Here is a 48,431-nt window from a genome sequence, read left to right as displayed (position 1 = left end):
AAAGTTAGTTTGTCTAGCATCTAAAAATAAAAATTGACGTTTCACGTTGTTTGTTTCGTTCAGTTTTCAAAGAACTTATCTGCCGCTCAGAAGCGACTTTATTAATATAACATTTCGTTATATTTTCGTCAACAACTTTTTTCAATAAGTTGTTTTTCGTTTGTTTTGCTTGTTACCTTTCGTGGCAACGAATATAAATATACCAGTTTGATTATTAAAATGCAATAGTTTTTCTAATAAAATTTTTAACTTAGTAAAAAAGTATAAAAACAGCACATTTCTTCTATATAAATATAATTTCTCGCACCATCAAGAGCTACTATCCCTACGTAGCTCATACTCAAATAAAAAAAGCTTTGGAGAAATCTCCAAAGCTTAGTCTTGTTTATGACGCATAGCAGGGAATAATAATACATCACGAATAGATGGTGCATTCGTTAACAACATAACAAGACGATCAATACCAATTCCTAGACCACCTGTAGGAGGCATACCGTACTCAAGAGCTTCAATATAATCATCATCCATCATGTGAGCTTCATCATTACCTTGTTCGCGCTCTTTTAATTGCGCTTCAAAGCGTTCTTTTTGATCAATCGGATCATTTAGCTCCGTGAATGCATTTGCATGTTCGCGTGCAACGATAAATAATTCGAAACGATCTGTGAATCGTGGATCTTCGTCATTCTTTTTCGCAAGTGGCGAAATTTCTACCGGATGACCGTAAATAAATGTTGGTTGGATTAATTTATCTTCTACTTTTTGTTCGAAGAATTCGTTTATAATATGACCAACTTCCATCGTATCCTTAATACCTACATTATGTTCTTTTGCAAGTTCACGCGCTTCTTCTACACTCATTGGATTCCAGAAATCTGCTCCAGAATGTTCCTTGATTGCATCTACCATATGAAGACGTGTCCATTCTGGTTCTAGATTAATTTCATAATCACCATATTGGATTGTTGTTGTACCTAGTACTTGCTTCGCAATATGCGCAACCATATTTTCTGTTAGTTTCATAATATCTTTATAATCAGCATACGCTTCATATAATTCAATCATTGTAAACTCTGGATTATGACGAGTTGATACACCCTCATTACGGAATACACGACCGATTTCATAAACTTTTTCTAATCCACCCACAATAAGGCGTTTTAAATGAAGTTCAATTGCGATACGCATGTATAATTCCATATCTAACGCATTATGGTGCGTAATGAAAGGACGCGCAGAAGCTCCACCTGCAATTGCATGCATCATAGGTGTTTCCACTTCAAGATAACCATTGTCATCTAAGTATCTTCTCATTTCACGAATGATTTTACTGCGAGTAACGAATGTTTCACGGCTTTCCATACTTGTGATTAAGTCTAAGTAACGTTGACGGTAGCGTTGTTCAACATCTTTTAATCCATGATATTTATCCGGTAATGGACGAAGAGATTTCGTTAATAGTGTAAAGCCCGTTGCTTTCACCGAAAGTTCTCCAACGTTCGTTTTGAACACTTTACCTTCAATACCTACTAAATCACCTAAATCTGCTGTTTTAAACAATTCGTACTCTTCATCTCCAACAGCATCTTTACGAACATAAATTTGAACTTGTCCATGTAAATCTTGAATATGTGCAAATCCAGCTTTTCCTTTACCGCGTTTTGTCATAATACGACCAGCGATAGAAACAGAGATTTCTTTCTCTTCTAATTCTTCTTTAGAGAACTCTCCATATAAGCTTAATAAGTCATTTGTTGCATTTGTACGTTCAAATCGTTTACCAAACGGATCGATTCCTTGCTCACGTAAGTTATGTAACTTTTCACGACGAACAAGCAATTGGTCGTTTAATTCTTCGTGGTTCATGTTATCCATGGTATTGATATCACTCCAGCTCTATTAATTTTTACAATATATACAGTATAGCATTTTCTACTCAACTAGAAAAACTGCCAGCAACTAGCTGGCAGTTCTTCTTTCTTTCACGTAATTATAGGAAGTGTATAGAAGAATGTCAATCTTCCCTATCTATTATTAACCAACGTGAATTGTTTGTTGTTTCGCTTCTACTTCTTCTACAAATGCACCTAATACATTCGCAAGGTCCTCACGCGTATTACAAGCATTAATACCATTACGTACAGTTGCATTACCACGAACACCCTTTAAATACCAAGCTGCATGCTTTCTCATCTCTCTTACAGCGACATTTTCGTTCTTTAAATCGATAAGACGATCTAGATGCAACATACATACGTCAATTTTCTCACGCACTGTCGGTTCCGGCATTAATTCACCTGTTTCCAAATACTTTACCGTACGATAAATCATCCACGGGTCCCCAAGGGCAGCGCGACCAATCATAACACCGTCTACACCAATTTCATCAAGCATACGCTTTGCATCTTGTGGCGTTTCGACATCACCATTTCCGATAACCGGGATATTTACAGCTTGCTTTACTTGTTTAATAATATCCCAATCCGCTTTCCCTTCATACATTTGTACTCGTGTACGTCCATGAACTGCTACTGCTTGTCCGCCAGCACGCTCAACAGCTTTTGCATTCTCAATTGCAAAAATATGATCTGCATCCCAACCAATACGCATCTTAACTGTAACCGGCTTTTCAACAGCATCTACAACCGCCGCTACCATTTCATATATTTTATTTGGGTCTAAAAGCCACTTTGCTCCCGCGTCACACTTAATGATTTTCGGTACTGGGCAACCCATATTAATATCAATAATGTCTGCTGTCGTATATTTATCTACGTATTTCGCAGCATCTACAAGAGTTTCTTTCTCTCCACCAAAAATTTGTAAACTTAATGGCTTTTCTCTTTCATCAATATATAACATATCTAATGTTCTTTTGTTATTAAGTAATATCGCTTTATCACTTACCATTTCAGCACAAACTAAACCTGCACCAAATTCTTTTACTGTCAAACGGAATGCAGAGTTACACACTCCCGCCATCGGTGCTAATACAACCGGGTTTTTCATCTCAATATTTGCAATCTTTAACACTCGACTTACTCCTTCCTTCATAGTCACTTCGGCATTAATTCCTCCACTGAAACCTTTAATGCCTTAGCAACTTCCACTACAAAATCTTGGGAAGGCGATCGATTCCCTCTCTCAACTTCACCTAAAACAGATACAGATACCCCTAACTCTTTCGCAAAACCTTCTTGTGTATAACCTTTTAGCTTTCGAAAAGCACGAATGCGTCTTCCCCATTTTTCTGCTTCCATACCGTTACTCCCTCTCGCCTTTTCATTTCTTCTACTTGTGAACGTGAAATGTTTTGTTTTATATCTTGATTAATCTCTAACAACGGAACGATAACAAAAGCTCTTTCGAACATCCGCGGATGCGGAACAATAAGATTCTCTGCTTCAATATTTTCTTGATTATATAGTAAAATGTCAAGGTCGATGGTCCTCGGACCCCATCTAATTTCCCTTTTTCTTCCTAAATCATTCTCTACTCTTTGTGTAATTTTCAATAATTCTTGCGGTGATAAATTGGTAGAAATTTTTATAACTAAATTTAAAAAGCAACTTTGGTCAGTATAGCCAACTGGCTCTGTTTCATATACAGATGAAATATCGTTAACTTGGATATACGGGTTTTTGTTTAAAAACTGAATCGCTTCAGTTAAATACGTATAACGTTCTCCGATATTTGAACCTAATGCAATGTAAGCTATATTATTCATGGACGTTCTCTCGTAATTTCCACCGCTACAGCACGATAATGCCCAGGTATCGGCGGATCTGGTTTAATTACTTTAATTGTACAACGGAAAATGCTCTCATATTGTTTTAATATATCTGCAGCAATATTTTCAGCGATACTCTCTACAAGCTTATACGTTCTATCTTCAACAACTTTTCTACATAACTCGAAAAGCTCTCCATAATTGACAGAATGCTCTAAGTCATCACTTTCTCCTGCCTGTTTCAAATCCAACTCCACCGTTAAGTCCACTTTAAATCTCTGACCCAATTTATTTTCCTCTGGGAATACACCATGATAACCGTAAAACTCCATATCATGAACATAAATTTTATCCAATTACTTTACCCCCTTACCAATCATCGCATCCATCATCTTAGCCATACGTGCCATTTCCTTCACATCATGAACACGAACAAACTCACAACCCTTTTCAATGCCGAGACAAACGGTAGCTCCTGTTCCCTCAAGACGTTCCTCTACCGGTAAATCTAACACATGTCCAATAAAGGACTTTCTTGAAGTACCTAAGAGAACTGGATAACCCAGTACGTTTAACTGTTCTAAATTACGCATCGCTTCTAAATTTTGTTCAGGTGTTTTAGCAAAACCGATGCCTGGGTCTAAAATGATATTCTCATCTCTTACGCCAGCATCTTTAGCAATTTTGATGCTTTCATATAAATCAGCAATCATATCAGCCATTAAATTGCGGTAATTCATGTTATCGCGATTATGCATCAAGATAATAGGTACATCGTAATGAGCTGCAACTTCAGCGATTTTCGGTTCCGCCTTCGCTCCCCAAACGTCATTAATAATATGAGCGCCCGCTTCGATTGCTTGTTTTGCAACTTCAGCTTTATACGTGTCGATAGAAATAGGCAATTCCACTTCTTTTGCAACCGCCTGAATCATCGGAACAACTCGCTTTATTTCTTCTTCCACCGATACTTTAGCAAAACCCGGGCGAGTAGATTCACCGCCGATATCAATAATATGAGCACCTTCATCTCGCATTTCTTTCGCATGGCGCACCGCAGCCTCTAACTCGTTGTAACTCCCACCATCAGAAAACGAATCTGGTGTTACATTTAAAATCCCCATAATTAAAGTTTTTTCATTTAAGTTCAATGTATATTCGCCGCAGCGTAAATCATAATCCCACTTCAAACTACACATCTCCTCTTCTCAATTCATTTCTGCTCCACAATTTCTCTCTCTGCATTTCATAAAGACTCATAAACCTTTTTGTAACCATACCTACTTTACCCGGGAAATCTCGTCCCTCTATATGATAAAGCGGGACAATTTCTTGAATCGAGTTTGTTACAAAGACTTCATCAGCTGAAAGTAATTCATCTTTTGTAAAGAAACCTTCCTTTACTTCGATGCCCAGCTCTTCAGCAACCTTTATAATAAACGCACGAGTGATACCATTTAAAATCCCTGTTTTTAGCGAAGGTGTATACAAAATATCACCTTTCACGAAAAAGAGATTCGAAACAATACCCTCTGCAACATAACCTGTTTCAGTAAGGAAAATACCTTCCTTATTCACAACATTTCCAATTTCACGTTTTCCTAAAATGTTATTTAAATAATGATGAGACTTTAAGCGAGACGCACCCTCTGGTGTATTTCGCACTTGTTTTAAAACAACCCCTTCTTTTTCCACTACATCTTCAGGGGCTGCTAAAGGTTTTATAAAAACAATAACAGACGGCTCTTCATACATTTCCGTTTGCAATCCAATTTCATCTATACCCGCTGATACATTAAAACGTACATATGCATGCTCTAATTCATTCTTAACGAGTAAATTCTTCAAAATAAGCAGTACTTCATCTTTCGTCATTGTCCATTTAATTTGCAATGTATCCAGCGCATCTATTAAACGGTCATAATGATCATCCAATAAGAAAGGATGACCATTATAAATACGAAATGTCTCAAAAACTCCAAGACCATATAAATAACCATGATCATAAGGAGAAATTCTCGCTTCACTTGCTTCTACATACTCACCATTTACGTAAATTAACACGATGTCACACTTGGGCTGTATTTACGAATGAAATTCTGCAACAACTCTTTCCCGTGGGAAGTCATAATTGATTCTGGATGGAACTGTACACCTTCAATCGGTAATGTTGTATGACGGAGCGCCATAATTTCCCCTTCTTCTGTCCAAGATGTTATCTCTAAGCAATCAGGTAACGTCTCTTTCTTAACGATAAGGGAATGATAACGTGTCGCAGTAAACGGATTAGGGATATCCGAAAAAATCGTCTTTCCGTCATGATGCATAAGCGACGTTTTCCCATGCATTAAGCGCTCCGCACGTATAACCTCTCCGCCAAACACTTGTGCAATGGATTGATGTCCAAGACAAACCCCAAAAATCGGAATCTTTCCAGCAAAGTATTGAATAACCTCCATACTAACACCTGCTTCATTAGGACTACACGGACCTGGCGAAATCATTAAAAAGTCTGGTTTCATATTCTCAATATCTGAAATAGTCACTTCATCGTTACGTTTAACAACAAGCTCTTGTCCAAGTTCTCCAAGAAACTGCACTAAATTAAATGTAAAAGAATCATAATTATCAATCATTAATATCATTTCTCTCACCTAACCGTTTCTTCGCTACGTTCTTTTGCACGCCATAAAGCAATCGCCTTTTTTAACGACTCTTTATATTCATTTTCCGGATTCGAATCAATTACAATTCCCGCTCCTGCTTGTACATGTGCTTTTCCATCTTTAGCAAGCAGTGTTCTAATTACAATATTCAATTCTGTATCTCCAGAATAACCGATCCACCCGATTGAACCTGTATAAATCCCTCGGCGAACAGGTTCTAATTCTTCAATAATTTCCATCGTACGTATTTTCGGAGCACCAGTAATTGTTCCCCCAGGGAATACAGCCTTCACTAAATCAAAAGCATCTTTATCTTCTTCCACCTCACCACGCACATTAGAAACAATATGCATAACATGTGAGTATTTCTCAATTACCATAAATTCATCTACTTCTACAGTGCCATATTTACAAACACGCCCTAAATCATTTCGTTCTAAATCCACAAGCATGACGTGCTCTGCTCTTTCTTTTTCGTTCTCAATTAATTCTTTTGCTAATTCTTCATCCTCTTGCTCATTCGCCCCTCTAGATCTCGTTCCAGCAATCGGTCTTGTACTTACTTCGGTTCCCTCTTTCTTAATTAGCAACTCTGGCGATCCACTAACAATTTGAAAATCCCCGAGCTCCAAGTAACCCATATATGGAGATGGATTAATCTCACGAAGACTTGTATAGATTTCTAGTGGGTGTGTTTGTAACGTTCTTTCTTGCCTTGTCGACAAGTTTACTTGGAACACATCACCAGCCCCAATATATTCTTGAATACATTCAACCGCCTTCATAAAGCTTTCTTCTGTAAAAGCAACTGTTTCACTTTTCTCTTCAGGGCATGCAAAAGATATATTGACTTCTGGCGCTTCTGTCGCCCAAAGAATCTTCCATTCATTTAATCGCTCTTTTGCCTCTTCATGCTTATCTACATAATGTGTAATAATCCATAATACTTTTTCTTTTTGATCATAAACAAACACATCATCAAATAATAAAAAGAATATATCAGGTATATTAATGTCATCCTCCGCATGGGAAGGGAGTTTTTCAATATAACGGATGCAATCATAACTAAAGTAACCAATTGCACCACCTTGAAATGGAGGGTATTCCGGATTATAATCCGTTTTCCATCGCTCCATATATTCCTGCATTAAATCTAATGGGTTTCCTTGTTTTATTGTTTCCTTACCACTTTCGCTTATATGTAACGTTTCACCCTTCCCTCGGATTACCGCTACTGGGTTCAACCCCACAATGTTATAACGACCGCCACGTCCACTCTCTAACAAAATATGTTGCGGTTTATCCTTAGAAAGAAATTTATACTGCTTAAAGAAATCTAACTGATATGGAATAGAAAGCGCTACAGATTTTCTTCGTTGCATATCAACACCCCGTCTTCTTTTATCCCACCCTCTTAGATTAACCACCTCAAAATACATTCGTTATGTATATAAAGTGGTTATACTCGAAGGCTAGTGAAAATAAATTAATTATATTACCTCTTATTTTACATGAAGTTTTCTAGTCATTCACTCTTTTCCTATTTCCAATCCAAAAAGAAAAAGCATCCTTTTCAAGGATGCTTTTTCAATCACATATAATTAAGACTCAAATTGATAAAGCGGTGTACTTAAATAACGTTCACCGTTACTTGGGATAATAACAAGTACCTTTTTCCCTTTACCTAACTTTTTCGCAATTTCTGTTGCTGCATAAATAACTGCTCCAGAAGAGATACCCACTAAAATACCTTCCTCTTTAGCCACTCTTCTTGCATATTCAAATGCTTGCTCTGCTTTTACTTGAACAATTTCATCATATACCTCTACATCCAATGTCTCTGGGATGAATCCCGCCCCAATTCCTTGGATTTTATGTGGACCCGGTTTCCCACCAGATAGTACTGGTGAATCCGCAGGTTCTACTGCATAAATTTTAATATCTTTATACGCTTCTTTCAGCACTTCACCAGCACCAGTAATCGTTCCACCTGTACCAATACCTGCAATAAACGCATCTAATTGGTCACCCATTTGTTCAACAATTTCTGGCCCTGTTGTTAAACGATGAATTTCTGGATTCGATTGGTTTTTGAACTGTTGTGGTATAAAGTAGCCATGCTCTTTTGCTAATTCAGTCGCTTGACGAATTGCTCCACCCATTCCTTCAGGCCCTGGAGTCAATACTAATTCCGCACCGTAAGCACGTAATAAATTACGACGCTCAATACTCATTGTTTCTGGCATTACTAAAATTGCCTTATATCCTTTAGCGGCCGCTACCATCGCTAAACCAATTCCCGTGTTACCACTTGTTGGCTCAATGATTGTATCGCCTTCTTTTAATAATCCTTTTTTTTCAGCATCTTCAATCATAGCTAATGCAATACGATCTTTAACACTGCTCCCTGGATTCATAAATTCTAATTTTAAGTATATATCTGCGCTGTTTGATTCTACGATGCGGTTCAACTTAACGATCGGCGTTTTCCCGATTAATTCTGAAACTGATTGTGCCACTCGCATTCCTGTCACTCCTAACACCGAGTATTTTTATTGGTTTTATCTATATTTAGATTTTGTCAGAAAATTCCCTGTTTGTCAATCTATTTAGAGGATGGATTCCCTCACTTCCCTTATTACAAACTCTCAATTAAATTTGTAATATCTTCTTTAGAGAACTTGTATCGCTCATTACAGAAATGACAATGAACTTCTGTCTCTTCTTCTTCTTCGCGAATTTGCTCTAACTCTGTTTTACCTAAACTAATTAACACACTCTCAATACGTTCGCGTGAGCATGTGCAATTAAATTGAACATCCATCACTTCTAATACTTTTACTTTATCTTCTCCAAGAACTGCATACAGTAACTCTTCTGGAGAAAGCCCTTGTTCAATTAACGTTGATACAGGAGGAATCTTCTGCAAACGATCTTCAATGAATGAAATTGTTTCTTCCTGTGCACCTGGCATAATTTGAAGGATAAATCCACCTGCCGCTAATACGCTGTCATCTCCATTTACAAGAACGCCAACTCCTACAGAAGAAGGTGTTTGCTCAGAAACTGCAAAATAATACGTGAAGTCTTCCCCTAATTCTCCTGAAACAATTGGAGATTGACCAATAAACGGCTCACGCATACCAATATCTTTAATTACTGTTACAAATCCCTCAGTACCTACCGCTTGATATACACGTAATTTCCCTTGTTCCGTTCCTTCAAAATCAACATGTGGATTCGTTACATAACCACGTACATCCCCATTTGCATGAGCATCTACTAAGATAGGACCAATCGGACCATTACCTTCTACCTTAATCGTTAACTTTTGGTCACCTTTTAACATCGCGCCCATCATTGTACCTGCAGTTAAAGAACGACCAAGTGCCGCCGAAGCTGTTCTCCATGTATCATGACGTCTTTGCGCCTCACTTACTGTGTTTGTAGTACGTACACTATATGCACGCACTTCTCCATCAAATGCTAACGCTTTTACTAAATAATCTTTCATACTCATTTATTCACCTTTCTCATGCTGTAAATTTGCATTACGCTCGTATAACATATACAAACCTTTTAATGTTAAAAATGGATCTACAACATCAATTACATTCGATTCTTCTGAAATTAATTTCGCCAATCCACCTGTTGCAATAACTTTCGGTTCTTGTTTAGCTTCCTCTTTCATACGCTTAACAATACCTTCCACTTGTCCAACATAACCATAAAGAATACCAGATTGCATTGCACTTACCGTATTCTTTCCAACAACACTGCTTGGTTTTGTAATTTCAATACGAGGAAGTTTTGCCGCTCTACTATATAAAGCCTCTGCTGAAATCATAATTCCCGGCGTAATAACCCCACCCATATAATGCTTTTCTTCGTTAATATAACAATATGTAGTAGCCGTACCGAAATCGACAATAATAAGCGGACTTCCATACAAGTGGATTCCTGCTACCGCATTTACAATTCGGTCCGCGCCTACTTCACGTGGATTTTCATATTTAATATTTAGCCCCGTTTTTATTCCAGGACCTACTACAAGCGGTTTAATTTTAAAATACTTTTCACACATGCGCTCTAATGCAAACATAATTGGTGGTACGACTGAAGACACGATAATACCTTTCACATCTTCAAACGAAAGACCTTCATGCTCAAGCAACTGCTTTACAAGCATTCCATATTCATCTTCTGTCTTATGACGATCTGTTTCCATGCGCCAATGTTGACGAAGTTCCCCCTCTTCAAACACGCCTAGCACAGCATTTGTGTTCCCTACATCCAATACAAAAATCATATTCTCACCACTTATCTTATTTAATCTATATTTGTGCAGTATGTATAAAACTTATAAAAACATCATATCACACATACTTATATAATCAGCTTTTCTATCCTCATCATTTTACAAAAAGATTACGCTCTATTTCAATTTTTAATACCAGATTTACTTAAATTTTTTTCTACTTCATTTCGTTCCACAAATAAAAAAAGGAGTGACCATCGTCACTCCTTCACCTCTTACTTATCTTCTGATTCTTCATCGTCCTTCTTCATATTGATGTTTACTTTCACATCATCTGAAGATGTTGGACGCTCTGGCAATCTGCCGTAATCATATAAATGATTGATTTGCTCTGCATCTAACGTTTCTACTTCAAGTAACGTTTTCGCAATAATATCTAGCTTATCACGTTTTTCAGTAAGAATTTGTTTCGCGCGAGCATAACATTCTTTTATAATAGTTTGCATTTCCACATCGATTTCATGTGCAATTGCATCACTGTAGTTTTGTTCTGAATGGAAGTCTCTTCCTAAGAACACTTGACCACCTTGTGAGCTACCGAATTGCATCGGTCCAAGCTTATCACTCATACCGAATTCCGTAACCATACGTCTTGCAATACCAGTCGCACGTTGGAAGTCGTTGTGAGCACCTGTACTTGCTTCACCAAACACAATCTCTTCAGCTACTCGACCACCAAGTAAACCAGTGATTTTATCAAGTAACTCTGGTTTTGTCATGAAGTAACGATCTTCTTTCGGAAGCATTACTGCATATCCACCAGCTTGACCACGAGGGACAATTGTTACTTTATGAACGATATCTGCTTCATCAAGGACAACACCAATTACAGTATGGCCAGCTTCATGGAATGCAACGATATTACGTTCTTTTTCAGAGATAACACGACTTTTCTTAGCTGGACCTGCAATAACACGATCCGTTGCTTCATCAATGTCACTCATATCAATTTTCTTCTTATCTTGACGCGCAGCCACTAAAGCAGCTTCGTTTAATAAGTTTTCAAGATCCGCACCAGAGAACCCTGGTGTACGAGTTGCAATTGCTCTTAAGTTGATATGATCATCAAGCGGTTTATTACGAGCATGTACTTTCAGCACAGCTTCACGGCCATTTACATCTGGACGATCTACTGTAATTTGACGGTCAAAACGACCTGGACGTAATAACGCTGGATCAAGAATATCAGGACGGTTTGTTGCAGCGATGATAATAATACCTTCGTTTGCACCGAATCCATCCATTTCAACAAGTAATTGGTTCAACGTTTGCTCACGCTCATCATGGCCACCACCAAGACCTGCGCCACGTTGACGTCCTACTGCATCAATTTCATCAATGAAAATGATACAAGGAGCATTTTTCTTTGCATTTTCGAATAAATCACGTACACGTGATGCACCGACACCGACGAACATCTCTACGAAATCAGAACCACTGATAGAGAAGAATGGAACGCCTGCCTCACCTGCAACGGCACGTGCTAGTAAAGTTTTACCTGTACCTGGAGGTCCTACTAATAGAACACCCTTCGGAATACGGGCACCAACTTCAGCGAACTTACGAGGATCTTTCAAGAATTCAACTACCTCAACAAGCTCTTGTTTCTCTTCATCCGCTCCAGCAACATCTCTGAAACGAACTTTTTTCTTTTCGTCATTATATAACTTCGCCTTACTTTTCCCGAAGTTCATAACACGGCTACCGCCGCCCTGAGCCTGGTTTAATAAGAAGAAGAATAAAATGAAGATAATGACAAACGGAATGATTGAAGTAAAGAACGTTACCCAAGCACTTGTTTCTTCTGCTGGTTGATACTTAACTTCAGCACCTTGCGCTTTGTCATTAATTTTCTTTTGTAATTCCTCAGTATTTGGTGCATAAGTAACAAATTGTTCTCCTTGGCTAGAGTTGTTAAATTGTCCTTTTACCTCAAATACACCATTTTTCGGTTGAAGTTGCACATTACGCACTTCACCTTTTTCTAGTTTAGTAATGAATTTATCGTAGCTAACTGATGTCGTTTTTTGTGTCGAACCATTAAAATAGCTCACGATTCCAATTACTACTAGGAATATCAGTAAATAAAAGATGGTATTACGGAAGATACGATTCATTCCTAACCTCCTCTCACGGCATAAACACTATAGTAAATCGTAACATAGAAAAACTTTCCTATACAATTGTGACGCCTGTATTTAATTAATTTGAGTAAACACTTGGTTTTAATACTCCTACATAAGGAAGATTACGGTACTGCTCTTTATAATCTAATCCATACCCTACAACAAATTCATGTGGAACAGTAAACCCAACATAATCCGCTTTCAAATCTACCTTACGGCCTGTCGGCTTATCTAATAACGTAACAATTTTTACAGACTTCGCTTTACGATATTTGAATAGGTCTACTAAGTAACTTAGCGTAAGACCGCTATCAATAATATCTTCAACGATTAAAATATCGCGACCCTCTACAGAAGTATCAAGGTCTTTTAAAATTTTCACTTCGCCTGTTGAAACAGTAGAGTGACCGTAACTAGATACAGCCATAAAATCCATTTCAAGATATGTATCTGTTCTCTTTAATAAATCTGCCATGAATGGCATTGCGCCCTTTAATACACCAATCGCAAGAGGTATTGTGTTTTTATAATCCTCTGCAATAACCGCACCTAATTCGCGCACCTTTTCTTGTATTTGTTCTTCAGAAATTAATACTTTTTCGATATCTTGATTCATCATTTCATTATCCTCCCGGAAGACTCCTTGCTTTTGTAGTGAATAATCATATATTTATCCTTCTTTGCCGCCTCTTTCGAGATAGCAAATGCAGATCGCTTCAACAAGGGTACCCAAATAATATTCCCACTTGCATCACAAACGACCGGCCATTCTTCTCTTTTTTCTCTTGGTACTTTTGCTTCGATAAAAATAGTTTTTATCTTTTTTGTGCCATTCATACCTTGTATTGACATGCGATCTCCATTTTCTCTAGAACGAATACGAAGTGGATATGATATATCATTATACTTAGCAACAAATACTGTTTCATTCATGTTACTTGGTATGTCTTCGCTCACCTCTGTTACAAGCTTATCCCCGTTCGATAGCGTAATTGTCCCGGGCACTGATAAATCTTGTAAAAAAGGAGAAACAATTTCTTGTTTAAATCCAAAGCTGCACTCCTCGTATGCGCGAACAATTTTTAAATCACCTGGGAAATCAAGTGAACCCGAAGGTTGTGTCCGCTTAAAAAACTCGATCACTTTGTCAATATGTATAGAGGAAAGAGAAGATGGAATCTTATATTCATAAAGATAGTTTAATATTAGTTGAATCCCTCTTCTTTGTAAAGGCATAGACATGGATTCAAAGGCAGGAATTGATAAGCTAATTTGTTTATCACTTTTTTTTGTAATTACTTTATTCATTTTCTCAAAAGCTAATTCCTGCAAATACGCCTCATCCTCTTGCATCTGCATGCTAAATTTTTGGAATTTCTCATGCACTTGTGAATTTTCTTCTTTCAAATGAGGAAGAACATATTTGCGTAATCGATTCCTTGTATATACTTCCTTTTTATTACTTGGATCTATACGGGGAATTATTTTTAGCTTATTACAGTAATCAACAATCTCTTCCTTCGTTACTCCAAGTAACGGCCTAATTAAATATCCATTATGAAAAGGACGCTTCACTGCAATTCCTGCATATCCTTTCGGAGTACTCCCTCGTACAAGGCGCATTAAAATCGTCTCTACTTGATCATCACCATGATGTCCAAGAGCTACATATCTCGCATCATATTTCTTCATTATTCTTTCCAAAAATGCATATCTGCATTCTCTAGCAGCAACCTGTGCATTCATTCCGTGTTGCTGTTGATATTGCGACACATTAATCCTTATCGCTTCGCAAATAACTCCCAGCCCTTTACAAAGGTCCTGCACAAACTGTAGGTCCTCATGAGATTCATCACCTCTAAACATATGGTCCACATGTGCCACTACAATTTCGAACTGTTTTGCTGCTCTTTTTTCTAACAAATAATATAGAAGAGCCAAAGAGTCAGGACCACCAGAAACCCCTACAACAATTGTTGAACGTTCCTTTAATACATCATGCTGCTTTACAAAGTCATCTACCTTTTCAACAAATGTATCTTTCAACTTCGTAATCACCTTTCATTAAACAAGAACAGCAACGTTAGTTACCTTGTTTATAATGGTACAACTTTTACAAACATTGTGCAAAAAAAAGATATACAAAAATTACATTTTTATCTTACATCATCCGTACATATTCACAAAAGTAATAACATTATCTTTTAAAGTAAAAAAACCTAGGCATCCACCTAGGTTTTTAGAAAGAAACAGTGATAAAGAAACATCACACTTAAAATTTATTGTGCCTGCATTCCTACAATTGGAATCGTAGCCCACTTCGGCATATTTTTCTTCACTTTCGCCACAACGATAGTCATATCATCATTTATATAACCATCACAAGAGCGAATCACCTCTTCCATAATGATATCAGCAATTTCTTGCGGATCTTCGGTTTGTAATTCTTTAATTTTTCGTTTCATCCATAGTTCATGATTTTCTACATGTTGCGCTCCCTCGAAAATCCCATCGCTCATCATAATAAGGATATCGCCCGTTTTTAATTGTTCACCTACTACATCAACTTCAACATCCTCAATAATGCCCATCGGCAAATTACTTGCCTCAATTTTCAAAATATTATTCGCGCGTTTAACAAAACTCGGCGTCGATCCAATCTTTAAAAATTTCGCACTCGCATCCCGCAAATCCACCATAGCTAAATCTAACGTCGTAAACATCTCTTCTGTTGTTCTTAAAGAAAGAATAGAATTGATAGATTTAATCGCTATTTCCTCATCAATGCCTGATTGAAGTATTTTTTGTAATAATTTTACCGTTTCTTTACTCTCCATATGAGCTCTTTGCCCATTTCCCATACCATCACTAATTGCAAGCGCATATTTACCAACACTTAAATCCATCATCGCATAAGAGTCACCAGAAACAAACCCACCGCCTTTTGCAGCTGTGGCCAACCCAGTATCAAGAGAATACGTTTTTGCCGAACCAAATGATATTAAGCTGTGGCCGTTCGGATAAGAAGATTTTTCTTCATGTTTAACAACAATATTTTCCTTTAGAATGTCAGAAAGCATCGGCGCAACTAACTTTTCACATTCTCCATGTTCATTAGATGCAACTGGAATCAACATTTCAATATCAATACTTCCTCTATCTAAACAATATATATCAACATGCTCTACTTCTACGCCAAAATCACGAAACGCTTGCATAATCTGTTCTTCCTGCACTTGATGATTTTCTCGTTCTCTTTGGATCTCCTTAGCAAAATCCTCCATAACTTTTGATACACCTAATAGTTGCTCCGCTACTATTCTACGGTTTTCTTTCATTTGTTTTCGTAATTTTTGTCCTTCATAGAAGTGATCTAATTCACCCGCTACTAAATCCGTCACTTTCTTCCCTCTCACACAATGCTTGTCCCATTCACGAACTAACTTCCGATTATGCTGCAACGTCCCCTCTTCCGTTTCACTCATTATTTGTTTCATATAATCGTACGTTTTGTCGAAATTAACTACCCAGCATTGGTCCTTTTTAAAGCATGTTTGACATGTTTTTGCAGTAATTGTACTTAAGAACAAATCCGCTTCTGTCTCTTTATCTTCCTCCTCCACATATCCATATACAGAAAAGCTATTAGATAAAGCAGCAAATACATTGGCAAATTGATTAATTTTATTCGCTGTAACATCACGCATCCTTCTTAAATACTGTTGTTGATCTTGCGAATGTTCCTGTGTGCCTGGCATGAATTTAGCAATACGATCCATAACAAGTTTCGGTGTTAATAAGAAGAACATAATCGCCACACCAGATTCAATTAAAGTTGTCACAATGTTTGTTTGCTTGTCTACATATAGCGTAATCAAGCTCGTCCCAATTAATAAACCTAAACTAACACCTAAACGCTTCCCTTCTTTTAACAAACCACCAAGCAACCCAGAAAAAGCAAGTAGACTAAGTTGAGACAAACTGGAGACATTGGCTAAACTTAATATTAATCCAGTGACGACCCCCACTGTAGATCCTGTAGCAGCCCCCGCAATAAATGCAAACACGAGCACTAAATACCTAGTAAAAATATGTTGAATAGAAGCGTCATATACAAACCAATCTGTTGTCCCTGTTAAAACAGATGCTAGTAATATAATTAAACAAACAATTTCTTCTGTCTCTAGCGCTTGTTGTTTACCTTTTCGTTCTACTAAAAGCGGAACACTTTGTAAAAATATCATAGTTAATACGAAGCTAAGCCCTGCCTCAATCGTACTAACGAGTAAATCGTACATGGTGACAGTTTGTTGCGCGAAATATACGACAACTAAATGTGCGGTTAATGCGGAGATAAATACTTGGAATGGAACAAGTCCAACAGTTTTACGTGTAAACCGACTAAAGAAGATATTATAAATGAAGAAAGTAAAAATAGATGCAAAGGTAAAGAATAAATTATCTATCGAAACTGAAAGTGCGCCCCCCATAAGAGCCAAGAACGCGAGCGGCATTTTATCCCGCTTCATAACATAAACAGCGGCAAAAAACGGCAGTGCAAACGGTAAAATGTTTGTTAATATATATGCTCGTCCCAAAAGAAAACCAATAACAACAATAATAAATCCCCATCTAAAGAAAACCTGTTCAAACTTCATTCGCAACTTACTCGTCCACTTTACTGCTCCAAGCTGACTCTCATTCATTGCCAATGCACTTGTATTCATAGTATTCCTTCCTGCTTTAGGCATATTTTTAACACCACCTGCATAGTTTAATTACTGTCATTATAAAAGATGATTATTGGGATTTTTGTCAAAACAACAGTTTTCACTTTTATAATCGTTCGACTTTTTATTCGAAATAACTCTACATATATACACGGTATGTAATTTATTCTCACTATTTTAATTGAACATTCAGAAAATATAGGGTGATTTTGTAGAAGTGTTGTATGTCTTAATTTATTTAACAAAAAAAGATCATGCAAATTTGCATGATCTTTTTAGGATGACCCGTACGGGATTCGAACCCGTGTTACCGCCGTGAAAGGGCGGTGTCTTAACCACTTGACCAACGGGCCGTTAAATTAAATATAGCGGCGGAGGGGATCGAACCCCCGACCTCACGGGTATGAACCGTACGCTCTAGCCAGCTGAGCTACACCGCCATGTCGTCTTATTTAACGGACAATTAGTATCTTACCTCAGATATATTTTAAAGTCAACACATATTGAAAACTTTTTTAAAAATATATTTTCACATATAAAAAAGCACCCCGAGCAATCGCCCTGGGTACCTCTCTATATGCTAAGAATTAAACGTTCTTATTATCCGCGACGTGCGCCACGGCCACCACGTTTAGATTCTGTGTTACGCTTTAAAGAAGTTAAACGATCTTCACTGTCCTTTAAGAAGCGTGCCATCTTTTGCTCGAATGTTTCTTTTGGAGCTCGTTCGTTACCGCCGCCACGGTTATCTCTGTTGAAAGAACGATTACGTTGTGGACGTCCAGAACGTTGTTGATCGCCACCGCCACCGCGTTGGTATTCACCACGTGGACGATCTCCTTCTGTTTTTTCACGCTCTTTCGCTTTTTTAATAGATAGACCGATCTTACCATCTTTTTCAACGTTAATAACTTTTACTTCTACTTGGTCGCCCACTTTTAAGTGATCGTTAATATCTTTCACATAATTATCAGCAACTTCACTAATATGAACAAGACCCGTTAAGCCTTCTGGCAGCTCCACAAAAGCCCCAAAATTTGTAATACCTGTTACTTTACCCTGTAACTTGCTGCCTACCTCGATTGACATAAAAAAAATGCTCCTCCTTAGTGGTTAAAAAGTCAAATTTTACTTTATTATATATAATCCTAAAATATAGTGTCAATAAGACATACTCTACTTAGAAACAGGAAAAATTATCTCCCCTTTTCCAGAGAAGAAATAATCCCTTCTAGCAATCTTTAATACGTACTCTTCATCATTCAACTTTTGAACTTCGTCTTTTAGACTCTTTTCTTTATTCGTTAATGAATCCAGTTCTTTTTTCATGTCCTTAACTTTTGCTTCTTTTGCTCTAATGGAACTGTTTTGTTGATAAAACGTTACACTAATACTCGCAATAATTGTAAAAGCAAAGACAAGAAAAACCGCTAAACGGCGATAAAGTCGCTTCCTGTTCTCATCCGTTTGTATTATATGCTCTTTAACAGGATTTGGACTCTGTTTTTCGATTGTTCTTTGTCTCAGTTCCCTCATTTCCGAGGTCCCCCTAACTTCTTTTTTATACGCCCCCATAATTGGAAGATGTGTCCCTTCAATTTTGCTATATATTGCAGGAACCCTACATGTTTCATTATAAAAAGTTTAACACGATTAGGGAGAAGTTTCCATATGAGCGAAGCAATAAATCGAACAGGCCAGAAAAAAACTTTCCATATGAAAAGTAATATCCAAATCACCATTTTCCATAACACATGTCCAATTGAAAGCAGTATACGAAATAAGAATAATATAAATGCAATAAATAGCTGCGCTATAATAATAACAGGTTTTATCATGAGTAGCTTTATAATTTGAACAAAAAAGTGTGTTGTTTGCATAAAAATATAGATGAGAAAATTTAACAGTCTCATGTATATTGCTTTCAATAAGCTTTGATATGCCGCAAAACCACATAATAATGCCAAAAATACATATATACGTAGTTCAGCTTCATTTACAAGAAGCAGTACATAAAAAACGAATAATGCTTGGACAATCCAAAATAGTATATCATGTATAAATACAAGCCAACGTTTACGTTCTTGCCGCTTTAAAAATCGTTGGTATGTATCTAAAGACGCTCCAATCCAAGCACCCATTCCGATCATTGAGAGCATCGTATACAACTGAATTGTTAGGCTCATTTAAACAACTTACTAAAGAATCCTTTAGTTTTCTCCCCTTGATTCTCATCAATATACAGCATCTCATGAACTTTCCCTTTAATCGATACAACACCTTTTTCTACATCTAAATTTTTCATTTGCAAATTTTGACCACGAATTGTTAAAAAACCCATTACGGTCTCAAGTAAAAACTCCTCGCTATCAAAACTCTCTACCTGCTTTACACCGGTAATATCAATTACACGCCTGCCACGCATAATAATATCATGCTCTACCGAAACATTTTGTTGATTAGAAGACATAGGTGAGTAACCATTATCCACGTAAATCCCCCCATAGATTTATACTAGCTAATAGTAATGTATGAAGGGATAATTGATTTTAGAACAAGCCTTCTTCAGCCTTTACTTTTTCTTCGCGAACTAAACTATACATATTTGCTGCATCTTCTTTTTTAGTCGTTTCTTTCAATTCGTTTATTTTTACAGTTACTATTTTTTGACCAAAACGAATTGTTAATTCATCAGCTACTTTTACATCTGAACTCGCTTTTGCCACTTGACCATTAATTGATATTCTTCCTTGATCAGCTACTTCTTTCGCTAATGTTCTTCTTTTAATTAAACGTGATACTTTCAAAAACTTATCTAGACGCATATCAAATCCCCCTATTAACGCTCTGTTTGTTTTGCCTCTTCCCATAAAACGTCTAACTGCTCTAATGATAAATCTTGCATCTCTTTATTCATTTCAGCTACCTTTGCTTCCATGTATAAGAAACGACCGACGAATTTCTCATTCGTTGAACGTAACGCCTCTTCGGGATCTATTTTATAATGACGAGCTATATTCACAAACGCAAATAGTAAATCGCCAAATTCACCTAACATTTTCGCCTCATCCATATTTGTAACTTCTTGTTGGAACTCTTGCCATTCTTCTAAGGCTTTCTCTATCATCGGTTGTACATCAACCCAATCGAAACCAACTTTGCCAGCTTTTTTCTGGATTTCATAGGCGCGTAGTAACTGTGGCAAACTTTTTGGAACCCCATTTAAAACAGATTCTTTCACGAATCCTTTTTCTTGTTTTTTAATTTCTTCCCAATTGGCAATTACTTCATCGGCATTATTTACATCCGTATTCCCAAATACATGCGGGTGGCGGCGAACCATTTTCTCAGATAAAGTTCGAATAATATCATCTATAGAGAACCAACCTTCATCCTCCCCGATTTGAGCATGCAACATAACTTGTAATAATATATCACCCAGTTCTTCTACTAAGTGATCATCATCCTCTTCATCAATTGCTTCCAACACTTCATAAGCTTCCTCAATTAAATACTTCTTTAAAGATTGATGTGTTTGCTTTTTATCCCACGGACAACCATTCGGTCCACGAAGGTCTGCAATAATTTCTCTAAGCACATCAAACTGTTGATACAAGGACGCGCGTTCTTTAACTGGTGGTACATATACACTCGTTAAATTATTCAACTCTGTTTCATGATCTAACATGTACAACGGCACCTTTTTAAGTTGTTCAAATGAAGTCCCTGCAGCTGTTACGATATACACTTCATAATCATCTGATAGCATCTCCATTAATGTTAATTTCACATCAGATGCAACGAATGCGTCATATACTTGGCAAAAGATTAAATGTTGACGTAATTCTAATTGTCCTCTTTCAAATGATGTGGCGTCAATTAATTGGAATCCTTCAATCGGATCAATCTTTAGACTCGCAAACATGGGATCAAGGAAACTTTGTCCACCTTCAATGCGCACTTCAACATTCGCTACTTCACCTTTTTCCAACAGTAGCTGAACCGTTCTTTCCGCTACAAGCGGATGCCCTGGCACGGCATAGATGATTTCTGTGCCTTCAGCTTGTTCTAACAATGTATTCGCGATTGTTTCATATACAATTTCAAATGTATCATGCGCTTCATATACACTGTCAAAGGCTGTATATTGTATACCTTCTTTCTCCAACTCTTCTATAACGGGATGTTCCTTCGTTCTAACAAACATGTGATCTGCTTCTTTTATTTTTCGATATACACCCATCGTTAACTGATCTAACTCACCAGCACCTAATCCTAAAATAGTAATGATTCCACTCACAACCTGCCACCTCTATCCACTCTTCTTCAATGAACCTTCTTTTTTCTCTTTTTTCATAACGGTTCCTATTTCCGCTTTTGTAAATACACGTAATTTTAAAATTAAAAACACATATGTTAATCCACCGATAGCTACACCTAACAATGCCTCAAGTGTTGCAATTCCTCTATGCCTTGTATCAATTACTAATCCAGACATTTGCATCAAACGTATAAATATTATTAATACAAACCCCATACCGATACCACTAATAACTACACCTAACATATTACGCTTATCGATAAGCGATTCGGATACAGCTTGCATAAGTAATGCACTATTTAGCACAGAAATTACAATTAACGCAACTAGTGTTGCAATTGCAGCTCCCTTCACACCAAAATACGGCATTAATGTATAATTTAAAACTAACTTTAAACAACCCCCAAATATAACGAATATTGCTGGTTTTAATGTTTGTCCTAACCCTTGCAAAATAGAAGCAGTTGTAATCGACAATGAACTAAATAAAATAGATAAAGATAAAATGGATAAAACATCTGACCCATCACTATTTTCAAACAACATAATATTCGTAGGCTGAATAATACAAGTTAATCCAATGGCAGCTGCAAATCCAATAACAAATGTTATTTTCATTGCTAACTTTACCTTTTCTCGAATAAAGGAAAGATCTCCTCTTTCCTTCGCCGCTGTAATAATTGGAATAAGTGACAATGAGAAAGAAGTTGTCACGACAGTACCTAATTGCATAAGCGGGATACTTCTGTCGTAAACACCTTTTAATACCTTTGCACTTTCAGCTTGCTCTCCTGCCCCAATAAGTAAGGAATAGAAGGAAATGGAATCAGCCATTTGTATAAAAATAAGTACTAAGTTACTAACACAAATCGCCAATCCCTGCCAAAACAGAATTTTAATGATCCTCTTTTTTCCCTTAATTCTCTTTACACTCTTGAAAAATATAGAACGAAAGTCATGACGCATATAAAGTACAAGTACGATAATCCCAATTAGTCCGCCTGCGATTGAACCTAACATAGCACCTGCACCGACTGTATATAAATCAAATCCGCGAGCAATTAGGAATAGAGATAAAAATACAATAATAGAAACACGTATTGTTTGTTCTATCACTTGCGAAACAGCTGTTGGCATCATATTATTGAACCCCTGAAAATATCCTCTTGCTACAGATAAAAACGGCATCAATATGAATGAAAATGAAATAACACGTAATAACTTATCTAAGTGTATATCACCCATGGCTGCTGCAATTGTTTCGGCACCAAAAAACAATGTAAAAAAGCCTACGAAACCAATTCCTAATAAAAACCAAAAAGATACACAGATAATTTCTTCTGCTTCTTGTTGTTTCCCTCGCTCTAATCGTTCCGCAACCATTTTTGAAATTATAATGGGGAACCCATAAGTAGCTAAAATTAAACAAAATCCATAAAACGGATAAATTTGTTGGTAAATATAAAAACCAATATCACCCGCTATATTTTGATATGGAATACGGTAAAAAGCGCTTAATACCTTTGTAACAAAACTTGCGATTGTTAATATAATAGCCCCACGCCAAAAGGCTTGATACTTCTTCGATTCCATACAAGAAAACTCCTTTTTCTATTCTCACCCCTCGTATTATATCATAAAGAAAAGAACAAGCTTCCTTGCCTACACGAGTAATAATACGTTCGTGCAACGCTAGAAATGTTCAACGAAAAAAGGTAGCAAAGCGCTACCTTCATTCAATATACATATATCTCCAAATATTTGATTTCTCAAGAAGAAATATCATAATTAGGAAAGATTGCTACTTCTAAAATTCGATATAGCCTTACTGCTCCATTTGTTTCGCTAAAAAGCTTGCAGCTGTATTTACTGACTTATGCTCTACTTCACTTATAATATCCTCTTTAGAGAAGATAACAACAGCTCCAATTGGATCCCCATTCGCAACAATCGGGCCAATTGTATAGGAACTCACTTTTTCTGTTACTCCATCAATAATTGAAATTTCGCTTTCATCTGTCATAATTACAGACTTACGCTCTTCCATTGTCTTCTCAATTAAATCGCCAACACTTTTATTTAAGTATTCTTTTTTAGATACGCCTGCTACTGCGATAATAGAATCACGATCGCATACAAGCACATTATGTCCTAAGCTATCGTATAAAGCTTCCGTATATTCCTTTGCAAAATTACCTAGTTCACTAATTGGAGAATATTTTTTCAAAATCACTTCTCCATCGCGATCAACAAATATTTCTAGTGGGTCTCCTTCTCGAATACGTAAAGTTCTACGAATTTCCTTCGGGATTACTACCCTACCTAAATCATCAATTCGACGTACGATTCCAGTTGCTTTCATTCTAATGCTGCCTCACTTTCTACTGATGATCAAAGTGGTGAATTTACCTGTTCATGTAAAAATCACCAACTGTTAGACATAGTATTTTACACATTAGTTCTTCTATGCACGCCGAATTGTATTTTTTTATCTTATATTAGGCATTTATGACTTCTTTTTTTACATCTGGTAGGCCTTTTAATAAATTTTCAGCAATTGTTAACCACTTCGATGTCTCTAAACCATTTGTTTTCATAACGATTTTCAATTGCGATCCTTCCATTCCTAGACCAATCATACGTCCAAAACTATTTCCGAGCATGAATAATTTTCCGCCATCAATATTTTGACTTGCTTGTTCTGAGAACAGAATTGTCACTTCAAATTTATTTTGCTTAATTAACTCAATTTGTTCTTTCATTGCCAATACTTTAATATTTGCAATTTGCAATAAGTAACCAACTTCTTGCGGGTAATCACCAAATCTATCTATCATCTCTTCCTGCAACTCTTCAATATCCTCAATTGCAGAAACACCTCTAAACTGTTTATACATCATAATCTTTTGTTTACTATCTGAAATATAAGCATCTGGTAAATATGCATCTACTTCTAAATCAATTTCAACATTAACTGTATTTTCAACCCCATCTGTTCCTCTACGCTGTTCAATTGCATCTTTTAACATTTGAGAATATAGATCAAATCCGACAGAATCAATAAATCCATGCTGTTCGGCTCCTAACAAGTTACCTGCACCACGAATGGATAAGTCTCTCATCGCAATTTTGAAACCTGATCCAAGCTCTGTGAACTCTTTAATGGCTTGCAGACGCCTCTCTGCAACTTCTGATAACACTTTATCTCGTTTGTATGCAAAGTATGCATATGCAACACGATTAGAACGTCCAACACGACCACGAAGCTGATACAGCTGCGATAGTCCCATACGATCTGCATCAAATACAATTAACGTATTTACATTCGGAATATCTACACCCGTCTCAATAATTGTTGTACTTACAAGAACATCATACTGCCCTTCTAAAAACGATAGCATAACAGACTCTAATTCACCTTCGTTCATTTTCCCATGCGCATAAGTTACACGCGCGTCTGGAACTAACATCGAAATTTCATCTGCTTTTCTTTCGATATCCTCCACACGATTATATAGGAAGTAAATTTGCCCACCTCTTGCAAGCTCTCGTTCTATCGCTTCTCGCATTAACGCTGGATTATACTCTACTACATACGTTTGGACTGGGAAACGATTTTCTGGTGGTGTCTCAATAACAGATAAGTCACGCACACCAAGCATAGACATATGGAGTGTACGCGGAATCGGAGTTGCCGTTAATGTTAACACGTCAACATTTGCTTTTAATTGCTTAATTTTTTCTTTATGCGTTACACCAAACCTTTGTTCTTCATCAATAATAAGAAGACCTAAATCTTTATAAGTAACATCTTTAGATAAAATACGATGCGTTCCGATTACGATATCTACCGTACCATCTTTTAAGCCTTTAATTGTTTCATTTTGCTGTTTTCTCGTACGGAATCTACTTAATAATCCTATATTGATTGGATAATCTTGAAAACGCTCTCGAATTGTTTCATAGTGTTGTTGTGCAAGGATCGTTGTCGGCACTAAAATTGCAACTTGTTTTTCATCCATAATTGCCTTAAACGCCGCACGGATAGCTACTTCCGTCTTTCCATATCCTACATCACCACAGAGAAGCCTATCCATCGGACGTCCACGTTCCATATCTTTCTTAATCTCTTCAATAGAACGTAATTGATCCTCTGTCTCTTGATATGGGAAAGAAGATTCAAATTCTTGTTGTTCTGCCGTATCTGGTGTATATGCATAACCCTTTGAAGCTTCGCGCTCAGCATATAGTTTAATTAGGTCATCCGCAATGTCTTGTACAGATTTTTCAACTTTCGTTTTGACCTTTTTCCAATCATTTCCGCCCAATTTATAAACTTTTGGATCCTTACCTTCAGATCCTACATATTTCTGCACTTGGTCAATCTGTTCAATTGGAACGTATAACTTATCATTACCTTGATATTTAATATTCAAGTAATCTTTATGAACACCATTAATCTCTAGTGTCTCGATACCTAAGAATTTACCTATACCATGATTTACATGAACTACATAATCTCCAACTTTTAATTCCGAATAACTTTTAATACGTTCAGCATTAGATAACTTCTGCTTACGTTGTGATTTTTTAACTTTCTTATGAAAAAGCTCTTTTTCAGTAATAACAACAAGCTTTTGCATCGGCATTTCAAATCCTGCATGTAAATCACCTACAGCAATTTGTAACCTTCCAGGCAATAATATATCTGTGCCCTCTACGATATCTGCCTCAATATCATAATCACTTAAAATATGTTGTAGTTTTTTTACACGTTCATCATCTGTGCCAAGCACAACAGTCGTAAAATGCCCTTCGTTCCATCTATCAATTTCAGTTTTCAACAACTGCATCTGCCCATGGAAATCTTGCATTGTTTTACATGTCACATTCACAATGTTTTGCGGATGTGTATGTGCTATATGACGTAAGAATAACGTTAAATATACAAAACTTCTTTTTTTATGATGAAGAAATTCCTCAAACGAGTGTGAGAAAGATAAATCTTGAATAATTATTCCCTCACCAAGAAGTGATATATACCATTCCGCCTCTTCTGTTTCAAGATGTGATGCTGTTTCTTGAATACGGGAAATCTCATCTAAAACCACAATACCATCTTCTGGTAAATAATCTATCAGACTAGCAGGTTCTTTATAGAAAATAGATAAATATTTAAACATCTGTTCTATACTTTGCCCGTTTTTTAACATCTCAATTTCATGACTTACCGTTTCAAGCACTGTAGTCTTCAATTTATCATCGGAAAGTTTTTGCATCGTCTTAGTCAAGCCTTCCTCAAGATGCTCAATTCCCGACTTCAATTCTTCCTGTGAAAATAAAAACTCTGTTGCTGGACCAAATCTAACACTTTCTTTTTTATCTTGAGAGCGCTGTTCATCCACATCAAATAATCGAATAGAATCAACTTCTGTATCGAAAAATTCAATACGAAATGGTAACTCTTCAGTTAATGGGTAAATATCTAATATTCCCCCGCGCAAACTGAATTCCCCAGGAGCTTCTACCATCGACTTACGCTCATAACCAATATGATGTAAAGTATGCAAGAATGTATCTAAATCAATCTCTTGCCCTAGATTGATTTCGATTTGCCTTTGCTTCCACAACTCTTTCATTGGTAAAAATCTGCGTAGTCCTGCAACTGGCGCTACAATAATCCCGTTCTCTCCTGCCGCTAAACGATTCAATACTTCAATACGTTGCGCCTTCAATTCTGGACTTGCAACACCAATTTCTGATGCTATCAATTCATTTACTGGGTATAACCACACATCTTTTTCACCAAGTAACGCCACTAAATCTTCATGCACTTTTTGTGCTTGATATAAATTATGCGTCACAATAAGTTGTGATTTTTTTGTTTTTTTATATAAGGCCGCCATTAATAACGAACGAGAAGAGGTTGCCATACCTGATACAAGTTGTTCTTTTAAACCATCTTCTAGTCCATTAATAACCGATTGGATCTCTTCATTTTTATAAAATTGCTCTAATAAACCTATCATTTTCAAAACCCCTCTCAACATAAAGAGCAAGCCACTATATTTTATGCAAATATTTTGGAAAAAGAAAACAGAAAAATGCTTTGGACATGCCAAAGCGACAACATTTTATTGCAGAAATTTTTCATATTCATAATACTCAGGATAAGATGCGAGCGTTTCTTGACACGATTCACAAATCGTTTTTATATATATATTTCCATTCTCATGAAAATGAATCATCTCTACTACTTCTTGCTCTGTTAGTTGAAATAAAACGTCGCTATACACTTTTTCTGCGGTAACGGAGCCTACATTACTCCCGCAATGTCTGCAATAATAATACCCTTCCATACTAGCCTCCTAAAAATCCAATTACTACTAGTATGGGTAAAAGCAAGACAAAATATTCCCAATCATACCCTTAACTATTGAAGGTATTCATGATTTGAAGAAAAGGTTTATTTAACCATTCTTCACATGCATCCGCTGCTTTTTCAATAGAATGACTCACATCAGGAATTTCTTCCGATGTAAAACGTCCTAATACGTAATCTACTACCTTCATGCCATTTTTCGGACGATCAATTCCCATACGGATACGTTGAAACTCTTGTGTTCCTAAATGTGAAATTGTTGATTTCACACCATTATGTCCACCAGCACTACCTTTCATACGAAGGCGTAATTTACCTACAGGGATGTCTAAATCATCGTACAGAACAACGAAGTCCTCAACATCAATTTTATAGTAATCCATGAGTGGTCGAATACTTTCCCCAGATAAATTCATATATGTAAGTGGCTTTAATAAGATTACTTTTTCTCCATTAACAAATCCTGCACCAAATATTCCTTTAAATTTTTGTTCATTCAAAGAAATATTCCAACGCTTCGCAAGTTCATCAATCGCCATAAATCCAATATTATGCCTTGTTAATTCATATTCTCTACCCGGGTTCCCAAGTCCTACTATCAATTTCATTCTTGTACCACTACTTTCTTTTTTCGATACGAAAAGACGTAACCAATCTTGGTTACGTCTCATTCTATCCAATTAATTGAATAATACACTTACAGATTCTTCTTCGTATACACGAATGATTGCTTCTCCGATTAGTGGAGCAACTGAAAGTTCATGTACTTTGTCGATTTTCTTCTCTTCTGGTAATACGATAGAGTTCGTTACAACTAACTCTTTAATATTTGAGTTTTGGATACGCTCAATTGCTGGACCAGATAATACTGGGTGTGTACAGCAAGCATATACTTCAGAAGCACCGTTCTCAACAAGAGCGTTTGCTGCTAATGTAATTGTACCAGCTGTATCAATGATGTCATCAATTAAAATTGCTGTTTTACCTTCAATATTACCGATAATGTTCATTACCTCTGATACGTTCGGACGAGGGCGACGCTTATCAATAATAGCGATTGGTGCTTTTAGACGATCTGCCATTTTTCTAGCACGAGTTACCCCACCGTGGTCAGGTGACACAATTACGATATCTTTAAGACCTTTTGTTTCAAAGTAATCTGAAAGAATCGGTACACCCATTAGGTGGTCGATTGGGATATCAAAGAACCCTTGAATTTGTGGAGCATGTAAATCTAGAGTGATTACACGAGTTGCACCTGCCGTTTCAAGCAAGTTTGCTACAAGTTTCGATGTAATTGGTTCACGAGAACGCGCTTTACGGTCTTGACGCGCATAACCATAGTAAGGAATAACAATATTAATTGTTTTTGCAGATGCACGCTTTAATGCATCGATCATAATAAGTAATTCCATGATATGTTCGTTTACTGGGAAGCTTGTAGATTGAATAATGAATACATCGCAACCACGGATACTTTCTTCAATGTTAATTTGAACTTCTCCATCACTAAAACGATCAACAGAACATTTTCCTAGTCCTACTCCAATGTGCTTTGCAATTTGCTCAGCAAGTTCCTTATTAGAGTTTAAAGAGAATACTTTCAAATTAGAATTTAGATATTGAGTCGACATCTAGATTAACCCTCCACATTATGATTTTTTCTTATTCAGCAATTGATCAACATAGTCTTCTTTGTTAACTTGACGTGCACGTGCTACAGATAATGCTTTTGATGGAACATTCTCTGTAATTGTAGAGCCTGCTGCCACATAAGCACCATCTTCAACTGTTACAGGAGCAACAAGGTTTGAATTACATCCAATAAATACCCCGTTACCAATCACAGTTTTGAATTTATTCTTACCGTCATAGTTCACCGTAATTGAACCACAACCAAGATTCACGTCTTCTCCAACTTGTGCATCCCCGATATAACTTAAGTGTGAAGCTTTACTTCTATTACCAAAAACAGTTTTTTTGATTTCCACGAAGTTTCCAACGCGTACTTCATCTCCAATAACTGAATCTGGGCGAATATGTGCAAATGGACCAACCGATACTTCTGTACCAAGTTTACTATCATGTACAGTAGATTGTCGAATTGTCGTACGATCTCCAATTTCACTATCGCGAATTACTGTGTGCGGTCCAATTTCACAATCAGAACCAATTACAGTATTCCCCTCAATAATTGTTCCTGGATGAAGAACTGTATCACTACCGATAATTGCATCAGCAGAAATATACGTGTTACTTGGATCAATAATTGTAACACCATTTACCATGTTTTTACGGTTGATACGGTTTTTCATAATAATTTCCGCTTGCGATAGAGCGACTCTGTCGTTAACACCTAACGTTTCATCGAAGTGCTCTGTTTGATAAGCCGATACGATATGACCTTCATTTTTTAAAATCTCAATAACATCTGGCAGGTAATATTCACCTTGTACGTTATCATTTGAAACTTTAGAAAGTGAGGCGAATAAAGCTTTATTATCAAAACAATACGTACCTGTATTGATTTCTTTAATAGCTAATTCTTTCTCATTTGCATCCTTATGCTCAACAATCTTTTCAACATGACCATTCTCATTACGAACGATACGACCATATCCAGCAGGTTCTTCTATGTAAGCTGTTAGCACCGTTGCCATTGCCCCTGCTTCTTTATGTTGCTGAAGCAATGCTTCCATCGTTTCAGCAGTTATTAGCGGCGTATCACCACAAATAACTAAAGTTGTTCCTTCTTCATTTGCAAGTACACTTGCAGCTTGATCGACAGCATGTGCTGTACCAAGTTGTTCTGCTTGTAATGCAAACTCACTTACGTTTCCTAGCTGTTCTTGTACCATTTCAGCACCATGTCCTACGACTGTTACAAGTTTCTGCAATCCTAATTGCGTTACTTGATCGACAACATGCTGTACCATAGGTTTTCCACATACAGGATGAAGCACTTTGTATAGCTTAGACTTCATACGTGTGCCTTTGCCTGCAGCTAGAATCACTGCAAATCTGTTTGACATATAGACCCTCCATCGCAACCTATTTATCCATTAACGATATTATCCTAAATCATCATATATTTCAAGAAACACATTTTAACTATTAAATTTTACCATAATTCTTATACGATGTTTTACTCTTTAGTATCTTTTTTAAGAAATAAGCTATGCTATTTAAAATGATTTTGAAAAAATTAGAAGTTTTTCTCTTCACTTTAATAAATTCAGAATTTTCCGTACGAAAATAGATAAAACCACACAAAAAAAAACAAACTCCTGTAAATGCTTACAGGAGTTTGTTGCAAAATTATAGGGATTTCTTTAAAAAGCCCTTTTCATTCGAATTTTACGAAGCACCCGCTTCTTCAAACTCAACCTCTTCTAACTCGCCTAAACGATGATACTCTGTTAAAACCGCATCTTGAATTTTAGAGCGTGTATTAGAATTAATTGGATGTGCAATGTCACGGAATTCTCCATCTGGAGTACGTTTACTTGGCATTGCTACAAATAATCCATTATTACCATCAATTACACGAATATCATGAACAACAAATTCATGGTCTAGAGTAATAGAGGCAATTGCTCTCATGCGGCCTTCTGTGTTTACGCGGCGTAATCTTACGTCAGTCACTTCCATCTTGTGTTCACCACCCTTTTCTAAATAAGCGATATATTTGTATAAATTCCACAAAATTTCTATTTTCCCTTTAATTTTTTAAAAATTTTTAAGATAAAAATTTTTAATGTAATTGAATATAGAGATTAGTGGAGGTTATCGCTTACAAAAGATTACTTAACTAGGGCAATTACTTCGATTTCAATTGAAACATCTTTCGGTAATTTTGCTACTTGTACACAAGAACGAGCTGGCTTATGAGTAGAGAAATAAGAGCCGTATACTTCATTAACAGCATTAAAATCATCCATATCTTTTAAGAATACTGTTGTTTTTACTACTGTATCAAATGAAGCACCTGCTTCTTCTAATACCGCTTGTAAATTTTGAAATACTTGCTCTGTTTGTACTGTCACGTCTCCTGCTACAAGCTCTCCACTTGCAGTTAACGGAATTTGTCCTGAACTGTAAAACATATTATTTACAATAATCCCTTGTGAATATGGTCCAATTGCTTGCGGTGCATTGCTTGTTTGAACAACTTTCATATTTTTTCACCCTTTTATTATTTATTTTTACTCTTTAAAAATAGTGCACGAAAAGCAGTTTGTCCATCTATTTTATAATTTATAAATAGAATAAAAAAAAGATAAAGCGATCTGCTTTACCTTTTTACTCAGCCTCTACAAGCCCTTCATCAAATGGTGCCAGTGAATAATTTCCCTTTTCCACTTGAATCGCTTTTTCTTTCACATCAACTTCTGATAGACGAATTAATGATACAAAATTATTAATTAGTCGTTCTTCAATATCCGTGGATTCTACTAATACACCAATACCAACAACATTAGCCTTAAACTCTTCTAACATACTCATCATACCTTGAATTGTCCCGCCGGCTTTCATGAAGTCATCAATAATTAAAACATTTGATCCCTCTGGAAGGCTACGCTTTGCTAACGTCATTGTTTGAATTCGCTTAGAAGAACCTGATACATAGTTAATACTAACAGTTGGGCCTTCTGTTACCTTATTATCTTTCCTTGCAATTACTACCGGTACATCTAAGTAATTTGCCACCGCATAAGCAAGTGGAATCCCCTTCGTTGCCACCGTCATAACCGCATCAATTGGTTGCCTAGCAAAAACAGAAGCAAACAAACGACCTGCGCCATTAATATGGCGAGGATTACTTAAAAGATCTGTCATATATAAGTAACCACCAGGCAAAATACGATCTGGATTTTCAAATAAGCTACAAAGCTCACCAATAATTAGATCTGCCTCTTCCTCACTTATATATGGTATATATTTCACTCCTCCTGCTGCTCCTGGTACCGTTTGCAATGTGCCGACCCCTTGTTGTTCAAACGTTTGCTTAATAATAACTAAATCTTCACTAATGGAAGACTTAGCTGATTGATACCTTTCAGCAAAAAAAGTGAGAGAAACTAGCTGACGAGGGTTTTGTAACAAGTAATACGTCATATCGACTAATCTTGTACTTCGTCTAATTTTCATACTCTCACCTCAAATCACGAATATTCTAAACAAATCATAACGTATTATACGTCTTTATTCAAGCGTTTCTCGCTCTCCTAATAAACGTACTGCGTATACTTGTTCACAAAATCCTTTTAATCCGTTATATATACGATGCATTCGCGAATCATGGTGCACAAGACCAAATACGGTTGGGCCACTTCCACTCATTAATACGGCATCCGCCCCAAATCGCTTCATCTGTGCCTTAATACGTGCAACTTCAGGATGCATCGCAAACGTTACATCTTCTAAAACATTACCAACAGTATCACAAATCCCTTTGTAGTCCCCAGCATTTATGACGTTAACCATTTTATCTACATTTGGATGTGTAACTCGATTTAACTTTAAATTTCCATACACATCAGCAGTAGATACACCAATATGGGGTTTTGCTAAAATAACCCAACAAGAAGGTGGAGTTTTTATGTGCTCAATTTGCTCTCCTCTTCCAGTGGCAATTGCTGTCCCACCATATACACAAAACGATACATCTGATCCAATTTTTGCGCCAAGCTCTGCTAACTGATCAATTGTAAGCCCTAAATTCCATAATTTATTAAGGCCACGTAATGTCGCTGCTGCATCACTACTTCCACCTGCTAATCCAGCTGCTACTGGAATCGTTTTTTCAATAGTAATAGATACACCTTTTTTCACATTAAACTTCTCTTTTAATAATTTCGCTGCTTGATAAGCTAAATTTCTTTGGTCGTCTGGGACATACCGATTATGGGATAAAATTTCAATACGGTCTTCTGCTAATTCCATTAGTTCTAAACGATCCGCTAAATCAATTGTTGTCATAATCATTTTCACTTCATGATATCCGTCTTGTCTTTTTCCCAGTACATCTAACGACAGATTAATCTTTGCTGGTGCTTTCACTAGTAGCTTCAATCTATTCACCCACTCTATGTACTCAATCTTTTATCGTTTATTTTACCATAAATTTATAGTAAGACGATGACACTTCCCTAATTATAACGAAAAGCATTCAGAATGAAACTACTTATGTAAAATGATGGCACCTTTTCGAGTACAAAAAGCCGAGGAATCACTCCTCGGCTACCGTAGCATAGAAAGTATCTTACAACTACTGGTTTTGTTTCATTAATTGCTGTTCTGCAATTTCTATAGCACGTTTCACCATGTTACCAGCATCTTTCGCACGAATTCCGCCCCAGCCTTCTTTCTGAACAACATCATAAAAGCCTAGCTCTTTTGCAAGCTCTTCTTTAAATTGATTTGACATGACACCTCTTCGTCTACTCAATGCAGAGTCCCTCCTTATTTTGCTACGGTATAATTAGTATGCAAAATAATATAGCTTTTCATTTGTGGGAATATATGTAACGATACATGAATTATAAAATCACTTCATTATGAGGTTCACCATAAAACGTTAACTCTACTGTCTCTGTTAAAACATCCGCATAGCTATATGATACACGTTGCAACGCATCTTCTTGCTGATCCAATTGTACAACAAAAACAGAACGGTACGTTTCTGCAAGTACACCTGATTGTTCTACTGTTTTTCTTCTCCCACTATTTGCCTTTAACATCAGTCTCTGTCCAAGATGGTGATCTAATTCGCTTTTAATTTCATCTAAACGTTTTGACATATACTTCGTTACACCTCGCTGTAATTTAGATTGAACACTTAAAACACGATATATCTATCCCAATTATTAACCGCAACTCACAGACAATATCATTATAAAAGCATCATGCGTTCAAATAGATAGAAGAAATACTATATTGTAAAAGTATCATTATGTAGTCTGCGCGTTCTTGTCTCTTTTTATCCAAGCTGATTTAAATCCTTCCCATACAAAAAAGCAAGATACATATGTACCTTGCTTATTCTTCATAATGTTGAAAGGGTAATCCAGTTCGTAAAATTCCCCTCGTCTCAATACCGCCAAGTCCCTTTTCGCCGGTAATCGTATTACGTACAACATCCCATACATTTACTCTTTCCATAAATGACGTAAAACTAATTTTTCCAACCACATATACAGGATCTAGTGCGTGAATATTAATTCTAGATGGTGAACTAGCAAAATTAGCACCTGCTCGAATTAATGCTTCAAAGTGTGATTGGCATGCCCCAGCAAAAATAACGAGTTGATCCAATGATGGATATTTTTTTCTCACTTCTCGAACAGCCTGTACAAAATGCCTTGAATGCCTATATGCTGCTAAATCTCCCTTTACCCCTTTTGATTTTGTATATGCATCGTGCCCTGTAATAACTAGAATGTCCGGACGAAAATGATCTATTAAATCTACTACCTTTTCATGCATCTCTGTTTCTTTACAATGAATACCTTGTACAGGAACACCAATTTTATTATATAAGTCTAAGCACTTGCGCAAATATAACGGGTCTCCATCTATATGCAATACACGTCCTGGCATTTGAAAATAATTTACCTCACTTGTATATCCACCCGTTGAAGTGTGTTCATGCCTTTGTTTCATTAATACATAATCTTGTTGAAACAAACGATACGTACGCTCCATCGTTTCTTTCTCACGCTTCGCTCTTTTTTTATGTTCTCGTTGGTCTATACTAATTAAATCTTCAAGTGGCGCATCTGCCACCAGTCTAATTTCCTCCCCAAATAATATAGCTATCTCGCCTTTTATTTCTATAATACGAAAAAGGATATCCCTATTATGAGAATATCGTTCCACTAATTCTCCAACATGTAAAGCCATTCTCCTACCTCCAAACTCGTTAGGCCATCTTACCTGTTTTTAAAGTATGAATGTAGGAGAGGAAAGGTGACAAAAGGGACAGTTCAAGTTGAACTGTCCCTTTTCTATTCTTATGACAATTTATGAAGAACTAATGCATTACTTAATGTTGCAAACTCCTCTATAGATAGCGTTTCGCCTCTTCGTTTTGGATCAATTCCTACTTCTGTTAAAATTCGATCCAACAGCTCTTTATCTTTCGGGAAACCATTTAAATTATTTGATAAATTATTCATTAAAGTTTTACGACGCTGTGCAAAACTTGCTCGTACTACTTCAAAGAAAAATGTCTCATCTGTTACTTCTACAACTGGTTTCGGGCGCTTTAGGAGACGAATAATCGCAGAATCAACATTTGGTTGTGGCACAAACACTGTACGTGGTACAGTCATAACTGTTTCTACCTCTGTATAATACTGAATAGCAATGGATAAAGAACCATACTCTTTCGTTCCAGGTTTAGCAGCTAAACGATCTCCAACTTCTTTTTGCATCATAACAACAAATCCACGAACCGGTAATTTCTCTTCCAACAATTTAAATAAAATTGGCGTTGTAATATAGTACGGTAAGTTCGCTACTACCATTACATCTTGCCCTTCCTCAAATTGCTCACTAAACACCTCATGTACATCTGCCTTTAGTACGTCTTTATTTATAACTGTAACGTTGCTATATGGCGCTAACGTCTCATCTAAAATCGGTAATAATCTCTGATCAATTTCAAAAGCCACTACTTTTTTAGCACGCTTCGCTAATTGTTCTGTTAACGCACCGATACCTGGTCCAATTTCAATTGCACCACTTTCTGAACCAATTTCAGCGTGATCGACAATACGATTTAATACATTCGTATCAATTAAAAAATTTTGTCCTAAACTTTTTTTGAATGAAAATCCATACTTTTCAACAATGTCTTTCGTACGATTTGGCGTTGCGATATCCTTCATTTTCTTTCCTCCTGTATGACTTGCTTATAAGCTTCTGCAAACGATTCTTTTGAAACTTGAAACATTTGTAAACGTTTATGTAACTGTTTTGCGTTTGTATAACCAATCTTTAATAGCTTACCCATTCTTTCTCTGCGACTCTTTGCCATTTCTCCGCCCACTAAGCCTGCATCGACTAAATCGCTCCAACTAATTTCACTTGTGTAAGCTTCCATTTCTTCATGTATATTCTCTAAAGCACGGCGAATTGATTCATTAGAAGCATGTTCAATCCCGACACCCTTTTTCCTTTTGGCAAGTGCTTCTTCCTTCGGTAAAAAAGCATGTTTACATCCAGGCACCTTATCAGAAATAATTTTTCGAATACGCTCTCCAGGATAATCCGGATCTGTGAAAATAATAACGCCCCGTTTTTGTAGCGCTAATTTAACTTGCTCAATAACATGATCACCGATTGCTGAACCGTTTGTTTCAATTGTATCCGCATCAACAGCACGCTTAATCGCAACTGTATCATCTTTACCTTCTACAACGATAATCTCTTTAATTTTCATGCTTGCCTCCACACTCGTTTCGTCTCTACTTAGTAAAACAAAAAAATGACGACTTTTCCATTATTATTTTCCCCATTCTTACATTTTAAAAAATAGAATGTCCAAAACTTTGTTCTCTCTTCTTATTGTAACACTTCCTCATTCGCCCTTATTTTTTCACAAAAATAAAAAAGAATGGGTTCTCCCACTCCTTTTTATTCAACACCAAATAAAGTTTTTGCATTTTTTGTTGTTATTTCTGCTACTTCCTCATAAGAAATTCCTTTTAAATTCGCAATTTCTTCTGCTACGAGTTTTACATAACTCGGTTCATTTCGTTTTCCTCGAAATGGATGTGGTGTTAAATATGGACAATCTGTCTCTATTAACAATTTCTCTAATGGAATCTCCACAGCAACTTCTTTCGGCTTCTTAGCATTTTTAAATGTAACTGGTCCGCCTAACGAAATTAAAAAGTTCATATCAACACATCGCTCTGCTACTTCTACGCTGCCGCTAAAGCAATGCATAATGCCTCCCACTTCAGCTGCATTCTCTTCTTCTAGAATATCAACAATATCTTGAGTTGCATCCCGGTTATGTATAATAATCGGCAATTTCACCTTTTTGGCTAATGCAATTTGTTTACGGAATACTTCCTTCTGTATTTCTTTTGGAGACTTATCCCAATGATAATCTAATCCCATCTCTCCAAGTGCAACGACTTTAGGATGAGAAGCAAGTTCTTCTAACCAAGCTAGATGTTCTTCTGTCATGTCAATTGCATCAACTGGATGCCATCCAACTGCAGCGTAAATAAAATCATAAGTTTCAGCTAATTCAATCGCCTTTTTTATCGTTACTTCATCAAAACCAACAACAACTGTATAGGTAACTCCCGCTTCTTTCATTCGTGCAATAACCTCTTGCAAATCTTCTTCAAATTGCTCTGCATTCAAATGTGAATGTGTATCAAACAACATAATACATAACTCCTTTTATATTGAAATCAATTTTATTCTAAAAAATAAGCTCTTTAATAACTTAACGATAACAATACTATAATTTTAATGCAAAAATAGAGAGTGTAAAAAGAAAAAAGACGCTTCACACATGTTACACGTGAAACATCTCTTTTCTTGTCTTAATTACTTGATTTTTGTACCGTTTGGTAGATTTTGGTCAATTGATGCTAATGATAATACGCCATTCTCTTCACCCGCTAAAATCATACCTTGTGATAATTCACCGCGTAATTTTACAGGTTTTAAGTTTGTTACACAAATAACCTTTTTACCTTTTAGGTCTTCCGGCGAATAGAATTTTGCAATTCCTGAAACAACTTGACGCTTTTCTGTACCTAAATCCAACTGAATTTTTAACAACTTATCTGCTTTTTTCACAGGTTCAGCTGATAGTACTTCAGCTACGCGTAATTCTACTTTAAAGAAATCATCAATTGTAATTTCTTCTGCTTTCGGTTCTTCTTCTTTTTTCTCTTCTACTTTAGAAGCAGAGCTTTTCATTTGTTCTTTAATGTAACCTACTTCTACTTCCATTTCTAAACGCGGGAAAATCGGGTTTCCTTTTTCTACTTTTGTTCCAACTGGAATACAGCCAATTGTAGATAGGCTTTCCCAAGATTTATGTGCCTCTTCAGTAAGTCCAAGCTGAGCAAACATCTTACTTGGTGCTACTGTTAGGAACGGCATAAGCATAATACCTGTTTGACGAAGCACCTCTGCTAAGTGAGCCATTACAGAAGCTAATTTTTCACGATCATTCTCATCTTTCGCTAATACCCATGGTTGTGTTTCATCAATATATTTATTTGCACGGCTAACCAATTGCCAAATTGAGCTTAGCGCTACAGAGAATTCCATATTCTCCATTGCCTCTTCTACTTTTTTCAATGTATCTTTTGCAAACGTTACTAACGTTTCATCGAATTCCGTTACATTTTCTTTAAATGCAGGGATTTCTCCGTTAAAGTACTTATCAATCATAGCTACTGTACGATTTAATAAGTTACCTAAGTCATTTGCTAAATCGAAATTAATGCGCTCCACAAATCCTTCTGGTGTGAATACGCCATCAGATCCGAATGGAACTTCACGAAGTAAGTAATAACGTAATGCATCTAATCCGTAACGATCGATTAAAGTAACTGGATCTACTACGTTTCCTTTTGACTTACTCATCTTTCCATCCTTCATTAAAATCCAACCATGAGCAAAGATTTTTTTCGGAAGAGGTAAATCTAATGCCATTAAAATGATTGGCCAATAAATTGTATGGAAACGAACGATTTCTTTTCCAACTAAATGTACATCAGCTGGCCAGAACTTCTTATACATCTCTTCATTTTCTGTTCCATAACCTAATGCTGTAATGTAGTTAGATAATGCGTCAACCCATACGTAAATAACGTGTTTCGGGTTACCTGGAACACGAACTCCCCAGTCAAATGAAGTACGGGAAACAGCTAAATCTTCTAGGCCTGGTTTAATGAAGTTATTAATCATCTCATTCTTACGAGACTCTGGCTGAATGAAATGTGGATTATCTTCATAGAATTTTAATAGTCTGTCGACATATTTACCCATTCTAAAGAAATACGATTCTTCACGAACAAGTTCTACATCATGACCACTATCTGGGCTTTTTCCTCCAACTACTTTTTCACCTTCCATAATTGGATCTACTAATTGATGCTCTGTATAGAATGTCTCATCTTGTACAGAATACCAACCTTCATATTCATCAAGATAAATATCACCTTGATCTACTAGTTGCTTGAAGATTTTTTCAACAACATCTTTATGACGATCTTCAGTTGTACGAATAAAATCATCATAAGAGATATCCATTTTCTCCCAAAGTTCTTTAATTCCTGCAACAATGTTATCCACATATGCTTGTGGTGTAACATTTAATTCTTCTGCTTTCTTTTGGATCTTCTGTCCATGCTCATCAGTTCCTGTTAAATAATGAACATTGTATCCTTGCATACGCTTATATCGTGCCATCGCATCTCCTGCTACTGTTGTATAAGCATGTCCAATGTGTAATTTTCCACTTGGATAATAAATTGGGGTAGTAATATAAAAGGACTTATTTTCCTCTGTCATTGTTTTGGACCTCCCGGATAACCTCATATGTATTTATAAATAGTATATCAAAAACTTATATATAAAGTGAAACTTTAATCTGTGGGGGTTTTGTTCACTCCCGCGGATTATTAGCCCGCACCAATCAGGCTTTTACGAGCAATCCGAATCCAACTTAACTTCTTTGCTCCAGCCAAATTTTAAATTTAGAATCTTACTGCTTGGCAAATAGCGGGATAAAAACGAGTTAATACTTAATATCTTTATCATCTATTGCTCATATTTCAAGAAAATATACAGTCCTTACTTACAATCTATAAATTTTTCTGAAAATAAAGTGAAATAATAGTAGAAATTACTCTCATTCTATTATATATAAGAAGTAAGAAATCTATAAATCTTTTTAAAAAATATAGAATTAAAGAATTGACGGAAATGTAAATGATTGGTATCATATGTCCATAGGGTATTTTGTCGAAAAATGACGAATCTAGAAAATAGACTCGAAACTTATAAACTATTTCTTTAGGAGGAAAAGAATTATGAAATCTACTGGTATCGTTCGTAAAGTTGATGAATTAGGTCGTGTAGTAATTCCAATCGAATTACGCCGTACTTTAGGTATTGCAGAAAAGGATGCTCTTGAAATCTACGTTGATGACGAGAAAATCATCTTAAAAAAATATAAGCCAAACATGACTTGCCAAGTAACTGGTGAAGTATCTGATGGTAACCTATCTTTAGCTGAAGGTAAAATTATCTTAAGCAAAGAAGGCGCTGAGCGAATCTTAAACGAGCTTCAAGATTATATCGAAACAGCAAAATAAGCTTCTCAATTATGAGAAGCTTATTTTTTATCGACATGATAGATTTGATATACATCGCGTTTCGACAAATCTCGATCTTTAGCGACTGTTTTTATTGCCTCTTTTGAATTCATACCTTTTTCGTTTATATAGTGTTCAATATGATCATATACCGAAATAGATTCCCACCATTTTTCTTCTGGGGTAGGTTCTTCCGTTGAACCAGCTACTAAAATACAAAACTCGCCACGAACTTCATTTTGTTTCGTCCACTCAATTGCTTCCTCAACTGTTCCACGAATAAATTCCTCAAATTTTTTCGTTAACTCTCGACATAATACAATTTCTCTATTTCCCAACACTTCTTGCATCGAGATTAAAGTATCATCTAAACGATGGGGCGCTTCATAAAACATCATTGTAGTTTGTACATAACGAAGCTTCTCTAACTCCATTTTTCTTTCTTTTTTATTTCTTTGTAAAAATCCATAGAAATAAAATTGTTTTGTTTCAAGACCTGATGCAATTAATGCTGTAAGGGCTGCATTTGCCCCAGGAAGCGGGATTACATGATACTGTTCTGCTACAGCCTCTACAACAATATCGTAACCTGGATCGGAAATACAAGGCATACCAGCATCACTAACAAGTGCTACAGTCTTTCCTTCGTCTAACTTCCCTAATATTTTCCTACCACTTACTTCCTTATTATGCTCATGGTAACTCATAACGGGGGTTTCAATTTCGAAATAATTACAAAGTTTTTTCGTTTGTCTCGTATCTTCAGCAGCAATTAAATCAGCTTCTTTTAAAATTCGGATTGCACGAAATGTCATATCTTCTAAATTTCCAATAGGAGTTGGTACTAAATATAAAACTCCCTTTTCATTTTGTTGAAAGCTTTTTTGTTGCCACATAGCGTTCTCCTTTTTGCATATATTCTTCTTTTTGTTTTCTATTTAACTGCTTAAAATAATACTCTGCTTGCATAGCTGTACGCTTATCTTCATGAAATTCTATGTATTTTAAAACAACAGGAAGTCTAGCACGCGTATACCTAGCACCTTTTCCACTATTATGGGTCTGAATCCGCTTCTCTATATGATTTGTATATCCAGCATAATAACTTCCGTCAGAGCACTCTACTACATAAAAACAATGCTTATTCTTCTCCATATAAAATTGAACGAATCTCCTTTGTATATTCATTATTTGCTTCATATACAAAAAGAGGGGGCAATATTTTCAAATCTGCGTTTCCATCCTTAATTCCTTCAATTAACAATGTATTCGCTTCTTTCCCTGCCTTAGGATAAACAAATCGCACACGCTTTGGTTCAATTTTGTATTTACGCATTAATGTAACAATATCTAGCAAACGACCTGGACGATGTACAAATGCTACTTTCCCACCTTGCTTTACTAACTGACTACTCGCAGATACAACATCCTCTAATGTACACATAATTTCATGACGAGCTATCGCTAAATGTTCATTCATATTTTTCTCAGAAGTTGCAGGTGTTTGAAAATAAGGGGGATTACATGTAACTACATCATATTGATGACGTCCAAGTTTCTCTGGCATATCTTTCAAATCCCCATGTATTAAGTGAATTCTTTCTTCTAACTTATTGTATTGAACGCTTCTGATTCCCATATCATATAAACGTTCTTGAATTTCTACACCTGTAATGTTTCCCTTTGTTCTTGTACTTAATAAAAGGGGGACAACTGCGTTACCTGTACACAGATCAAGTACATTACCTTTTTGAATCGGCACCCAAGCAAAGTCTGCAAGTAAAACAGCATCTAACGAGAAATTGAATACTGATGGGCTTTGTACAATCTTCATATCTTGCGCTAATAAGTAATCTAAACGTTCATCTTCATATAAATTCATATGTTACTCCTTTTCTTACACTTAACCTACCCTATTTCATCTTCTACTAATAAAAAAACATATTTCATTCTACTCTCATGTATAAAAAATTACCTTTCCAATTATCATTGGAAAGGTAATTTCACTTTTTATTTAAAAATGACAGGCAGAATAAACAATCTCCCTCTTTACGTACACTTCCATAATGCAGATTACAAATATGAAAACCTTCTTGATATAGCCTTGCTAAATTATCATAGCCTTCGCCAATATCAGTTGTCTTCGGCTTCACTTCTTTACGTTTTTGAGTTTTTTGTTTTTCCTTAATCTGCACTTCTTCAAAGCGGTGTCGCAAATTTTCATTTTCCATTTTTATATGTTGGTTCTCTTCCAACAACTCTGCAAGATGTTGTTTTAATTCTCCCAACTGTTTGTATAAATGTCCAATTTGCTCTTCCATACTAGAAACCGATGCAAAAATATCTTTTTTCTCCACAAGCACCCACCTCATTAATCTGTGGTTTGACTCGAAACGACCCCTTTATTCACTAACTCATCTAACGTATATTCTACTATCCGTTCCTTGTCTACTAGTTCCACTTGAATTAATCTTTCTAAAATATTTAATCCGATAACACGGCCAGTACCATGCGGGGTTTGTATACGTTGATCTAAATCAGGAAGTTGTTCCTTTGCTGCCTCATATTCATCATTCTCATATTTTAAACAACACATTAAGCGACCACATAAACCAGAGATTTTTGCAGGATTTAATGATAAATTTTGATCCTTTGCCATCTTAATGGATACAGGTTCAAAATCTCCTAAAAAAGTAGAACAACAAAGCATACGACCACACGGACCAATACCACCAAGCATCTTCGCTTCATCACGAACACCAATTTGTCTTAGTTCAATTCTTGTCCTAAAAATTGCCGCTAAGTCCTTCACTAGTTCGCGGAAATCAATCCGACCATCCGCAGTAAAGTAGAAAATAATCTTATTGCGATCGAACGTATACTCTACATCTACAAGTTTCATATCAAGATTATGCTCTACTACCTTTTGCTGACAAACTTGATATGCTTCTTTTGCAGCATGTTTGTTCTCTTCAACAATGGTACGATCATTTTCATTTGCAATACGAATAACCTTTTTTAGCGGTAATACAACGTCGTTTTCATCAACTTGCTTTTTGGTAATAACTACTTTTCCGTACTCAATACCTCTTACTGTTTCTACAATTACAAACTCATTTTCAGAGATATCGAACTGATTCGGATCGAAGTAATACACCTTTCCGGCCTTCTTAAAGCGAACACCTACTACATCATACAAAACGGTCATCCCTCCTGCAACCGCAACACTAACTGTTCGAACACAAGCTGCGCATTTACATTAGCGTTGATTCTATTTTTTGCCTCTAATATATTAAAGAGAGCTGATACAATGCGCTTCTGAGCATAGGAGAAAGATTCAAACATCTCTTTCTGCTCATGAAAAACAAGACGATCTTCTTCTCCAAGTTGAACATATAATAAATCCTTATAAATAAGGAGCAACATATCTAAACCTTGCTGTAATTGTTCTTTCTCTCTAAAGTGTTTCCCCCATTTTTCTTGTACAAAAAAAATAGAGGCTTTATCCTTTTCGAGCGCTTCACATAATTTTATCACTAAAGCTCGTGCTTGTGCAAACCATTCATCACTACATAAAGCTAAAGCTTCATCAAAACTATTCGTGAGTTGCGCAGCAAGTGTCGATAAAGATGCCGTAATACCTTCATCCTGTAATTTTCTAATTAAAGATTCCGTAGGTAACGGTCTAAATGTAACAACTTGACAGCGAGATAAAATCGTATTTAAAATTTGATGACTTTGTTCAGTAAGTAAAATAGCTGTTGTATCACTACTTGGTTCTTCTAAAAATTTTAAAAGTGTATTCGCTGCATTTGCTGTCATACGATCTGCGTGCTCAATAATATATACTTTTTTATTTGCTTCTAATCCTGTTTTTGAAAACTCTTCTTGTAAATCATGAATTTGCTGTTTCTTAATAGATAATCCGTCTGGTTTTACAATATGTAAGTTAGGGTGGTTACCTGAATCAATTCGCTTACAATTTGTACATACGTGACAAGGCTCTACCCCATTCCGACCAGAACAGAGGAAACTCTTTGCCATTTGAATTGCCGTTGCAAACTTTCCAGTCCCTTTCCCTCCCTCTAACAAGTAAGCGTGGGATATACGCTCTTTTGCAATGCTATTCATCAACATTTTTACACCGATGGGTTGTATAGCAGAAAGCTGCTCCCACGTCTTCGTCATAACGCATACCTCACTTATTTCATTCTTTCCTTCTATTATAACAATTTATCTTCTATAATCTGAACAACTTCTTCTATAAGTTTTTCCATTGGTTGATCAGCATTTACCAATACAATACGATCTGAGAAACGTTCTACAACTTGTAAATATCCTTCACGGACACGTTTATGGAAAGAGATATCTTCCATATCTAATCGATTTACTTCACGTCCTGCATCTTTTTCAATGCGAGCTAAACCAATCTCTGGTTCAATGTCTAGGTAAATCGTTAAACTAGGCATACAGTCCTCTGTTGCGAAACGATTTATTTCAAATACTTTATCCATACCTAACCCTCTTGCATATCCTTGATACGCTAAAGAGCTATCTATAAAACGATCACATAATACAAGGTAGTCCTCGTTAAGTGCCGGCATAACCTTTTCCACCAAATGTTGTCTACGTGCAGCAGCATACAGAAGCGCCTCTGTACGTGCTTCCATCATTGTATATTCTTGTTTATGTAAAATTGTTCTAATATCCTCTGAAATTGCAATGCCACCTGGTTCTCTCGTCGCCATTACCTTTTGTTCTTTTTGTTCAAAGTACGGCAATAAACTTTTAATTAACGTTGTTTTACCCGAACCTTCTGGACCTTCAATTGTTACAAATAATCCCTTCATCCTAAAACCTACTTTCTATATCATACACTTTCATATATTTCGTGCTACCTTGAAAACGAGCGCCTGATTGCTCTAAATACATAATTTGCTCTTTATGTTCTGAAGTAATTCTTTCTCCATACATAATCAATGGAATTCCAGGTGGGTACGGAATTACCATTTCTGCCGCTATCATCCCAACTGCTTCTTCTACAGATACTACTTTTGTTTCATATCCTTCCAGTTGTTTATATGTATACGGTAAAGGAGAAAATTCTCCTTTATAAGTATAACGAATAGATTCCTTCTTGTCTTTCACCTCATAATATTGCAATGCCCCTCGGATCATCTCTATAGCCTTCATATACTCCTTATTTACTTGCAAGGGCAAAATAAATAGGACATTATACGGATCCGCCATTTCTGTATATATACCGACCTTTTCAAATACAGACTGTAATTCGTACCCTGATAACTGACAACGTGTCTGTACAGTAACCTTTAAATGGTCTTGTAATGGATACTGTAAAATAGCTATTTGTGGAATAGAACACAATTCGTCTTTAAATCCCCGTAAAAACTCGACTATTTCATCATGTCCCTTTTCTTTTATACGTGCTATTGTAAAGCGTGCAATATCAAGAGAAGTCATAATTGGATACGATGGACTACTAGATTGTAGCATACTTAAATAGGTAGAAACTTTTTCTTCTTTCACTAAGCGACTATTTATATGTAAATAGGACCCCATTGTCATCGCGGGTAATGTTTTATGTGCAGAATGAACTACAATATCTGCACCATATGCTAATGCTGACTTTGGAAATGCCCCTCCTAAACAAAAATGGGCTCCATGTGCTTCATCTACTAAAACGGGGATTTTATGTGCATGTGCATAAGCGATGCTTGCCTCCAGATCTATTCCCATACCATAATAATTAGGATGCGTTAAAATGAGTGCTTTAGCATTTGGATATTTTTCAATTGCTTCCTTAATAATTTCATCATGAATTCCCACTGGTACATTATAAGCTTCATCAATCCATGGATCTAAAAAAATTGGATTTGCGCCCGCTAATTTTAAACCATTAATAATTGATTTATGACAATTTCTTTGTACAAGAACAATATCATGTTCCCCGCAACAAGACAAAATCATTGCTAGGTTCCCTACTGTTGAACCATTAATTAAAAAATAACTTTTTTTCACTCCATATACATCAGCTAATAACTGTTGTGCCTCATCTATACATTCAAACGGACTATGTAAATCATCTAACCCTGACAACTCAGTTACATCGATAGATAGTATATCTTTAAACTCCCCTATAGCTTCCTGAGGGAAGTTTAAACCGTTTTTATGACCTGGAACATGAAAGGATAACGGCTTTCTTTCTTTAAACTCTGTTAATGCCTCATATAAAGGTATGCGATTTTGATTCATCTATATCTCTTCCTTATTATTTCATTCTTTATCTATTATACAGAACAAAAAAAATAATAGGCATATGCCTATTTAAAAATATGATACTTCTAATTTCCGAAGCTGTTTTAAATAATATATATACTTCGGATCATTTGTCTCCGTATTCACCATATCTTTTTCACATTCATAACATATTAAATTATTATAAACATATATCCCTTCTTTTCTTTCTGTCTCACAAACAATACAAACTTCATTTTGTGCTTTCATAACCTTCCCTCCCTATTTAAATGGACATATTTTATACTTCTATTCCTTAACAATTTACAGAAAAATATACATCCATCTCTTATATAATATGATTAACCCTTGGGCAACGTGTTTGTATTACCATTACTTCTTTTTCTCGTACTGTTTGAAAACACACAAAAAAAACACAAGTCAAAAGACTTGTGTTTTTAATTGCTTGGCGACGTCCTACTCTCACAGGGACAAGGTCCCAACTACCATCGGCGCTAGAGAGCTTAACTTCCGTGTTC

51 protein-coding genes and 2 tRNA genes are annotated in these 48,431 nt (G+C 36.2%); 1 reads left to right on the top strand and 52 read right to left on the bottom strand.

From position 1 onward, the window contains the following. Window positions 1–375: 375 nt before the first annotated feature. The 42 genes from lysS to metG all read right to left on the bottom strand — a co-directional run bounded on the left by lysS (window position 376) and on the right by metG (window position 40,831). The gene (gene lysS / locus JDS82_RS27410) at window positions 376–1,875 is read right to left on the bottom strand and encodes a lysine--tRNA ligase (RefSeq protein ID WP_000369672.1); all 1,500 of its coding nucleotides are present in this window, start codon (window positions 1,873–1,875) and stop codon (window positions 376–378) included. A 159-nt stretch (window positions 1,876–2,034) separates the two neighbouring features. After that, a complete protein-coding gene (gene dusB, locus JDS82_RS27405; protein WP_000912237.1) occupies window positions 2,035–3,033 on the bottom strand; it encodes a tRNA dihydrouridine synthase DusB in 999 nt (332 codons plus the stop codon). Window positions 3,034–3,056: 23 nt separating this feature from the next. Further along, window positions 3,057–3,260, bottom strand: coding sequence for a helix-turn-helix domain-containing protein (locus JDS82_RS27400; protein WP_000387029.1), 204 nt, complete (start codon window positions 3,258–3,260; stop codon window positions 3,057–3,059). After that, window positions 3,212–3,727 carry a 2-amino-4-hydroxy-6-hydroxymethyldihydropteridine diphosphokinase gene (gene folK / locus JDS82_RS27395; RefSeq protein ID WP_001059453.1) on the bottom strand — a complete coding sequence of 172 codons (516 nt, stop codon included), beginning with the start codon at window positions 3,725–3,727 and terminating at the stop codon, window positions 3,212–3,214. The genes JDS82_RS27400 and folK overlap by 49 nt, the downstream gene beginning before the upstream one ends. Next, a complete protein-coding gene (folB, locus tag JDS82_RS27390) occupies window positions 3,724–4,086 on the bottom strand; it encodes a dihydroneopterin aldolase (RefSeq protein WP_000358076.1) in 363 nt (120 codons plus the stop codon). The genes folK and folB overlap by 4 nt, the downstream gene beginning before the upstream one ends. Continuing rightward, complete coding sequence (gene folP / locus JDS82_RS27385; RefSeq protein ID WP_080345367.1) at window positions 4,087–4,929, bottom strand: dihydropteroate synthase; 843 nt, start codon at window positions 4,927–4,929, stop codon at window positions 4,087–4,089. It abuts the gene before it with no gap. Continuing rightward, on the bottom strand, window positions 4,922–5,794 hold the full coding sequence (pabC, locus tag JDS82_RS27380) for an aminodeoxychorismate lyase (RefSeq protein WP_000909864.1): 873 nt from the start codon (window positions 5,792–5,794) through the stop codon (window positions 4,922–4,924). Before pabC ends, folP begins: the two co-directional genes overlap by 8 nt. Continuing rightward, complete coding sequence (gene pabA / locus JDS82_RS27375) at window positions 5,788–6,375, bottom strand: aminodeoxychorismate/anthranilate synthase component II (protein WP_199714242.1); 588 nt, start codon at window positions 6,373–6,375, stop codon at window positions 5,788–5,790. The genes pabC and pabA overlap by 7 nt, the downstream gene beginning before the upstream one ends. Before the next feature lie 5 nt (window positions 6,376–6,380). Then, the gene (gene pabB / locus JDS82_RS27370; RefSeq protein ID WP_199714241.1) at window positions 6,381–7,778 is read right to left on the bottom strand and encodes an aminodeoxychorismate synthase component I; all 1,398 of its coding nucleotides are present in this window, start codon (window positions 7,776–7,778) and stop codon (window positions 6,381–6,383) included. 219 nt (window positions 7,779–7,997) lie between these two features. After that, on the bottom strand, window positions 7,998–8,921 hold the full coding sequence (gene cysK / locus JDS82_RS27365) for a cysteine synthase A (RefSeq protein ID WP_001261726.1): 924 nt from the start codon (window positions 8,919–8,921) through the stop codon (window positions 7,998–8,000). Between the two features lie 113 nt (window positions 8,922–9,034). Continuing rightward, window positions 9,035–9,910, bottom strand: coding sequence for a redox-regulated molecular chaperone HslO (hslO, locus tag JDS82_RS27360; protein WP_033658948.1), 876 nt, complete (start codon window positions 9,908–9,910; stop codon window positions 9,035–9,037). Window positions 9,911–9,916: 6 nt separating this feature from the next. Next, window positions 9,917–10,705 (bottom strand): type III pantothenate kinase, encoded by a 789-nt coding sequence (locus JDS82_RS27355; RefSeq protein ID WP_000578367.1) that lies wholly within the window; start codon window positions 10,703–10,705, stop codon window positions 9,917–9,919. A 224-nt stretch (window positions 10,706–10,929) separates the two neighbouring features. Further along, window positions 10,930–12,831: an ATP-dependent zinc metalloprotease FtsH gene (ftsH, locus tag JDS82_RS27350; protein WP_001079657.1), complete on the bottom strand. Its 1,902-nt coding sequence runs from the start codon at window positions 12,829–12,831 to the stop codon at window positions 10,930–10,932. A gap of 85 nt (window positions 12,832–12,916) precedes the next feature. Further along, window positions 12,917–13,459 (bottom strand): hypoxanthine phosphoribosyltransferase, encoded by a 543-nt coding sequence (hpt, locus tag JDS82_RS27345; RefSeq protein ID WP_000981845.1) that lies wholly within the window; start codon window positions 13,457–13,459, stop codon window positions 12,917–12,919. Further along, window positions 13,456–14,886 (bottom strand): tRNA lysidine(34) synthetase TilS, encoded by a 1,431-nt coding sequence (gene tilS / locus JDS82_RS27340; protein ID WP_199714240.1) that lies wholly within the window; start codon window positions 14,884–14,886, stop codon window positions 13,456–13,458. The genes hpt and tilS overlap by 4 nt, the downstream gene beginning before the upstream one ends. A gap of 233 nt (window positions 14,887–15,119) precedes the next feature. Further along, window positions 15,120–17,591 (bottom strand): stage II sporulation protein E, encoded by a 2,472-nt coding sequence (gene spoIIE, locus JDS82_RS27335; RefSeq protein ID WP_001123543.1) that lies wholly within the window; start codon window positions 17,589–17,591, stop codon window positions 15,120–15,122. 260 nt (window positions 17,592–17,851) lie between these two features. Continuing rightward, window positions 17,852–17,923 (bottom strand) — tRNA-Glu (locus tag JDS82_RS27330). Window positions 17,924–17,936: 13 nt separating this feature from the next. After that, window positions 17,937–18,010, bottom strand: a tRNA-Met gene (locus JDS82_RS27325). A 160-nt stretch (window positions 18,011–18,170) separates the two neighbouring features. Then, window positions 18,171–18,659, bottom strand: coding sequence for a S1 domain-containing RNA-binding protein (locus JDS82_RS27320; RefSeq protein WP_000021454.1), 489 nt, complete (start codon window positions 18,657–18,659; stop codon window positions 18,171–18,173). An 87-nt stretch (window positions 18,660–18,746) separates the two neighbouring features. Beyond that, a complete protein-coding gene (gene divIC / locus JDS82_RS27315) occupies window positions 18,747–19,106 on the bottom strand; it encodes a cell division protein DivIC (RefSeq protein ID WP_001208737.1) in 360 nt (119 codons plus the stop codon). Further along, window positions 19,103–19,756 carry a spore cortex biosynthesis protein YabQ gene (yabQ, locus tag JDS82_RS27310; protein WP_000059764.1) on the bottom strand — a complete coding sequence of 218 codons (654 nt, stop codon included), beginning with the start codon at window positions 19,754–19,756 and terminating at the stop codon, window positions 19,103–19,105. Before yabQ ends, divIC begins: the two co-directional genes overlap by 4 nt. Next, complete coding sequence (gene yabP, locus JDS82_RS27305) at window positions 19,753–20,061, bottom strand: sporulation protein YabP (protein WP_000368630.1); 309 nt, start codon at window positions 20,059–20,061, stop codon at window positions 19,753–19,755. The genes yabQ and yabP overlap by 4 nt, the downstream gene beginning before the upstream one ends. Window positions 20,062–20,119: 58 nt before the next feature. Next, window positions 20,120–20,395 carry an RNA-binding S4 domain-containing protein gene (locus JDS82_RS27300; protein ID WP_001234876.1) on the bottom strand — a complete coding sequence of 92 codons (276 nt, stop codon included), beginning with the start codon at window positions 20,393–20,395 and terminating at the stop codon, window positions 20,120–20,122. 14 nt (window positions 20,396–20,409) lie between these two features. Next, window positions 20,410–21,870: a bifunctional methyltransferase/pyrophosphohydrolase YabN gene (gene yabN / locus JDS82_RS27295; RefSeq protein WP_199714239.1), complete on the bottom strand. Its 1,461-nt coding sequence runs from the start codon at window positions 21,868–21,870 to the stop codon at window positions 20,410–20,412. Between the two features lie 12 nt (window positions 21,871–21,882). Further along, window positions 21,883–23,484, bottom strand: coding sequence for a putative polysaccharide biosynthesis protein (locus JDS82_RS27290; RefSeq protein WP_000444150.1), 1,602 nt, complete (start codon window positions 23,482–23,484; stop codon window positions 21,883–21,885). Between the two features lie 232 nt (window positions 23,485–23,716). Then, window positions 23,717–24,253 carry a stage V sporulation protein T gene (spoVT, locus tag JDS82_RS27285; RefSeq protein ID WP_000648313.1) on the bottom strand — a complete coding sequence of 179 codons (537 nt, stop codon included), beginning with the start codon at window positions 24,251–24,253 and terminating at the stop codon, window positions 23,717–23,719. A gap of 136 nt (window positions 24,254–24,389) precedes the next feature. Continuing rightward, window positions 24,390–27,920 carry a transcription-repair coupling factor gene (gene mfd / locus JDS82_RS27280; protein WP_199714238.1) on the bottom strand — a complete coding sequence of 1,177 codons (3,531 nt, stop codon included), beginning with the start codon at window positions 27,918–27,920 and terminating at the stop codon, window positions 24,390–24,392. Window positions 27,921–28,025: 105 nt separating this feature from the next. After that, a complete protein-coding gene (locus JDS82_RS27275) occupies window positions 28,026–28,250 on the bottom strand; it encodes an anti-sigma-F factor Fin family protein (RefSeq protein WP_000399441.1) in 225 nt (74 codons plus the stop codon). 70 nt (window positions 28,251–28,320) lie between these two features. Then, a complete protein-coding gene (pth, locus tag JDS82_RS27270; protein ID WP_078183735.1) occupies window positions 28,321–28,881 on the bottom strand; it encodes an aminoacyl-tRNA hydrolase in 561 nt (186 codons plus the stop codon). A gap of 72 nt (window positions 28,882–28,953) precedes the next feature. Continuing rightward, the gene (locus JDS82_RS27265) at window positions 28,954–29,907 is read right to left on the bottom strand and encodes a ribose-phosphate diphosphokinase (RefSeq protein WP_000107420.1); all 954 of its coding nucleotides are present in this window, start codon (window positions 29,905–29,907) and stop codon (window positions 28,954–28,956) included. An 18-nt stretch (window positions 29,908–29,925) separates the two neighbouring features. Next, a complete protein-coding gene (glmU, locus tag JDS82_RS27260; RefSeq protein ID WP_000071045.1) occupies window positions 29,926–31,305 on the bottom strand; it encodes a bifunctional UDP-N-acetylglucosamine diphosphorylase/glucosamine-1-phosphate N-acetyltransferase GlmU in 1,380 nt (459 codons plus the stop codon). 325 nt (window positions 31,306–31,630) lie between these two features. Continuing rightward, the gene (spoVG, locus tag JDS82_RS27255; RefSeq protein ID WP_000454042.1) at window positions 31,631–31,924 is read right to left on the bottom strand and encodes a septation regulator SpoVG; all 294 of its coding nucleotides are present in this window, start codon (window positions 31,922–31,924) and stop codon (window positions 31,631–31,633) included. A gap of 152 nt (window positions 31,925–32,076) precedes the next feature. Continuing rightward, complete coding sequence (locus tag JDS82_RS27250; RefSeq protein ID WP_000869826.1) at window positions 32,077–32,451, bottom strand: RidA family protein; 375 nt, start codon at window positions 32,449–32,451, stop codon at window positions 32,077–32,079. A 124-nt stretch (window positions 32,452–32,575) separates the two neighbouring features. Beyond that, on the bottom strand, window positions 32,576–33,424 hold the full coding sequence (purR, locus tag JDS82_RS27245; protein WP_000702481.1) for a pur operon repressor: 849 nt from the start codon (window positions 33,422–33,424) through the stop codon (window positions 32,576–32,578). Between the two features lie 54 nt (window positions 33,425–33,478). Next, window positions 33,479–34,348 (bottom strand): 4-(cytidine 5'-diphospho)-2-C-methyl-D-erythritol kinase, encoded by an 870-nt coding sequence (gene ispE / locus JDS82_RS27240; RefSeq protein ID WP_000772096.1) that lies wholly within the window; start codon window positions 34,346–34,348, stop codon window positions 33,479–33,481. Between the two features lie 196 nt (window positions 34,349–34,544). Next, entirely contained in the window at window positions 34,545–34,724 is a 180-nt protein-coding gene (gene sspF / locus JDS82_RS27235) for an acid-soluble spore protein SspF (protein ID WP_001985066.1), read from the bottom strand. Window positions 34,725–34,815: 91 nt separating this feature from the next. Further along, window positions 34,816–35,076: a biofilm formation stimulator Veg gene (veg, locus tag JDS82_RS27230; RefSeq protein ID WP_000044349.1), complete on the bottom strand. Its 261-nt coding sequence runs from the start codon at window positions 35,074–35,076 to the stop codon at window positions 34,816–34,818. Between the two features lie 238 nt (window positions 35,077–35,314). Continuing rightward, window positions 35,315–36,178 (bottom strand): sporulation peptidase YabG, encoded by an 864-nt coding sequence (gene yabG, locus JDS82_RS27225; RefSeq protein ID WP_001173738.1) that lies wholly within the window; start codon window positions 36,176–36,178, stop codon window positions 35,315–35,317. 110 nt (window positions 36,179–36,288) lie between these two features. After that, the gene (gene rsmA / locus JDS82_RS27220; protein WP_000651555.1) at window positions 36,289–37,167 is read right to left on the bottom strand and encodes a 16S rRNA (adenine(1518)-N(6)/adenine(1519)-N(6))-dimethyltransferase RsmA; all 879 of its coding nucleotides are present in this window, start codon (window positions 37,165–37,167) and stop codon (window positions 36,289–36,291) included. After that, the gene (gene rnmV / locus JDS82_RS27215) at window positions 37,164–37,721 is read right to left on the bottom strand and encodes a ribonuclease M5 (protein WP_000692830.1); all 558 of its coding nucleotides are present in this window, start codon (window positions 37,719–37,721) and stop codon (window positions 37,164–37,166) included. The genes rsmA and rnmV overlap by 4 nt, the downstream gene beginning before the upstream one ends. A gap of 194 nt (window positions 37,722–37,915) precedes the next feature. Next, on the bottom strand, window positions 37,916–38,683 hold the full coding sequence (locus tag JDS82_RS27210) for a TatD family hydrolase (protein ID WP_000895837.1): 768 nt from the start codon (window positions 38,681–38,683) through the stop codon (window positions 37,916–37,918). A 165-nt stretch (window positions 38,684–38,848) separates the two neighbouring features. Further along, window positions 38,849–40,831 carry a methionine--tRNA ligase gene (metG, locus tag JDS82_RS27205; protein WP_199714237.1) on the bottom strand — a complete coding sequence of 661 codons (1,983 nt, stop codon included), beginning with the start codon at window positions 40,829–40,831 and terminating at the stop codon, window positions 38,849–38,851. A gap of 521 nt (window positions 40,832–41,352) precedes the next feature. Between metG and JDS82_RS27200 the strand changes: the two genes are divergently transcribed. Next, entirely contained in the window at window positions 41,353–41,637 is a 285-nt protein-coding gene (locus JDS82_RS27200; RefSeq protein WP_000843039.1) for an AbrB/MazE/SpoVT family DNA-binding domain-containing protein, read from the top strand. Window positions 41,638–41,657: 20 nt separating this feature from the next. Here the strand turns inward: JDS82_RS27200 and rsmI are convergent, their stop codons facing one another. The 10 genes from rsmI to JDS82_RS29595 all read right to left on the bottom strand — a co-directional run. After that, complete coding sequence (rsmI, locus tag JDS82_RS27195) at window positions 41,658–42,533, bottom strand: 16S rRNA (cytidine(1402)-2'-O)-methyltransferase (protein ID WP_000267813.1); 876 nt, start codon at window positions 42,531–42,533, stop codon at window positions 41,658–41,660. Then, window positions 42,502–42,792, bottom strand: coding sequence for a GIY-YIG nuclease family protein (locus JDS82_RS27190; protein ID WP_000414343.1), 291 nt, complete (start codon window positions 42,790–42,792; stop codon window positions 42,502–42,504). Before JDS82_RS27190 ends, rsmI begins: the two co-directional genes overlap by 32 nt. Further along, on the bottom strand, window positions 42,779–43,519 hold the full coding sequence (locus tag JDS82_RS27185; protein WP_088079977.1) for a tRNA1(Val) (adenine(37)-N6)-methyltransferase: 741 nt from the start codon (window positions 43,517–43,519) through the stop codon (window positions 42,779–42,781). Before JDS82_RS27185 ends, JDS82_RS27190 begins: the two co-directional genes overlap by 14 nt. A 121-nt stretch (window positions 43,520–43,640) precedes the next feature. Beyond that, a complete protein-coding gene (gene yabA, locus JDS82_RS27180) occupies window positions 43,641–43,994 on the bottom strand; it encodes a DNA replication initiation control protein YabA (protein ID WP_000412057.1) in 354 nt (117 codons plus the stop codon). Window positions 43,995–44,008: 14 nt separating this feature from the next. After that, window positions 44,009–44,836 (bottom strand): PSP1 domain-containing protein, encoded by an 828-nt coding sequence (locus JDS82_RS27175; protein WP_000272429.1) that lies wholly within the window; start codon window positions 44,834–44,836, stop codon window positions 44,009–44,011. A gap of 5 nt (window positions 44,837–44,841) precedes the next feature. Next, window positions 44,842–45,825: a DNA polymerase III subunit delta' gene (gene holB, locus JDS82_RS27170; RefSeq protein WP_000169566.1), complete on the bottom strand. Its 984-nt coding sequence runs from the start codon at window positions 45,823–45,825 to the stop codon at window positions 44,842–44,844. A gap of 35 nt (window positions 45,826–45,860) precedes the next feature. Then, the gene (gene tmk, locus JDS82_RS27165; protein WP_000677225.1) at window positions 45,861–46,487 is read right to left on the bottom strand and encodes a dTMP kinase; all 627 of its coding nucleotides are present in this window, start codon (window positions 46,485–46,487) and stop codon (window positions 45,861–45,863) included. A gap of 1 nt (window position 46,488) precedes the next feature. Further along, window positions 46,489–47,910 (bottom strand): aminotransferase class I/II-fold pyridoxal phosphate-dependent enzyme, encoded by a 1,422-nt coding sequence (locus JDS82_RS27160; RefSeq protein WP_199714236.1) that lies wholly within the window; start codon window positions 47,908–47,910, stop codon window positions 46,489–46,491. Window positions 47,911–47,982: 72 nt separating this feature from the next. Further along, window positions 47,983–48,162 (bottom strand): sigma factor G inhibitor Gin, encoded by a 180-nt coding sequence (locus tag JDS82_RS27155; RefSeq protein WP_000647291.1) that lies wholly within the window; start codon window positions 48,160–48,162, stop codon window positions 47,983–47,985. Window positions 48,163–48,241: 79 nt separating this feature from the next. Continuing rightward, window positions 48,242–48,431 (bottom strand): hypothetical protein (locus tag JDS82_RS29595; RefSeq protein WP_206773538.1); only part of this gene is annotated, 190 nt, incomplete at its 5' end.

This window comes from Bacillus cereus group sp. N14 (assembly GCF_016483555.1).
In the GTDB taxonomy this organism is placed as follows: domain Bacteria; phylum Bacillota; class Bacilli; order Bacillales; family Bacillaceae_G; genus Bacillus_A; species Bacillus_A wiedmannii.
The sequence above is the reverse complement of the archived record's forward strand: the minus strand, read 5'-3'. Positions and strand labels throughout refer to the sequence as shown.

Excerpts from the sequence above, each read along its gene's own strand:
- folP (WP_080345367.1), bottom strand. The coding sequence starts at position 4,929 with ATGTGTAGTTTGAAGTGGGATTATGATTTACGCTGCGGCGAATATACA.
- JDS82_RS27300 (WP_001234876.1), bottom strand. The coding sequence starts at position 20,395 with ATGCGTCTAGATAAGTTTTTGAAAGTATCACGTTTAATTAAAAGAAGA.
- divIC (WP_001208737.1), bottom strand. The coding sequence starts at position 19,106 with ATGAGGGAACTGAGACAAAGAACAATCGAAAAACAGAGTCCAAATCCT.
- holB (WP_000169566.1), bottom strand. The coding sequence starts at position 45,825 with ATGACGAAGACGTGGGAGCAGCTTTCTGCTATACAACCCATCGGTGTA.
- yabG (WP_001173738.1), bottom strand. The coding sequence starts at position 36,178 with ATGGCTTTACATGTTGGAGAATTAGTGGAACGATATTCTCATAATAGG.
- pth (WP_078183735.1), bottom strand. The coding sequence starts at position 28,881 with ATGAAATTGATAGTAGGACTTGGGAACCCGGGTAGAGAATATGAATTA.
- glmU (WP_000071045.1), bottom strand. The coding sequence starts at position 31,305 with ATGTCAAACAGATTTGCAGTGATTCTAGCTGCAGGCAAAGGCACACGT.
- cysK (WP_001261726.1), bottom strand. The coding sequence starts at position 8,921 with ATGCGAGTGGCACAATCAGTTTCAGAATTAATCGGGAAAACGCCGATC.
- JDS82_RS27265 (WP_000107420.1), bottom strand. The coding sequence starts at position 29,907 with ATGTCGACTCAATATCTAAATTCTAATTTGAAAGTATTCTCTTTAAAC.
- yabQ (WP_000059764.1), bottom strand. The coding sequence starts at position 19,756 with ATGAGCCTAACAATTCAGTTGTATACGATGCTCTCAATGATCGGAATG.
- hslO (WP_033658948.1), bottom strand. The coding sequence starts at position 9,910 with ATGAAAGATTATTTAGTAAAAGCGTTAGCATTTGATGGAGAAGTGCGT.
- JDS82_RS27355 (WP_000578367.1), bottom strand. The coding sequence starts at position 10,705 with ATGATTTTTGTATTGGATGTAGGGAACACAAATGCTGTGCTAGGCGTG.
- JDS82_RS27200 (WP_000843039.1), top strand. The coding sequence starts at position 41,353 with ATGAAATCTACTGGTATCGTTCGTAAAGTTGATGAATTAGGTCGTGTA.
- pabA (WP_199714242.1), bottom strand. The coding sequence starts at position 6,375 with ATGATATTAATGATTGATAATTATGATTCTTTTACATTTAATTTAGTG.
- hpt (WP_000981845.1), bottom strand. The coding sequence starts at position 13,459 with ATGATGAATCAAGATATCGAAAAAGTATTAATTTCTGAAGAACAAATA.
- rsmI (WP_000267813.1), bottom strand. The coding sequence starts at position 42,533 with ATGTGGCAACAAAAAAGCTTTCAACAAAATGAAAAGGGAGTTTTATAT.
- JDS82_RS27275 (WP_000399441.1), bottom strand. The coding sequence starts at position 28,250 with ATGGAAGGGTATTATTATTGCAGACATTGCGGGAGTAATGTAGGCTCC.
- spoIIE (WP_001123543.1), bottom strand. The coding sequence starts at position 17,591 with ATGCCTAAAGCAGGAAGGAATACTATGAATACAAGTGCATTGGCAATG.
- spoVT (WP_000648313.1), bottom strand. The coding sequence starts at position 24,253 with ATGAAAGCAACTGGAATCGTACGTCGAATTGATGATTTAGGTAGGGTA.
- metG (WP_199714237.1), bottom strand. The coding sequence starts at position 40,831 with ATGACAGAGGAAAATAAGTCCTTTTATATTACTACCCCAATTTATTAT.
- spoVG (WP_000454042.1), bottom strand. The coding sequence starts at position 31,924 with ATGGAAGTGACTGACGTAAGATTACGCCGCGTAAACACAGAAGGCCGC.
- JDS82_RS27155 (WP_000647291.1), bottom strand. The coding sequence starts at position 48,162 with ATGAAAGCACAAAATGAAGTTTGTATTGTTTGTGAGACAGAAAGAAAA.
- purR (WP_000702481.1), bottom strand. The coding sequence starts at position 33,424 with ATGAAAATTAGACGAAGTACAAGATTAGTCGATATGACGTATTACTTG.
- JDS82_RS27320 (WP_000021454.1), bottom strand. The coding sequence starts at position 18,659 with ATGTCAATCGAGGTAGGCAGCAAGTTACAGGGTAAAGTAACAGGTATT.
- JDS82_RS27290 (WP_000444150.1), bottom strand. The coding sequence starts at position 23,484 with ATGGAATCGAAGAAGTATCAAGCCTTTTGGCGTGGGGCTATTATATTA.
- rsmA (WP_000651555.1), bottom strand. The coding sequence starts at position 37,167 with ATGAAGGATATCGCAACGCCAAATCGTACGAAAGACATTGTTGAAAAG.
- JDS82_RS27160 (WP_199714236.1), bottom strand. The coding sequence starts at position 47,910 with ATGAATCAAAATCGCATACCTTTATATGAGGCATTAACAGAGTTTAAA.
- veg (WP_000044349.1), bottom strand. The coding sequence starts at position 35,076 with ATGTCAAAACGTTTAGATGAAATTAAAAGCGAATTAGATCACCATCTT.
- ftsH (WP_001079657.1), bottom strand. The coding sequence starts at position 12,831 with ATGAATCGTATCTTCCGTAATACCATCTTTTATTTACTGATATTCCTA.
- JDS82_RS27185 (WP_088079977.1), bottom strand. The coding sequence starts at position 43,519 with ATGAATTTATATGAAGATGAACGTTTAGATTACTTATTAGCGCAAGAT.
- JDS82_RS27250 (WP_000869826.1), bottom strand. The coding sequence starts at position 32,451 with ATGAAAGTTGTTCAAACAAGCAATGCACCGCAAGCAATTGGACCATAT.
- mfd (WP_199714238.1), bottom strand. The coding sequence starts at position 27,920 with ATGATAGGTTTATTAGAGCAATTTTATAAAAATGAAGAGATCCAATCG.
- rnmV (WP_000692830.1), bottom strand. The coding sequence starts at position 37,721 with ATGAAAATTAAAGAGATTATCGTTGTAGAAGGTAAAGATGATACAGTT.
- JDS82_RS27190 (WP_000414343.1), bottom strand. The coding sequence starts at position 42,792 with ATGGAGAAGAATAAGCATTGTTTTTATGTAGTAGAGTGCTCTGACGGA.
- JDS82_RS27210 (WP_000895837.1), bottom strand. The coding sequence starts at position 38,683 with ATGTTGTTTGATACACATTCACATTTGAATGCAGAGCAATTTGAAGAA.
- lysS (WP_000369672.1), bottom strand. The coding sequence starts at position 1,875 with ATGGATAACATGAACCACGAAGAATTAAACGACCAATTGCTTGTTCGT.
- folK (WP_001059453.1), bottom strand. The coding sequence starts at position 3,727 with ATGAATAATATAGCTTACATTGCATTAGGTTCAAATATCGGAGAACGT.
- tmk (WP_000677225.1), bottom strand. The coding sequence starts at position 46,487 with ATGAAGGGATTATTTGTAACAATTGAAGGTCCAGAAGGTTCGGGTAAA.
- pabB (WP_199714241.1), bottom strand. The coding sequence starts at position 7,778 with ATGCAACGAAGAAAATCTGTAGCGCTTTCTATTCCATATCAGTTAGAT.
- JDS82_RS27400 (WP_000387029.1), bottom strand. The coding sequence starts at position 3,260 with ATGGAAGCAGAAAAATGGGGAAGACGCATTCGTGCTTTTCGAAAGCTA.